Annotated in this window: 51 protein-coding genes and 1 tRNA gene (1 of these 52 only partly in view); 32 read left to right on the top strand and 20 right to left on the bottom strand. The window is 72.8% G+C overall.

Features of this window, described 5'->3' with window-relative positions:
• The 5 genes from ACFY3N_RS33610 to ACFY3N_RS33590 all read left to right on the top strand — a co-directional run.
• Positions 1-1,429, top strand: partial view of an MFS transporter gene (locus ACFY3N_RS33610; RefSeq protein WP_390820603.1) — the 3' portion only. It extends 86 nt beyond the left edge of the window; 1,429 of the gene's 1,515 nt are visible here — the last part of the coding sequence; the start codon falls outside the window, past its left edge; it ends in the stop codon at positions 1,427-1,429.
• 188 nt (positions 1,430-1,617) lie between these two features.
• Positions 1,618-2,379 (top strand): DeoR/GlpR family DNA-binding transcription regulator, encoded by a 762-nt coding sequence (locus tag ACFY3N_RS33605; RefSeq protein ID WP_390820602.1) that lies wholly within the window; start codon positions 1,618-1,620, stop codon positions 2,377-2,379.
• Complete coding sequence (gene pfkB, locus ACFY3N_RS33600; protein ID WP_390820601.1) at positions 2,376-3,323, top strand: 1-phosphofructokinase; 948 nt, start codon at positions 2,376-2,378, stop codon at positions 3,321-3,323. The genes ACFY3N_RS33605 and pfkB overlap by 4 nt, the downstream gene beginning before the upstream one ends.
• Positions 3,324-3,405: 82 nt before the next feature.
• A complete protein-coding gene (locus ACFY3N_RS33595; protein WP_390820600.1) occupies positions 3,406-5,457 on the top strand; it encodes a fructose-specific PTS transporter subunit EIIC in 2,052 nt (683 codons plus the stop codon).
• A gap of 116 nt (positions 5,458-5,573) precedes the next feature.
• Positions 5,574-5,858: a hypothetical protein gene (locus tag ACFY3N_RS33590; RefSeq protein WP_390820599.1), complete on the top strand. Its 285-nt coding sequence runs from the start codon at positions 5,574-5,576 to the stop codon at positions 5,856-5,858.
• 21 nt (positions 5,859-5,879) lie between these two features.
• Here ACFY3N_RS33590 and ACFY3N_RS33585 read toward each other — a convergent pair whose 3' ends face one another.
• On the bottom strand, positions 5,880-6,626 hold the full coding sequence (locus ACFY3N_RS33585) for a DUF6227 family protein (protein WP_390820598.1): 747 nt from the start codon (positions 6,624-6,626) through the stop codon (positions 5,880-5,882).
• Positions 6,627-6,783: 157 nt separating this feature from the next.
• The gene (locus ACFY3N_RS33580) at positions 6,784-7,851 is read right to left on the bottom strand and encodes a P1 family peptidase (RefSeq protein WP_390820597.1); all 1,068 of its coding nucleotides are present in this window, start codon (positions 7,849-7,851) and stop codon (positions 6,784-6,786) included.
• Between the two features lie 43 nt (positions 7,852-7,894).
• Between ACFY3N_RS33580 and ACFY3N_RS33575 the strand changes: the two genes are divergently transcribed.
• Positions 7,895-8,071: a hypothetical protein gene (locus ACFY3N_RS33575; protein ID WP_390820596.1), complete on the top strand. Its 177-nt coding sequence runs from the start codon at positions 7,895-7,897 to the stop codon at positions 8,069-8,071.
• 22 nt (positions 8,072-8,093) lie between these two features.
• On the opposite strand, the gene mscL is transcribed toward ACFY3N_RS33575, so the two are convergent.
• The 6 genes from mscL to ACFY3N_RS33545 all read right to left on the bottom strand — a co-directional run bounded on the left by mscL (position 8,094) and on the right by ACFY3N_RS33545 (position 13,864).
• On the bottom strand, positions 8,094-8,564 hold the full coding sequence (mscL, locus tag ACFY3N_RS33570; protein WP_390820595.1) for a large conductance mechanosensitive channel protein MscL: 471 nt from the start codon (positions 8,562-8,564) through the stop codon (positions 8,094-8,096).
• A gap of 135 nt (positions 8,565-8,699) precedes the next feature.
• The gene (locus ACFY3N_RS33565) at positions 8,700-9,203 is read right to left on the bottom strand and encodes a hypothetical protein (protein ID WP_390820594.1); all 504 of its coding nucleotides are present in this window, start codon (positions 9,201-9,203) and stop codon (positions 8,700-8,702) included.
• A 273-nt stretch (positions 9,204-9,476) separates the two neighbouring features.
• Entirely contained in the window at positions 9,477-10,319 is an 843-nt protein-coding gene (locus tag ACFY3N_RS33560; RefSeq protein ID WP_390820593.1) for an S-methyl-5'-thioadenosine phosphorylase, read from the bottom strand.
• 79 nt (positions 10,320-10,398) lie between these two features.
• Positions 10,399-10,722, bottom strand: a complete 324-nt coding sequence (locus tag ACFY3N_RS33555) for an FmdB family zinc ribbon protein (RefSeq protein ID WP_390820592.1) — start codon at positions 10,720-10,722, stop codon at positions 10,399-10,401.
• 67 nt (positions 10,723-10,789) lie between these two features.
• Positions 10,790-12,076 carry an MFS transporter gene (locus tag ACFY3N_RS33550; protein WP_390820591.1) on the bottom strand — a complete coding sequence of 429 codons (1,287 nt, stop codon included), beginning with the start codon at positions 12,074-12,076 and terminating at the stop codon, positions 10,790-10,792.
• Positions 12,077-12,337: 261 nt separating this feature from the next.
• Entirely contained in the window at positions 12,338-13,864 is a 1,527-nt protein-coding gene (locus ACFY3N_RS33545; protein ID WP_390820590.1) for a potassium/proton antiporter, read from the bottom strand.
• A 237-nt stretch (positions 13,865-14,101) separates the two neighbouring features.
• Here ACFY3N_RS33545 and ACFY3N_RS33540 point away from each other — a divergent pair, with 237 nt between their 5' ends.
• A complete protein-coding gene (locus tag ACFY3N_RS33540; RefSeq protein ID WP_390820589.1) occupies positions 14,102-16,951 on the top strand; it encodes a penicillin acylase family protein in 2,850 nt (949 codons plus the stop codon).
• A 69-nt stretch (positions 16,952-17,020) separates the two neighbouring features.
• On the opposite strand, the gene ACFY3N_RS33535 is transcribed toward ACFY3N_RS33540, so the two are convergent.
• Positions 17,021-17,635, bottom strand: coding sequence for a 5-formyltetrahydrofolate cyclo-ligase (locus tag ACFY3N_RS33535; RefSeq protein WP_390820588.1), 615 nt, complete (start codon positions 17,633-17,635; stop codon positions 17,021-17,023).
• A 92-nt stretch (positions 17,636-17,727) separates the two neighbouring features.
• Between ACFY3N_RS33535 and galU the strand changes: the two genes are divergently transcribed.
• From galU to ACFY3N_RS33495, 8 genes are all read left to right on the top strand, one after another.
• Positions 17,728-18,663 (top strand): UTP--glucose-1-phosphate uridylyltransferase GalU, encoded by a 936-nt coding sequence (galU, locus tag ACFY3N_RS33530; RefSeq protein ID WP_390820587.1) that lies wholly within the window; start codon positions 17,728-17,730, stop codon positions 18,661-18,663.
• Positions 18,660-19,982 carry a gephyrin-like molybdotransferase Glp gene (gene glp / locus ACFY3N_RS33525; protein WP_390820586.1) on the top strand — a complete coding sequence of 441 codons (1,323 nt, stop codon included), beginning with the start codon at positions 18,660-18,662 and terminating at the stop codon, positions 19,980-19,982. The genes galU and glp overlap by 4 nt, the downstream gene beginning before the upstream one ends.
• Before the next feature lie 86 nt (positions 19,983-20,068).
• Positions 20,069-20,590, top strand: a complete 522-nt coding sequence (gene moaC / locus ACFY3N_RS33520; RefSeq protein ID WP_390820585.1) for a cyclic pyranopterin monophosphate synthase MoaC — start codon at positions 20,069-20,071, stop codon at positions 20,588-20,590.
• Positions 20,587-21,129, top strand: coding sequence for a molybdenum cofactor biosynthesis protein B (locus tag ACFY3N_RS33515; protein ID WP_390820584.1), 543 nt, complete (start codon positions 20,587-20,589; stop codon positions 21,127-21,129). Before moaC ends, ACFY3N_RS33515 begins: the two co-directional genes overlap by 4 nt.
• Positions 21,130-21,155: 26 nt before the next feature.
• Positions 21,156-21,794 (top strand): GNAT family N-acetyltransferase, encoded by a 639-nt coding sequence (locus ACFY3N_RS33510; protein WP_390820583.1) that lies wholly within the window; start codon positions 21,156-21,158, stop codon positions 21,792-21,794.
• A gap of 172 nt (positions 21,795-21,966) precedes the next feature.
• Positions 21,967-23,160, top strand: a complete 1,194-nt coding sequence (gene glpR / locus ACFY3N_RS33505) for a gephyrin-like molybdotransferase receptor GlpR (RefSeq protein ID WP_390820582.1) — start codon at positions 21,967-21,969, stop codon at positions 23,158-23,160.
• Positions 23,161-23,220: 60 nt separating this feature from the next.
• Positions 23,221-23,294 (top strand) — tRNA-Ala (locus tag ACFY3N_RS33500).
• Between the two features lie 298 nt (positions 23,295-23,592).
• Positions 23,593-24,213 (top strand): hypothetical protein, encoded by a 621-nt coding sequence (locus ACFY3N_RS33495; RefSeq protein ID WP_390820581.1) that lies wholly within the window; start codon positions 23,593-23,595, stop codon positions 24,211-24,213.
• On the opposite strand, the gene ACFY3N_RS33490 is transcribed toward ACFY3N_RS33495, so the two are convergent.
• Positions 24,195-24,671 (bottom strand): GNAT family N-acetyltransferase, encoded by a 477-nt coding sequence (locus tag ACFY3N_RS33490; protein ID WP_390820580.1) that lies wholly within the window; start codon positions 24,669-24,671, stop codon positions 24,195-24,197. The two genes, ACFY3N_RS33495 and ACFY3N_RS33490, sit on opposite strands and share 19 nt — an antisense overlap.
• A gap of 50 nt (positions 24,672-24,721) precedes the next feature.
• On the opposite strand from ACFY3N_RS33490, the gene ACFY3N_RS33485 reads away from it, so the two are divergent.
• On the top strand, positions 24,722-25,528 hold the full coding sequence (locus ACFY3N_RS33485; protein ID WP_390820579.1) for an exodeoxyribonuclease III: 807 nt from the start codon (positions 24,722-24,724) through the stop codon (positions 25,526-25,528).
• A 3-nt stretch (positions 25,529-25,531) separates the two neighbouring features.
• Here ACFY3N_RS33485 and ACFY3N_RS33480 read toward each other — a convergent pair whose 3' ends face one another.
• Positions 25,532-26,152 (bottom strand): MerR family transcriptional regulator, encoded by a 621-nt coding sequence (locus ACFY3N_RS33480; RefSeq protein WP_390820624.1) that lies wholly within the window; start codon positions 26,150-26,152, stop codon positions 25,532-25,534.
• A 177-nt stretch (positions 26,153-26,329) separates the two neighbouring features.
• On the opposite strand from ACFY3N_RS33480, the gene ACFY3N_RS33475 reads away from it, so the two are divergent.
• From ACFY3N_RS33475 to ACFY3N_RS33460, 4 genes are all read left to right on the top strand, one after another.
• The gene (locus ACFY3N_RS33475; protein ID WP_390820578.1) at positions 26,330-27,853 is read left to right on the top strand and encodes a flavin-containing monooxygenase; all 1,524 of its coding nucleotides are present in this window, start codon (positions 26,330-26,332) and stop codon (positions 27,851-27,853) included.
• A complete protein-coding gene (locus tag ACFY3N_RS33470; protein WP_390820577.1) occupies positions 27,850-28,779 on the top strand; it encodes an alpha/beta fold hydrolase in 930 nt (309 codons plus the stop codon). The genes ACFY3N_RS33475 and ACFY3N_RS33470 overlap by 4 nt, the downstream gene beginning before the upstream one ends.
• On the top strand, positions 28,776-29,660 hold the full coding sequence (locus tag ACFY3N_RS33465) for an SDR family oxidoreductase (RefSeq protein WP_390820576.1): 885 nt from the start codon (positions 28,776-28,778) through the stop codon (positions 29,658-29,660). The genes ACFY3N_RS33470 and ACFY3N_RS33465 overlap by 4 nt, the downstream gene beginning before the upstream one ends.
• Before the next feature lie 76 nt (positions 29,661-29,736).
• The gene (locus ACFY3N_RS33460; RefSeq protein WP_390820575.1) at positions 29,737-29,916 is read left to right on the top strand and encodes a hypothetical protein; all 180 of its coding nucleotides are present in this window, start codon (positions 29,737-29,739) and stop codon (positions 29,914-29,916) included.
• Positions 29,917-29,994: 78 nt separating this feature from the next.
• Here the strand turns inward: ACFY3N_RS33460 and ACFY3N_RS33455 are convergent, their stop codons facing one another.
• Entirely contained in the window at positions 29,995-33,240 is a 3,246-nt protein-coding gene (locus ACFY3N_RS33455) for a S41 family peptidase (protein ID WP_390820574.1), read from the bottom strand.
• Between the two features lie 295 nt (positions 33,241-33,535).
• Between ACFY3N_RS33455 and ACFY3N_RS33450 the strand changes: the two genes are divergently transcribed.
• Together ACFY3N_RS33450 and ACFY3N_RS33445 are read left to right on the top strand one after the other, a co-directional pair.
• Positions 33,536-34,048: a YbaK/EbsC family protein gene (locus ACFY3N_RS33450; protein ID WP_390820573.1), complete on the top strand. Its 513-nt coding sequence runs from the start codon at positions 33,536-33,538 to the stop codon at positions 34,046-34,048.
• Between the two features lie 166 nt (positions 34,049-34,214).
• On the top strand, positions 34,215-34,490 hold the full coding sequence (locus ACFY3N_RS33445; protein ID WP_390820572.1) for a DUF1876 domain-containing protein: 276 nt from the start codon (positions 34,215-34,217) through the stop codon (positions 34,488-34,490).
• A 5-nt stretch (positions 34,491-34,495) separates the two neighbouring features.
• Here the strand turns inward: ACFY3N_RS33445 and ACFY3N_RS33440 are convergent, their stop codons facing one another.
• The 4 genes from ACFY3N_RS33440 to ACFY3N_RS33425 all read right to left on the bottom strand — a co-directional run bounded on the left by ACFY3N_RS33440 (position 34,496) and on the right by ACFY3N_RS33425 (position 38,359).
• Complete coding sequence (locus ACFY3N_RS33440) at positions 34,496-35,656, bottom strand: serine hydrolase domain-containing protein (RefSeq protein ID WP_390820571.1); 1,161 nt, start codon at positions 35,654-35,656, stop codon at positions 34,496-34,498.
• Between the two features lie 90 nt (positions 35,657-35,746).
• The gene (locus ACFY3N_RS33435; RefSeq protein ID WP_390820570.1) at positions 35,747-36,517 is read right to left on the bottom strand and encodes an energy-coupling factor ABC transporter ATP-binding protein; all 771 of its coding nucleotides are present in this window, start codon (positions 36,515-36,517) and stop codon (positions 35,747-35,749) included.
• Positions 36,505-37,266, bottom strand: coding sequence for a cobalt ECF transporter T component CbiQ (cbiQ, locus tag ACFY3N_RS33430; RefSeq protein ID WP_390820569.1), 762 nt, complete (start codon positions 37,264-37,266; stop codon positions 36,505-36,507). Before cbiQ ends, ACFY3N_RS33435 begins: the two co-directional genes overlap by 13 nt.
• 1 nt (position 37,267) lies before the next feature.
• Positions 37,268-38,359 carry an energy-coupling factor ABC transporter permease gene (locus tag ACFY3N_RS33425; protein ID WP_390820568.1) on the bottom strand — a complete coding sequence of 364 codons (1,092 nt, stop codon included), beginning with the start codon at positions 38,357-38,359 and terminating at the stop codon, positions 37,268-37,270.
• 189 nt (positions 38,360-38,548) lie between these two features.
• On the opposite strand from ACFY3N_RS33425, the gene ACFY3N_RS33420 reads away from it, so the two are divergent.
• Complete coding sequence (locus tag ACFY3N_RS33420; RefSeq protein WP_390820567.1) at positions 38,549-38,902, top strand: SsgA family sporulation/cell division regulator; 354 nt, start codon at positions 38,549-38,551, stop codon at positions 38,900-38,902.
• A 13-nt stretch (positions 38,903-38,915) separates the two neighbouring features.
• Here the strand turns inward: ACFY3N_RS33420 and ACFY3N_RS33415 are convergent, their stop codons facing one another.
• The 3 genes from ACFY3N_RS33415 to ACFY3N_RS33405 form a co-directional block, all read right to left on the bottom strand.
• Positions 38,916-40,586 carry a penicillin-binding transpeptidase domain-containing protein gene (locus tag ACFY3N_RS33415; protein ID WP_390820566.1) on the bottom strand — a complete coding sequence of 557 codons (1,671 nt, stop codon included), beginning with the start codon at positions 40,584-40,586 and terminating at the stop codon, positions 38,916-38,918.
• 106 nt (positions 40,587-40,692) lie between these two features.
• Positions 40,693-42,339, bottom strand: coding sequence for a penicillin-binding transpeptidase domain-containing protein (locus ACFY3N_RS33410; RefSeq protein WP_390820565.1), 1,647 nt, complete (start codon positions 42,337-42,339; stop codon positions 40,693-40,695).
• Between the two features lie 147 nt (positions 42,340-42,486).
• On the bottom strand, positions 42,487-44,247 hold the full coding sequence (locus ACFY3N_RS33405) for a dolichyl-phosphate-mannose--protein mannosyltransferase (RefSeq protein ID WP_390820564.1): 1,761 nt from the start codon (positions 44,245-44,247) through the stop codon (positions 42,487-42,489).
• A gap of 85 nt (positions 44,248-44,332) precedes the next feature.
• On the opposite strand from ACFY3N_RS33405, the gene rsmI reads away from it, so the two are divergent.
• From rsmI to ACFY3N_RS33380, 5 genes are all read left to right on the top strand, one after another.
• Positions 44,333-45,181, top strand: a complete 849-nt coding sequence (gene rsmI, locus ACFY3N_RS33400; RefSeq protein ID WP_390820563.1) for a 16S rRNA (cytidine(1402)-2'-O)-methyltransferase — start codon at positions 44,333-44,335, stop codon at positions 45,179-45,181.
• Between the two features lie 246 nt (positions 45,182-45,427).
• Complete coding sequence (locus ACFY3N_RS33395; protein WP_390820562.1) at positions 45,428-45,835, top strand: hypothetical protein; 408 nt, start codon at positions 45,428-45,430, stop codon at positions 45,833-45,835.
• Between the two features lie 30 nt (positions 45,836-45,865).
• Positions 45,866-46,756: a TatD family hydrolase gene (locus ACFY3N_RS33390; RefSeq protein ID WP_390820561.1), complete on the top strand. Its 891-nt coding sequence runs from the start codon at positions 45,866-45,868 to the stop codon at positions 46,754-46,756.
• Positions 46,757-46,790: 34 nt separating this feature from the next.
• A complete protein-coding gene (gene rsmA, locus ACFY3N_RS33385) occupies positions 46,791-47,699 on the top strand; it encodes a 16S rRNA (adenine(1518)-N(6)/adenine(1519)-N(6))-dimethyltransferase RsmA (protein ID WP_390820560.1) in 909 nt (302 codons plus the stop codon).
• Positions 47,696-48,589: a 4-(cytidine 5'-diphospho)-2-C-methyl-D-erythritol kinase gene (locus ACFY3N_RS33380; RefSeq protein ID WP_390820559.1), complete on the top strand. Its 894-nt coding sequence runs from the start codon at positions 47,696-47,698 to the stop codon at positions 48,587-48,589. Before rsmA ends, ACFY3N_RS33380 begins: the two co-directional genes overlap by 4 nt.
• Positions 48,590-48,594: 5 nt before the next feature.
• Here the strand turns inward: ACFY3N_RS33380 and ACFY3N_RS33375 are convergent, their stop codons facing one another.
• Positions 48,595-49,191 (bottom strand): Uma2 family endonuclease, encoded by a 597-nt coding sequence (locus ACFY3N_RS33375; RefSeq protein WP_390820623.1) that lies wholly within the window; start codon positions 49,189-49,191, stop codon positions 48,595-48,597.
• 156 nt (positions 49,192-49,347) lie between these two features.
• On the opposite strand from ACFY3N_RS33375, the gene ACFY3N_RS33370 reads away from it, so the two are divergent.
• From ACFY3N_RS33370 to ACFY3N_RS33355, 4 genes are all read left to right on the top strand, one after another.
• Entirely contained in the window at positions 49,348-51,162 is a 1,815-nt protein-coding gene (locus tag ACFY3N_RS33370; protein WP_390820558.1) for an ABC-F family ATP-binding cassette domain-containing protein, read from the top strand.
• A gap of 267 nt (positions 51,163-51,429) precedes the next feature.
• Positions 51,430-53,169 carry a PQQ-binding-like beta-propeller repeat protein gene (locus ACFY3N_RS33365; protein ID WP_390820557.1) on the top strand — a complete coding sequence of 580 codons (1,740 nt, stop codon included), beginning with the start codon at positions 51,430-51,432 and terminating at the stop codon, positions 53,167-53,169.
• 77 nt (positions 53,170-53,246) lie between these two features.
• Positions 53,247-55,145, top strand: a complete 1,899-nt coding sequence (locus tag ACFY3N_RS33360; protein WP_390820556.1) for a PQQ-binding-like beta-propeller repeat protein — start codon at positions 53,247-53,249, stop codon at positions 55,143-55,145.
• Between the two features lie 206 nt (positions 55,146-55,351).
• Complete coding sequence (locus ACFY3N_RS33355) at positions 55,352-56,029, top strand: LuxR C-terminal-related transcriptional regulator (RefSeq protein ID WP_390820555.1); 678 nt, start codon at positions 55,352-55,354, stop codon at positions 56,027-56,029.
• The last annotated feature ends 203 nt before the right edge of the window (positions 56,030-56,232 follow it).

Raw genomic sequence — 56,232 nt, 5'->3', positions numbered from 1 at the left:
GGCCTTCATGGACCTCGTCGACGTCACGATCGTCAACATCGCGATCCCGTCGATCCAGCGCGACGAGGGCGCGACCTTCAGCCAGATCCAGTGGATCACCGCCGGCTACGCGCTGGCCTTCGCCGCCGGGCTCGTCACCGGCGGTCGGCTCGGCGACATCCACGGCCGCAAGCGGGTCTTCCTCGTCGGCATCGGCGGCTTCACCGTCGCCTCCGCGCTGTGCGGGCTCGCCGTGAACCCGGAGATGCTGGTCGCCTCCCGCGTCCTGCAGGGCGCCATGGCGGCGCTGATGGTGCCGCAGGTCCTGTCGATCGTGCACGCGACCTTCCCGCCGCACGAGCGCGGCAAGGTGTTCGGGCTGTTCGGCGCGGTCGTCGGCCTGGGCGCGGTCTCCGGACCGCTGCTCGGCGCGCTGCTGACCGAGTGGAACCTGTTCGGTCTGGAGTGGCGGCCGATCTTCCTGATCAACCTGCCGGTCGGCGTCGCGGGCCTGGTCCTCGGCGGCCGCTTCATCACCGAGTCGAAGGCGCCGCGCGCCCTGAAGCTGGACCTGGTGGGCGTCGCGCTGGTCACACTGGGTCTGCTGATGCTGCTCTACCCGCTGACCCGCGGCCGTGAGCTGGGCTGGCCGCTGTGGGGGTACGTGTCGATGGCCGGCGCGCCGGTGGTCTTCGCGGCGCTGGTGGCGTACGAGCGGGTCAAGGGCGCCCGGGACGGCTCCCCGCTGATCGAGCTGTCGCTGTTCCGGGTGAAGAGCTTCGCGGCGGGCATCGCGGTGCAGACGGTGTTCGGGGTCGGCCTCGGCGTCTTCTTCCTGGTCTGGACGCTGTACATGCAGGTCGGCCTGGGCTGGAGCGCGCTGCGGGCCGGGCTGACCGGGGTGCCGTTCTCCCTCGCGGTCTCCGCGGCGGCCGGGATGTCGGTGCAGCTGCTGGTCCCGCGCTACGGGCGCAAGGTGCTCCAGGCGGGCGCGCTGGTGATGGGGGCCGGGGTGCTGGTCTACCTCTGGGAGGCGGAGCGGTACGGCCAGTCGATCACCTCCTGGCAGATGGCGCTCCCGCTGGTGGTCATGGGCGTCGGCATGGGGCTGATCGTGGCCCCGCTGACGGACGCGGTGCTGTCCGAGGTGCCGCGTGAGCACGCCGGGTCGGCGTCCGGGCTGATCAACACCGTGCAGCAGATGGGGAACGCGCTGGGGCTCGGCCTGGTGTCGGTGGTGTTCTTCGGGGTGATCGACGAGCGGCTCGCCCCGGCCGAGGTGGGCCCGGCCTACGCGGACGGCTTCCGGCACGCGCTGGGCTGGGTGGCCGCGGTGCTGGGCGTGATCTTCCTGCTGATGTTCGCCCTGCCCAAGCGCCCCGCCCAGCACGTGGAGGGGGCGGGGGAGACTCCCGCGGCGGTGGAGAGGGAGCGGGAGCTCGTGGCCTGAGCGGACCCAGGGGGAGAAGGGACCGGCACCTCAGGGGTGCCGGTCCCTCGGCGTGTGGGCGTACGGGCATGAACGGAAGCCCGTTCATGCCCGTACGTGCCCATGTCTGTTTACTTCCCGGACATCTGGGCGTACTCTGCGAGCGAAACCACACGTTCGGGCACGAACGGACTCGGAGGCAGGTCGCCATGTACGCACCGGAACGCCAGCAGGAGATCCTGCGGCTCGCCCGTGACGGCGGCCGGGTGGACGTGGTCTCGCTGGCCGAGGAGTTCCAGGTGACCGCCGAGACCATCCGCCGGGACCTCAAGGCCCTGGACCGCGCCGGCCTGGTCCGCAGGGTGCACGGCGGGGCCATCCCCGCCGGACGCCTCGACTTCGAGCCGGACCTCGCCGAGCGGGAGACGACCGCGGCCGACGAGAAGGACCGCATCGCCAGGGCCGCCCTCGCCGAACTCCCGGCCGACGGCACGCTGATCCTGGACGCCGGTTCGACGGCCGCGCGGCTCGCCGGCGCCCTGCCGGTGGAGCTCTCCCTCACCGTCGTCACCCACAGCCTGCCCATCGCGGCCCGCCTCGCCGACCACCCCGGCATCCAGCTCCATCTCGTCGGCGGGCGCGTGCGCCACCGTACGCGCGCCGCCGTGGACGCCTGGGCGCTGCGCGCGTACGCCGAGATCCGCGCGGACGTGCTGTTCGTGGCCGCCAACGGGTTCTCCGCCGAGCACGGGCTGACCACGCCCGACCTCGCCGAGGCCGCCGTGAAGCGCGCGGCCATGGCCGCCGCCCGCCGTGTGGTGCTGCTCGCCGACTCCTCCAAGTACGGCCAGGAGCACTTCGCCCGCTTCGGCGACCTGGGCGACGTGGACCTGCTGATCACCGACAGCGGGCTCGGCCCGGACGACGCCGCAGCGATCGAGCGCGGCGGCACGGAAGTGGTACGCGCATGATCCTCACCGTCACCCCCAACCCGTCCCTGGACCGCACCTACGAGGTCCCCTCGCTGGACCGCGGTGAGGTCGTCCGGGCCACCGGCGAACGCGTCGACCCCGGCGGCAAGGGCGTCAACGTCTCCCGCGCCGTCACCGCGGCCGGCCGGCGCACGGTCGCCGTGCTGCCCCTGGGCGGCGCACCGGGCGCGCTGGTCGCCGACCTGCTCGACGCGCAGGGCATCGAGGTCGCTCCGGTCCCGGTCGCCGGCGCCACCCGCTCCAACATCGCGCTCGCCGAGGCGGACGGCGTGCTCACGAAGATCAACGCACCGGGTCCGGAACTGACGGCGGCCGAGCGGGAACTGCTGCTGGACACCGTGCGCCGGCAGTCCCCGGGCGCCGACTGGATCGCCTGCTGCGGCAGCCTGCCGCGCGGACTGGCCCCCTCCTGGTACGCCGAACTGGTCGCCCGGGCGCACGCCGCCGGCGTACGGATCGCGCTGGACACCTCCGGCCCCGCGCTGCTCGCGGCCCTGCGCGAGCGGCCCGACGTGGTGAAGCCGAACGCGGGAGAGCTCGCCGAGGCCGTGGGGCGGCCCCTGGCCACCGTGGGCGACGCGCTGAAGGCGGCGGAGGAGCTGCGGGGGATGGGCGCCCGGGCGGTCCTCGCGAGCCTCGGCGCCGACGGGCAGCTGCTCGTGGACGACGACGGCGCCTGGTTCGGCACCGCCGCGGTGGACGCCGTCCGCAGCAACGTGGGCGCCGGCGACTCCTCGCTGGCCGGGTTCCTCGTCGCCGGCGGGCGCGGCCCCGAGGCGCTCGCCTCCGCCGTCGCCCACGGCGCGGCCGCCGTCCGGCTCCCCGGCAGCGTGATGCCGACCCCGGCCGACCTGGACCCGGCCGCGGTGACCGTCACGGCCGAGGTGCCCGTCGACCGCGCACTGCGGGAGCCGGTGTCATGAACCGTCCCCTCTCCCTCCTCACCCCCGTCCCCCCTTCCGCCCACCCCGCTGCACGGGCGATACGCGTGCGAAGGAGCTCGCGATGAGCGACATGATCACCGCGGAACTGGTCGATCTCGGCCTGTCCGCCGACACCAAGGAGGCGGCGGCGCGCGCCCTCGCCGAACGCATGGTGGCCCTGGGCCGGGTGACCGACCTGGACGGTTTCCTCGCCGACGTCGCCGCCCGCGAGGCGCAGATGCCGACCGGCCTCGACGGCGGCATCGGCATCCCGCACTGCCGCAGCGAGCACGTCACCGAGCCCACGCTCGCCTTCGGACGCAGCGCCGCCGGGATCGACTTCGGCGCGGCCGACGGACCCGCCGACCTGATCTTCCTGATCGCCGCTCCGGCCGGCGCCGACGACGCCCATCTGACGATCCTGTCGGCGCTGGCCCGGCAGCTGATGAACACCGAGTTCACCGATGCCCTCCGGTCGGTGGACGACGCGGCGGCAGCGGCGGCGCTCATCCGCGGCGACCAGCCGCCGACGGCCGCCGTCCGTGGCGGCGGGAGCGGCTCCGAGGACTCCGTGGCGGCACCGGCGGCGGCCTCCGCCGGCGCCGCCACGGGCGCCGCCGCCTCCGGGGAGGACCGCCCGTTCCGGGTCGTCGCCGTCACCTCCTGCCCCACCGGCATCGCCCACACCTACATGGCCGCCGAGTCGCTGGAGAACGCCGGCCGGGAAGCCGGCGTCGAGATCGTCGTCGAGACCCAGGGCTCCGCCGGCTTCACCCGGCTCGACCCGGCCGTGATCGAGGCGGCGGACGGCGTGATCTTCGCCCATGACGTGCCCGTCCGGGAGAAGGACCGCTTCGCGGGCAAGCCGACCGTCGACACCGGCGTCAAGGCGGCCATCAACCGCCCCGCCGAGCTGATCACCGAGGTCCGCGGCAAGGCCGGGCGCGGCGAGGTCACCGCGGCGGCCACGTCCGGCGGGACGCCCGTCGAGCGCACCGGCGACAGCGGCGAGGGCTACGGCACCAAGCTGCGCACGTGGCTGATGTCCGGCGTCAGCTACATGGTGCCGTTCGTCGCGGCGGGCGGTCTGCTCATCGCCCTCGGCTTCGCGATCGGCGGCTACGAGATCAACGAGGCGCCGTCGGTGATGGACCACTTCGTGTGGACCCAGGCCGCCAGCTGGGGCGCGCTGCTCTTCCAGATCGGCGGCGTCGCCTTCGGCTTCCTCGTCCCCGTGCTGGCCGGCTACATCGCCTACGGCATGGCCGACCGGCCCGGCCTGGTGCCCGGCTTCGTCGGCGGCGCGATCTCGCTCACCATCAACGCCGGGTTCCTCGGCGGCCTCGCGGCCGGTCTGATCGCCGGCGCCGTGGTGATCGCGATCCAGAAGGTGCGCATCCCGGCGGCCCTGCGCGGCATCATGCCGGTGGTGGTGATCCCGCTGATCTCCGCGGCGGTCGTCGGCTTCCTGATGTTCGTCGTCATCGGCAAGCCCATCGCCGAGGCCCAGAAGGGCATGACCGACTGGCTGAACGGCCTCACCGGCACCAACGCCGTCCTGCTCGGCGCCCTCCTCGGCCTGATGATGTGCTTCGACCTCGGCGGGCCCGTCAACAAGGTCGCCTACACCTTCGCCACCGCCGGGATCGCCGTCGCGAGCCCCAGCGACTCCGCGATGAAGATCATGGCCGCGGTGATGGCCGCCGGCATGGTGCCGCCGCTGGCGATGGCCCTGGCCACCACGGTCCGCGGCAAGCTCTTCAACCGCACCGAACGGGAGAACGGCAAGGCCGCCTGGGTCCTGGGCGCCTCCTTCATCTCCGAGGGCGCGATCCCGTTCGCCGCCGCCGACCCGCTGCGGGTCATCCCCGCCTCAATGGCGGGCGGCGCGGTCACCGGCGCCCTGTCGATGACCTTCGGCGCCACCCTGCGCGCCCCGCACGGCGGCATCTTCGTCGTCCCGCTGATCGGCAACCCGCTCCTCTACCTGGTCGCCATCGCCGCGGGCGTGTGCGTCACGACGGCCCTGGTGATCGTCCTCAAGGGCCTGCGCAAGCCGGCCCCGGTCACCACGGACGCGGGCGGGAGCGCACCGGTGCCGCCGGCGGAGACCAAGCAGCCGGTGGCCGCGTAGAGTTACCGCGGTGCGTCCGTTTGGGTAGGTGTGGGCGGTTCATGCCTACTGCGATATAGATCACGATCATCACGATCCGGGGTCAAGGCCCCGGATCTTGGTGTGTACTGGGCCGCATGCCTGAGCACACGACACTCTCGCGGACGACGGGCGCCACCGTCCTCACCCTGGTGGCCGTGGCCTGCGCGGCGGGTCTGGCCGATGTCCTGCGGCGTCGACGCGGGCGGACGCGCGAGCGCACCGGGGAGCACCCGGAGGCCACCCTGCGGCACGCGCCCCACGGCACCCCGGTGATCCCGCGCCAGCAGCGGACCGGCCCCCACGTGGAAGCCGTACGGCTCACCCCGGCGGAGCGCGACGCGTTCGCCGTGCTGGTACGGCGCTTCGGCGAAGGGGACTGAGCCCCGGCCCCGGCCGCCGCGTCAGGAGACCTGTGCCGCCCGGCGCTCCATCGCGTCCCGCGCCGCGTCCTCGCTGACGTACACCTCGCACATGTGCCGACCGTCCGGCGTGACCGTGTGCTCGACCTCCCACACGGACATCTCCACCCCGTCACCCAGCAGGAACGCGTGCTCGTAGAGCGCGAAGGACAGCCCCGGACGCCCCGTGCGGGACGGGCGGCCGAAGGCCTGCGTGATCCGGTGCGCGCACGCCGTGGCCAGCAGCGCGGCCGTCTTCGCGTCCGGCCGGTCCGTGTTCTCCGCCCGGCGCAGTAATCGCCGCGCGTGATCCGCGGAGCCGTCCGGAACGTACACGTGCCCCAGCGCGGGAGGCGGCGGCAACTGCACCGTCACCGGCAGTTCGAAGCCCGGCGCGTCCGGCGGCAACGGCAGCCGGGCCGTGGCCGTCCGCAGCTCCTCCTCGTCCACGTACACCTCGTGCTGCGGCTCCTCTCCCGGCGCCGTGTTGTGCACGAGCTCCCAGAGCGTCAGCGCCGAACCGTCGGCGAGCAGCCAGGTGTGCCGGTACGTCTCCCGGTGCAGCCCCGCGCTGTGGTGCGCGGAGTGCAGCGAACCGTCGTGCGCCAGCGCGCAGTCCAGCCGCAGGAGGGTCTCGTCCGGCAGCTCGAAGGAGTTCAGGGCGCGGCCGAGGAGGCGCGCGAGGTGCTCCTCCGGAGACTCGGGTGGATCGGGTGGTTCGTACGCTGCCGTCTCGTACGGAACGCTCAAGGTTTCTCCCGGCGTTGCTGCATGTCACCTGGTGGGTGCATACCGTAGCCCCTCGGCCGGACGTGTTGTCCAGGAACCGAGAAAACGTATGGCGAAAAACAGACGGAGCGCGTGAGAAGTTCCCGGCACCGCCCGGACGTGCGTCAATTGTTCCTGATCAAACGGTACTTCGACAGCCGCTCGGCGGCCCCTCCTTTCCGTGCCCGCCGTACAACTCCCCGTACGACGGCCACCAGCCGCCCGGACCGTCCACCGGACCGGCGGCGCGGACCGCCCGTACGATCGCGCGGGTCACCAGGTCCGCGCCCGCCGCGAGGACCTCGTTCAGGGCCAGGGGGTCCGCCGCGTCCAGCGGGCGGGTGCCCGTGGCCAGGGTGAAGACGGTGTCGCCGTCGCTGAGCAGATGCACCGGCCGTACGGCCCGCGCGATGCCGTCGTGCGCGGTACCGGCCAGCTTCTGCGCCTGCGCCTTGGACAGCCCGGCGTCGGTGGCGACCACCGCGAGCGTGGTGTTCAGCGGCGGAGCCGCGTTCCGTCCGGCCACCTCCGCGAGCCGCCGCAGCGCGGCCCCGTGCACCTCCGGCTCCGGATAACGCACCCGGCCCTGGAAGAACTCCCCGTACAGCACTCCCGTCTCCGGATCCACCGCCGACCCCGCCGCGTTGGCCACCACCAGCGCGGCCACCGTGATGCCCGAGTCCAGCACCGTGCTCGCGGTGCCGATCCCGCCCTTCAGCTGCCCGACCACCGCGCCCGTGCCGGCGCCCACGCACCCCTGCGGCACCGGCGCGCCCCGCTCGCTCGCCGCCGCCGCCTCGACCGCGGCACGACCGGTGGCCGCGTCCGGCCGGGCCCGGAAGTCACCGCCACGCCCCAGGTCGAAGACACAGGCCGCCGGCACCACCGGCACCACGTGCGCGGGATCCGGCCCGACCCGCACCCCGCGCCCCCGCTCCTCCAGCCAGCCCATCACCCCGGACGCCGCGTCGAGCCCGTACGCGCTGCCCCCGGTCAGCACGAGCGCCTGGACCTTCCGCACCACGTTGCGCGGATCGAGCGCGTCGGTCTCCTTCGTGCCGGGGCCGCCGCCGCGCACGTCCACCGCGGCCACGGCCCCGCCCTCGGGCGCGAGCACGACCGTGGTGCCCGTGAGCCATCCGTCGCCGGTACGCGTCGCGTGTCCCACGCGCACCCCGGCCACATCCGTCAGAGCGTCAGCTGCCATGGGGTCAGTACTGCCCGGTCGGGGGCGGCCGTACCCTGGACGCATGAGCACCGCCCCCGATCCCCGCCCGAGTGAGCCCAAGCCGGCGCTGGTCTTCGACGACCCGCTGGACCAGCGGTCCTCGGACGACACGGACCGCGGCTGGGGCGAGCGCCCGTCCGGCGACAGCGCGGCCGACCTGAAGCGCTTCCTCGACGAGAAGCCGCCCCACCACCTCTGACCCGCCCGCCGGCGGGCCGCCCCTACCGCTCGCCCCGCCCCGCGCCGCGCTGTGCGACGAGGGTGTCGCGGATCTCCTTGAGGACCTCCAGCTCGGTGATCTCGACGACCTCGCGCGTGCCCTCCTTCGCCTTCCGGCGGGCCTCCACCCGGGCCAGGTACTTCGCCATGGGCAGCACCATCAGGAAGTAGACGACCGCCGCGGTGATCAGGAACTGCAGCGTCGCCCCGAGGACCGACCCCCACAGGATCCTGACGCCGGTCGCGGTGTCCCCGGCGCCCTCGCAGGGGCCCTTCAGGCACGAGCTGTAGCTGTCCAGGTCCTTGGTGCCGAAGGCCCCCACCAGCGGATTGATGACGCCCTTCACGACCGCGTTGACGATGTTGGTGAAGGCGGCACCGATGACCACCGCCACGGCCAGATCGACGACGTTGCCACGCATCAGGAAGGCCTTGAAGCCCTGCAGGACGCTCGTCTTCTCCTGGTCGCTCACTTCGAGGCCTCATTTCTCGTGCGTACGGTGCGGAAGAAAGCGCTCCGCAACCTACGTCACGCCTGTGCCGGCCTGTCCAGCCGGGCCGCCCGGCGCAAGGACCCCACGCGCGGACCGGGGCCGGGGGAGCACCGGTCAGCACATCGTCACCGCCAGCCGCGCCGTGGCGCTCGCGCCGGCCAGCTCGGCCGCGGTGGCGCGCGGCACCGACAGCACGACCAGCGCCCCGCCGTCACCCGCGCCGTCCGCCGGTTCCGGTACCCCGGTCACGCGCGCCCCGCGTGCGACCACGCGGGCCTCGCCTCCGGACACCGTCTCCCCGGCGGCGATCACGTCCACCCGGTCGCCCGGCCGCAGCAGCCGTACCGTGGCCGCGTCGGCGATCCGCACCGCCGCCGTGACCGCCGCGCCCGCGCCCCGCGCCCGTACGGCGCGGTCCCCGGGGGAGGCCGAGGCGGCACGGGCCGCCGGGGACCCGTCGGGATGCCCGCGGGACCGGTCCGCGCCCCGCGGCCCCGCCGCCACCAGCGCCGCCGCCGTGACCGCGAGACCGAGCGCCACGGCCCGCCTCCGGTGCCGTACGAGCCCGCCGGGGAGCGGCAGGGCGCCGCGCACCCGCACCGGGGCGAAGTGCGGCACCTCGCACGAGGGAGGGACCTCAGGACCGGGAGGGCAGGGGACGGCGGCGCCGGACGGTCGGGGGACAGCGGCGCCGTACGGCCGGGGGACGGCGGGGGAGGAGGGGCGGAGCGAGGAGGGAGGACGGGACACGGATACCACCACCTGCGACGAGGGACCGGCTTGCGACTCCCACGATGAGGCCTCGCGCCGCGTCCCGCCGGGCCCTGTGGACGTACCACGCCCCTGTGGACAACCGCCCCACCCGAACGGGACGTTCCGCCCCGCGGGCGGTTACGGAAGCGCGAACCCCGGGTTCATCCCGCCCAGCGCCGACGTGCACGCGCAGTCCCGCTCCTCCGTCGCCGGCAGCGCGGCCACCGCGTCGAAGAGCACCCCCCGCAGCCGGTCCACGTTGGCGGCGAACACCCGCAGCACCTCGTCGTGGGAGACGCCCTCACCGGTCTCGGCCCCGGCGTCCAGGTCGGTGACCAGGGTCAGCGAGGTGTAGCAGAGCTCCAGCTCACGGGCGAGCGCCGCCTCGGGATGGCCGGTCATGCCCACCACCGACCAGCCCTGCGCCCGGTGCCACGACGACTCGGCACGGGTGGAGAAGCGCGGCCCCTCGACCACGACCAGCGTGCCGCCGTCCACCACCTCCCAGTCCCGGTCCCGGGCCGCCTTCAGCGCGGCGGCCCGACCGGTGGGGCAGTAGGGGTCGGCCAGCGACACGTGGACCACGTTCGGCACCGTGCCGTCGGGCAGCGGCAGCCCGTCGAAGTAGGTGCCCGCCCGGGACTTCGTACGGTCCACGAGCTGGTCCGGCACCAGCAGCGTGCCCGGCCCGTACTCGGGGCGCAGGCCGCCGACCGCGCACGGCCCGAGGACCTGGCGCACGCCGACCGACCGCAGCGCCCACAGGTTGGCCCGGTAGTTGATGCGGTGCGGCGGCAGATGGTGGCCGCGTCCGTGCCGCGGGAGGAAGGCGACCCGCCGGCCGGCCACCTCGCCGAGGAAGAGGGAGTCGCTGGGCGCCCCGTACGGGGTGTCCACCTGGACCTCGGTCACGTCGTCGAGGAAGGAGTAGAAACCGGAGCCGCCGATCACGCCGATCCCGGCCTTCGCCATGTTCGCCATGCCCCGCACCCTAACCGCACCCGGAAACGCCGAAGACCCCGTCGTCGGCGGACGACGGGGTTCCGTCAAGGAAGCGGCCCTACGCGGCGGTGGTGCTGGTGGAGCTGCTCGAACCGGACGAGCCGGACGAGCCGGACGACGCGCTCGACCCCGAGTCCGAGGAGGAGGACGTCGACGACGAGGTGCCCGACGGCTTCGACGACGCCGGCGAGCTGCTCGACGAGGAGCCGCGGCTGTCGTTGCGGTAGAAGCCGGAGCCCTTGAAGACGATGCCCACCGCCGAGAACACCTTCTTCAGGCGGCCCTTGCAGGTGGGGCACTCGGTCAGCGCGTCGTCGGTGAACTTCTGCACCGCCTCGAGGCCCTCGCCGCACTCGGTGCACTGGTACTGGTAGGTCGGCACTGTCTTCCTCCTGGCACTCTCACTCGATGAGTGCTAACGACGGTCCATAGTGACGCATTCCCTCGGTTCAGTCCACTGCGACGGGCTCGCGGTGACCCACGCCACGTGCGACGGTGCGTCCGTGCGGGCCCGCGGCCAGCCGCGACCGCAGCGCCAGCAGCGTCACGAGGGCCGCCGCCGTACCGGCCGTCGGCACCAGGAAGCCGGCGCCGCCCCACAGGCGGTCCTCCAGTTGCCCCGCGACCGTGACGGCCGCCGCCTGGCCGAGCGCGACGGCGCCGGTCAGCCAGGTGAAGGCCTCGGTGCGGGCACCCGCCGGGACCAGGTTCTCCACCAGCGTGTAGCCGGTGATCAGGGCCGGTGCGATGCACATGCCGACCAGCAGGCCGAGCCCGGCCAGCAGCAGCGCCGAGTGGGCGGTCCACAGGGCGGACGCGGTCAGCGCGAGCGCCGTGTAGCCGATCACCAGGCGCCGCTGCGGGGCGGCCTTCCAGGCGATCGCGCCGCAGACGATGCCGGAGAGCATGTTTCCCGCGGCGAAGACGCCGTAGAGGACGCCGTTCAGTCCGGGTTCGCCGATCGACTCGGTGAACGCGGCCAGGGAGACCTGCATGCCGCCGAAGACGGAGCCGATGCCCAGGAAGGTCACGATCAGCACCCGCACACCGGGGACGCGCAGCGCGGAGACGTGCTCCACGCGCGCGTGCCCGTCACGGCCCGCCGCGGGCTGCGTGCCCTTCTGCGCGGCGAACAGCAGACCGCCGACCAGGGTCAGCGCGGCCTCGGTGAGCAGGCCCGCAGCCGGGTCGACGGCCGTGCACAGGGCCGTGGCGAGCAGCGGTCCGACGACGAAGGTGAACTCGTCGGTGACGGACTCGAAGGCCGCCGCGGTGGTCATCAGCGGGGAGCCCTTGAGCCGCACGCCCCAGCGGGCCCGCACCATGGGCCCGATCTGCGGCACCGAGGCGCCCGTGGGCACGGCGGCGGCGAACAGCGCCCACAGGGGCGCGTGGGTCAGCGCCAGCGCGGTGAGGGCCAGTCCGGCCGCCGTGTGCACCAGGACGCCGGGCACGAGGACGGCGCGCTGTCCGTGGCGGTCGGCGAGACGGCCGCTGTAGGGGGCGAACAGCGCCATGGAGACGCCGGTGACGGCCGCGACCGCGCCGGCCGCGCCGTACGAGCCGGTGGTGTGCTGCACCAGCAGCACGATGGAGAGGGTGAGCATCGCGAACGGCTGGCGGGCCGCGAAGCCGGGGAGCAGGAACGTCCACGCGCCGCGCGTGCGCAGCAGCCGGCCGTATCCCGGTCGGGAGGTGGCCGCCGAGTCCTTCGACGTGGTGACCGTGGATGCCACGGCCCGTGCCTTTCTGCCACCTGGTAGCGGCCCGCACGGGGCGTGCGGGCGCGCCGAGAGCTGTCCTCTTGCGCTGACTGCGGTAGATGCCGGCGCCACAGCTCAGGGCGTTCCGGCCGCCATACGGTCGCGCCAGCTCTGCGTCAGGCAGAGTTGGTTCGATCTGGGGGTCGTTCGCATCGTACAGGGATCACCTGCCGTCCGCTGTGAAGCCGGGCACACCGCCGACGTCCCGCCTGTGATTCGTCAGGCCCGTCGACGTCACGCCTGCGATTCGTCGGTGCCCAGCCAGCCGGCCAGCTTGCCGCCCCGGCCGACCGCGCGCAGGCGCCGTTCGGCGGCGTCCCGTACCGGGTCCGTGGCGACGACGAGCAGTTCGTCCCCGCGGCGCAGCACCGTCGACGGCAGCGGCACGAACGACGTCCCGTCGCGCACGACGAGGGTGACGGCGGCCCCGGCCGGCAGCCGCAGCTCGGCGATCTCCACGCCGTGCATCCTCGACTCGGCCGGGATGGCGACCGACAGCAGGTGTCCGCGCAGCCGCTCCAGGGGCGCCGACTCGATGCCGAGGTCGGCGGCGGACTCCCCGCCCAGGTGCAGCTTGCGGGCCAGCCAGGGCAGCGTCGGCCCCTGGATGAGGGTGTAGACGACGACCAGGAGGAAGACGATGTTGAAGATCCGCTCGCTCCCGGCGACGCCTTGCACCATCGGGATCGTCGCCAGGATGATGGGCACGGCGCCGCGCAGTCCCGCCCACGACATCAGCGTCTGCTCCTGCCAGGGCACCCGGAACGGCAGCAGGCAGACGACGACGCTCAGTGGGCGGGCCACCATGGTGAGCGCCAGCCCGATGACCAGCGCGGGCACGATGTCGTCGCCCAGCTCGTGCGGGGTGACGAGCAGGCCGAGCAGGACGAACATGCCGATCTGGGCGATCCAGCCGAGCCCTTCGGCGAAGCCGCGCGTGGCGGGCCAGTGCGGCAGTTTGGCGTTGCCCAGCACCATCGAGGCGAGGTAGACGGCGAGGAAGCCGCTGCCGTGGGCGAGGGCGCCGAACGCGTAGGCGGCGACCGCGATGGCCATGACGGCGATCGGGTAGAGGCCGGAGGCGGGCAGTGCCACGTGCCGCAGCCCCCAGGCGCCCAGCCAGCCCACCGCGAGCCCGATGGCGGCGCCGATGACCAGCTCCAGCACTATCTCGCCGGCCAGGACGTACCAGTGCTCGACCGGTCCGGCCGAGGAGAAGGCGACGACCAGGATGACGACGGGCGCGTCGTTGAAGCCGGACTCCGCCTCCAGCACGCCCGTCACCCGCGCGGGGAGCGGTATTTTCCGCAGCACCGAGAAGACGGCCGCCGCGTCGGTCGACGACACCACCGCGCCGATGATCAGCGCTTGCCGCCACTCCAGCCCGACCAGGAAGTGCGCGGCCGACGCCGTGACGCCGACGCTCACCGCGACGCCGGCCAGCGCGAGCACGGAGGCGGCGGGCAGGATCGGTTTCACCTCCGTCCACTTCGTGCCCAGACCGCCCTCGGCCAGGATCACGACCAGGGCCGCGTATCCGATGACCTGGGTCAGTTCGGCGTTGTCGAAGTGGATGTCGCCGATGCCGTCCTGGCCCATGGCGATGCCGATGCCCAGGTAGACGAGCAGGCTGGGGAGCCCGCTGCGCGAGGAGATCCGGACCGCTGCGACGGCGACGAGCAGGACGATCGAGCAGACGAGCAGGAGCTGGTTGAGGTGGTGGACAGTCAGCGGCCGTTCCCTTCCCTGACTCAGGCGCACCCGCGCGTGAGCTCACGTACATCGCATGCGATCCACCGCTTCCGCGGCAAACTACTTCGTTACCTTACCTAACTCTTGACGCGTTCTTGACGCTCTTGACGGCATGATCGAACGTCCGTCCGGGCTGGTTCCCCACTCCGCGTCAAGTGCCGCGGAGCCCTGCGCCTATCGTTGCTCCAGCGCTCAGTTAAAAGCACAGCCCGACCTGCCGCTCGCGTTAGGACAGCAAGGACAGCGATGCCCACCGACACCACCGCCTCCACGGGTCAGCAACCCGGCAAGTCCGGCAGGAAGAAGGGGCGCAGAGCCCGACTGATCGTGCTCGTCCTGGTGCTGGCCCTGATCGGCGGTGTCGCCTACGGGGGGTACTGGTCCGTCAGCACCGTGCGCGCCTCCTTCCCGCAGACCAAGGGATCGATCACCCTCCAGGGTCTGACGGGAACCGTCGACGTCAAACGGGACGGCTACGGCATCCCGCAGATCTACGCCTCCTCCGACGAGGACCTGTTCATGGCCCAGGGCTACGTCCAGGCGCAGGACCGGTTCTACGAGATGGACGTGCGCCGGCACATGACCTCCGGCCGCCTGTCGGAGATGTTCGGCGAGGGCCAGGTCGACAACGACGAGTTCCTGCGCACCCTGGGCTGGGACCGGGTCGCCGAGGAGGAGTACGACAAGAAGCTCTCCCCCGCCACGAAGAAGTACCTCCAGGCGTACGCCAAGGGCGTCAACGCCTATCTGGAGGGCAAGGAGGGCAAGGAGATCTCCCTGGAGTACGCGGCCCTCGGCTTCGAGAACGACTACCGGCCCGGGAAGTGGACCCCGGTCGACTCCGTGGCCTGGCTGAAGGCGATGGCCTGGGACCTGCGCGGCAACATGCAGGACGAGATCGACCGCGCGCTGATGACCAGCCGCCTCGGCCCGCAGGAGATCGCCGACCTGTACCCGGCGTACCCGTACAGCCGGAACAAGCCGGTGGTCCAGGAGGGCCAGTACGACCAGCTCACCGGGGCCTACGAGCAGGGTGAGAGCACGGACGGCACCGGCACGGGGACCGGCACCGGCACGGGGACCGGCACCGGCACGGGGACCGGCACAGGTACCGGCACCGGCACAGGTACCGGCACCGGCACAGGTACCGGCACGGGCACGGGCACAGGCACCGGTACGGGCACAGGCACCGCCGGTTCCTCCCTGGAGAGCCAGCTGACCGGCCTCCAGGAGGTCCTGGAGGACCTCCCCACCGCCGTCGGCGTCAACGGCGACGGCATCGGCTCCAACTCCTGGGTGGTCGCGGGCGAGCACACCATCACCGGCAAGCCCCTGCTCGCCAACGACCCGCACCTGTCCGCCTCGCTGCCGTCCGTCTGGTACCAGATGGGCCTGCACTGCCGCAGCGTCTCCGCCAAGTGCCGGTACGACGTCGCCGGCTACACCTTCGCGGGCATGCCGGGGGTGATAATCGGCCACAATCAGGACGTCTCCTGGGGCCTGACCAACTCCGGCGTCGACGTCACCGACCTCTACCTGGAGAAGATCACCGGCGACGGCTACCAGTACGACGGCAAGGTGGTGCCGTTCAAGACCCGCGAGGAGACCATCAAGGTCGCCGGCGGCAAGGCGCAGAAGATCGTCGTGCGGGAGACCAACAACGGCCCCCTGCTCTCCGACCGTTCCGACGACCTGGTGAAGACCGGCAAGAAGGCCACCGTCGACAGCGCCGCCCCCGACCGGGGCGACGGCTACGGCGTCGCGCTGCGCTGGACCGCCCTGGAGCCCGGCCGCACCATGGACTCGGTCTTCGCGATGAACCGCGCGAAGGACTGGGACGACTTCCGCGAGGCCGCCGCCCTGTTCGAGGTGCCCTCGCAGAACCTCGTCTACGCGGACACCGAGGACAACATCGGCTACACGCTGCCCGGGAAGATCCCCACCCGCGCGGAGAAGCACGACGGTTCCCTCCCCGCCCCCGGCTGGGACCCCGACTACGCGTGGGACGGCTGGATCGACCAGGCGGCGCTGCCCTACGAGTACAACCCGGAGCGCGGCTACATCGTCACCGCCAACCAGGCCGTCGTCGGCGAGGACTACCCGTACACGCTGACCACCGACTGGGGTTACGGCGCCCGCAGCCAGCGGATCACCGAGCTGATCAAGGCGAAGATCAAGGACGACGGCAAGATCTCCCCCGACGACATGCGGCAGATGCAGCTCGACAACTCCAGCACCATCGCCAAGCTGCTGGTGCCGCACCTGCTCAAGATCGACACCGAGGACGCGGACGTCCGCGAGGCGCAGAAGCTGCTGGAGGGCTGGGACTACACCCAGGACGCCGACTCGGCCGCCGCCGCCTACTTCAACTCCGTGTGGCGCAACATCCTCAAGCTCGCCTTCGGCCACAAGCTGCCCAAGGAACTGCGGGTCAAGGGCCAGTGCCTGTGGGTCGAGCCGGTCAACACCACCGGGCCCGCCGACGAGGCGGACAAGGTCCGCGAGTGCGGTCAGCGCGACGCCGACCAGGCGCAGCCCGACGGCGGCGACCGCTGGTTCGAGGTGGTCCGCACGCTGATGGACGAGGAGGACAGCGACTGGTGGAAGACCCCCAAGTCGGGCACCCGCCCCGCTGCGGACAACCGTGACGAGCTGTTCAAGCGCGCCCTGATCGACGCCCGCTGGGAGCTGACCGCCAAGCTCGGCAAGGACATCGACAGCTGGAGCTGGGGCCGGCTGCACCGCCTGTTCCTGAAGAACCAGACGCTCGGCACCGAGGGCCCCGGATTCCTGCAGTACGTGCTCAACCGTGGCCCGTGGAAGCTCGGCGGCGGCGAGGCCACCGTCAACGCGACCGGCTGGAACGCGGCCGGCGGCTACGGCGTCGTGTGGGTGCCGTCCATGCGGATGGTGGTCAACCTCGGCGATCTCGACAAGTCCCGGTGGATCAACCTCACCGGCGCCTCCGGGCACGCCTACAGCTCCCACTACGTCGACCAGACGGACAAGTGGGCCGAGGGCGAGCTGCTGGAGTGGTCGTACTCGGAGAAGGCGGTCGAGGACAGCACCAGCGACACCCTGCTGCTGAAGCCCTGACCCCGGTCCCCGCCGTCGGAAAGCGGCCTGCGCGTGCACGCGCAGGCCGCTTTCCGCGTGTACGGGGGCTCAGCCGAACCGGCGCACCCCGGAGGGCGTCACCACCGCGTGCACCGGCCGGTCGTGCGGCTCGGCGGGGACGCTGCCGACGACCTCCGTGTCGTACAGCAGCACCACCAGCGCCGGACGCGCGCCCGCGCGGTCCAGCCGGGCGAGGACCCGGTCGTAGGAGCCGCCGCCGCGTCCCAGGCGCACTCCGCGCGTGTCGACGGCCAGGCCCGGCAGCAGGACGACGTCCGCCTCCGTGACGGCGTCCGGTCCGAGACGCGGTCCCGCGGGCTCGAAGAGCGCCATCCGCGCGCCGTGTCGCACGCGCGCGAGTGAACCCTCTCCCCCGTACGCCCCCCAGTCCAGGTCGTTGTCGGGCAGCAGCGCGGGCAGGAGCACGCGTGCGCCCCGCGTGCGCAGCGCGTCGAGCAGCGCGAGCGTGCCGGGTTCACTCCCCACGGAGACGTACGCCGCCACCGTGCGCGCGTGTGCCAGTTCGGGCAGTCCGAGTGCCTGCCGGGCCAGTGCGGCCGCGGACTCCCGCACGTCGTCCGCCGTCAACCCGTTCCTCGCCGCGAGGACCTCCCGGCGCCATGTCCGCTTGTCAGGCTTGTTCGCGCCCTCTTTGTGTCTCAAGTCTGTTCCCTTACCGTTCCAATATGCTCATATGAGCGGTAATTGACCGGAGCCTCAGATTCACTGCAAAGGGGCCCGATATGGTGGCGGACATGTCTCAGTCACACCCTCGGATCAGCAAGGCCGTCATCCCCGCAGCCGGCCTCGGCACCCGGTTCCTGCCGGCCACCAAGGCCACTCCCAAGGAGATGCTGCCGGTCGTCGACAAGCCGGCGATCCAGTACGTGGTCGAAGAGGCCGTCTCCGCCGGTCTCGACGACGTCCTCATGGTGACGGGCCGCAACAAGCGCCCCCTGGAGGACCATTTCGACCGCAATTATGAACTGGAGTCCGCCCTTCAGAAGAAGGGCGACGCCGACCGTCTTGCCAAGGTCCAGGAGTCCAGTGACCTGGCCACCATGCACTACGTCCGCCAGGGCGACCCCAAGGGCCTCGGTCACGCCGTGCTGTGCGCCGCTCCGCACGTCGGCGACGAGCCCTTCGCCGTCCTCCTCGGCGACGACCTGATCGACCCGCGCGACCCCCTGCTCCAGCGCATGATCGAGGTCCAGCAGCAGCACGGCGGCAGCGTCGTCGCGCTCATGGAGGTGGCCCCCGAGCAGATCCACCTCTACGGCTCCGCCGCGGTCGAGGCCACCGTGGACGCCGACGTCGTCAAGGTCACCGGGCTGGTCGAGAAGCCCGCCGCCGAGGAGGCGCCGTCGAACTACGCCATCATCGGCCGCTACGTCCTCGACCCGGCCGTCTTCGACATCCTGCGCAGGACCGAGCCCGGCCGCGGCGGCGAGATCCAGCTCACCGACGCCCTCCAGCAGCTCGCGGCGACGCACACCCCGGCGGCCGCCGCCGAGGGGAGGCCCGGCGGCCCGGTGCACGGCGTCGTCTTCAAGGGCCGCCGCTATGACACCGGCGACCGCGGCGACTACCTGCGTGCCATTGTCCGGCTCGCGTGCGAACGTGAGGACCTGGGGCCGGACTTCCGTACCTGGCTCCAGCGATACGTCACCGAGGAGATGCAGCAACGTTGAGCACCGCCGCGCCCCGCACCGCAGGTCCGGACCACCTCTGGTCGGTGGACGAGCACCTGGACGACATCCTCGCGACCGTCCGGCCCCTCGAGCCCATCGAGCTGCACCTCCTCGACGCCCAGGGCTGCGTCCTGATCGAGGACGTCACGGTGCCGGTCTCCCTGCCCCCGTTCGACAACAGCTCCATGGACGGGTACGCGGTGCGGGTCGCGGACGTCGCGGGCGCGAGCGAGGAGTACCCGGCGGCCCTCGAGGTGATCGGGGACGTCGCCGCCGGCGCGGCCGGACTCCTCCACGTCGGCCCCGGCCAGGCCGCCCGCATCATGACCGGCGCCCCGCTCCCGCCCGGCGCCGAGACCGTCGTCCCCGTCGAGTGGACCGACGGCGGGCTCGGCGCGGGCCCGGCCACCGGGATGCGCGCCCGCAGCCTCGCCCCCGAGGGCGCCACCGGGCAGGTGAACGTGTACCGCCCGGCCGAGGCACGCGCGCACGTACGCGCCGAGGGCAGCGACGTCAGGGCCGGTGACCGCGCCCTGGCGGCCGGCACCGTCCTCGGCCCGCCGCAGATCTCCCTGCTGGCCGCCATCGGCCGCGGCACGGTCCGGGTGCGCCCGCGCCCGCGCGTGGTGGTGCTCTCCACCGGCAGCGAACTCGTCCAGCCCGACGGGGAACTGGGCCCGGGTCAGATCTACGACTCCAACAGCTTCGCCCTCACCGCCGCCGCGCGGGACGCCGGCGCGATCGCCTACCGCGTGGGCGCCGTCGCCGACGACGCCACGACCCTGCGGGACACCATCGAGGACCAGCTGGTCCGCGCCGACCTGGTGGTCACCACCGGCGGCGTGAGCGTCGGGGCGTACGACGTGGTCAAGGAGGCGCTGTCGTACGCGGCGGACGAGGACGAGCCCGGCAGCGGCGTCGAGTTCCGCAAGCTCGCCATGCAGCCGGGCAAGCCCCAGGGCTTCGGCTCCATCGGCCCCGACCACACCCCGCTGCTGGCCCTGCCCGGCAACCCGGTCTCCAGTTACGTCTCCTTCGAGCTGTTCGTCCGTCCCGCCATCCGCACCCTGATGGGCCTGACGGACGTCCACCGGCCGAGGGCGCGCGCGAAGCTCACCGCGGACCGGGCGCTGACCTCCCCCAGGGGCCGCCGCCAGTTCCTGCGCGGCAGGTACGCCGACGGCACGGTGACGCCCGTCGGCGGCGCCGGCTCCCACCTCGTGGCGGCCCTCGCGCAGGCCGACGCGCTGATCGTCGTCCCCGAGGACGCCGAGTCCGTCGCGCCCGGCACCGAGGTCGAGGTGGTCCTGCTCGGCTGAGCGCGACCGGTTGGCGGTACCGTGTCGCGCACAGCAGGCCCGCGCGCCGCACCGCCACGGGCCAGGACCGGGAGCGCCACACGATCATGACCGTGCCTTCCCGGGGGGAGACCCCCGGACCCTCCGAATCCTCCGAGCAGTCCCGTCTCACCCACGTCGACGAGGCGGGCGCCGCCCGCATGGTCGACGTGTCGGGCAAGGACGTCACCGCGCGCACCGCGCGGGCCACCGGCCGTGTGCTCGTCTCACCGCGCGTGATCGAGCTGCTGCGCGGCGAGGGCGTCCCCAAGGGCGACGCGCTGGCCACCGCGCGCATCGCGGGCATCATGGGTGCCAAACGCACCCCCGACCTGATCCCGCTGTGCCACCCGTTGGCGGTCTCCGGTGTGAAACTGGACCTGTCGGTCGCGGACGACGCCGTGGAGATCGCGGCGACCGTGCGGACGACGGACCGCACGGGCGTCGAGATGGAGGCGCTCACCGCGGTCTCGGTCGCCGCGCTCACCGTGATCGACATGGTCAAGGCGGTCGACAAGGAGGCGGTCATCACGGACGTGCGGGTCGAGGAGAAGACGGGCGGCAAGTCGGGCGACTGGAGCCGGGCATGACACTCGACGCCACGGCCGGCGGCGCGCTGCTCGCGCCGTACAGCGCGCTCGTCGTCACCGCCTCCAACCGGGCCGCCGCCGGCGTCTACGAGGACAGGGGCGGCCCGCTGATCGCGGAGGGCCTGAAGCGCTTCGGCTTCGCCGTCGACGGGCCGCGGGTGGTCCCCGACGGCGACCCCGTGGAGGCCGCCCTGCGCGCGGGCGCCGACGCCGGGTACGACGTCATCGTGACCACCGGCGGCACCGGCGTCTCGCCCACCGACCGCACCCCCGAGGCGACCCGCAGGGTCATCGACCACGAGGTCCCCGGCATCGCGGAGGCCATCCGGGCGTACGGCCGGGACAAGGTGCCCACCGCCGTCCTCTCCCGGGGCCTCGCGGGCGTCGCGGGCGGCACGCTGATCGTCAACCTGCCCGGGTCCGCCGGCGGGGTGAAGGACGGTCTCGCCGTTCTGGAGCCGCTGCTGAAGCACGCCGTGGACCAGCTGCGCGGCGGGGACCATCCGAGGCCGGACGCCGACGGCGGGGGTGCGCGCTGAACAGCCCGCACTGGCCGGTCGAGCTGGTGGACGGCGACATCGTCCTCCGGCCGATAAAGCTGCGCGACCAGAAGGCCTGGCGCGAGGTCAACCGGCGCAACCGCGACTGGCTGCGGCCCTGGGAGGCGACCATTCCGCCGCCCACGCCCAGCGGCCCGGTCACCCACCGGCCGACGTACCGTCAGATGGTCCGCCATCTGAAGTCGGAGGCGAACGCGGGCCGGATGCTGCCGTTCGTCATCGAGTACCAGGGCCGTCTCGTCGGCCAGTTGACGGTCGCCGGGATCACCTGGGGCTCGATGTGCTCGGGCCACGTCGGCTACTGGGTGGACGAGGCGGTGGCCGGCCGCGGAGTGGTGCCGACGGCCGTGGCGATGGCCGTGGACCACTGTTTCCGCACCGTCGGACTGCACCGCATCGAGGTCTGCATTCGCCCGGAGAACGGGCCGAGCCGCAGGGTCGTGGAGAAACTCGGATTCCGCGAGGAGGGCCTGCGCCCGCGATATCTGCACATCGACGGGGCCTGGCGCGACCACCTCGTCTTCGCGCTCACGGCGGAAGAGGTCCCCGACGGTTTGCTCGCCCGGTGGCGCCGGGCACGCTCCGGGGGGCGCTCCGGCCGCGAGCGGCGTAATCCGGGAATCCCGCACGGCCCCGGAAATTGAATAAACGTTCGAATTCAAACGGAAGGTGACCGTCTTCGGGCGCGGAATTCCCGCTTCGGGTGAGTCCCTGATCGCGCCGGTCACAAGAAAAGTTCGAAATATCAGCCGGATCGTGCGACACACCGGCCCAATTGGCGGATGGCTCCGTGCAAACCCCTCTACGGTGTGAGATGTGAGCAGCAGCGGCCTCATCTACGCAGTCATCGTCGGGGCCTGGGCCGCCTACTTGGTGCCGATGTGGCTCCGTAGGCAGGACGAGCTGAACGAGGCCCGTCCGACGGAACGCTTCAGCACCGCCATCCGATTGCTGTCCGGACGGGCGGGCATGGAGCGCCGATACGCCAAGGACCTGCGGACGCGCTCCGCCGAGGAGGGGGAGCAGAGCGTCCACGACCCGGATGCGATCACCGACTCGGTGGACGTCCGGGCCTTCGCCGTGTCCCAGACCCGTCCGCACACCCAGGCGCCCGTCCCGTCACTCCCCGCGGAGCAGCCGGAGCCGGCACCCGGCCGGCCCCCGCGCGAACGCGCGGAACGGCGGACGCCCGAACCGGCCGCCGCGCGGGGACGCGTCCCGGCCGCCCGGCGCGGACCGGACGTCCAGCGGGCCCGGGCGGCGCAGGCCGCCGCCGCGCGCGCCCAGCGCTCGAAGGCGCTCGCCCGCCGCCGGCGCACCACCACGATGCTCTTCGTCGCCTTCACGCTCGGCGCGATCGTCGCGGCGGTCGGCGGGCTCGCGTTCCTGTGGGCGCCCGGCGTGCCGGCCGTGCTGCTGAGCGCGTACATCGCCTACCTCCGCTCCCAGGAGCGCCGCCGCTTCGCCTACCAGATGGACCGCCGCCAGGCCGAGGTCGCCGCGCAGCGGCTGCGCGAGCGCCAGCCGCGCCACCGCCCGTCCACCGAGGACGCCGACCCCGACGAACCGGAGGGACCGGAGGCGGGGGTCGACCCCGACCCGGGCCTGACCGCGCTCGCCGCGGACCGGCGCGCGCTCGTCGAGCAGACCGACCACGCCGAGTGGGTCGACCAGCAGCGCGAACGGCAGCGGCGCCCCGGCCAGGGCGGCGACAGCTGGGACCCGGTCCCGGTGCCGCTCCCGACGTACGTGACGGCCCCGGTCGCCCCCCGCGCCACGGGCGACGTGGACCTCGGCGCCCCGGACACCTGGAGCTCGGCCCGCTCCAGCGCCGTACCGGCGGACGAGGCGCAGGGGCCGGCCGAGGAAGCGGACCCGGACCCGGCCCCCGCCGACGACCGCAGCGACGCCCGCCGGGCGGCCTCGGCCCGCCGCTCCCGCGAACGCGGCCGCACCCCGCTCTTCGACCAGTACGAGGACGGGGAGCGCCCGAAGGCCGCCAACGAGTAGGGCCGGGCCAACGGATTTCCGAGCACCCCGATCGGGATGCTAAAGTTTCACTCGTTGCAAGGGCCTGTGGCGCAGTCCGGTAGCGCACCTCGTTCGCATCGAGGGGGCCAGGGGTTCAAATCCCCTCAGGTCCACTGCACAGTTGGAAGCCCCCGCCGAGAAATCGGCGGGGGCTTCCTCGTGTTGTGCCCCTCATGTCTCAACGGCGATCCACGGCTCGCGGATGCCCCGCGCCGGCAACGGGCCTCCCCGTGTCCCTCTGGCGCGAAGACGCCGCGCGGTCGCCGCGGCCCGCGCTCACGCCGCGTTCCGTGGGTCGTGTGACGGACCGTCGTCCCTTCCGGTACTCGGGGTGTGCCGGGTACCACCGGATCGCCGTATGAGTATGTGTGCTCATGATCGTGCGGCGGGCCGGGTCCTACCGTGACGTGCATGGATACGGATTCGGTCCCCGCCGGTGCCCCGGCCGCGAAGGGGTCGGGGCGCGCCGTCGGCTGTGCGATCGCCCTGCTCGTCCTCGTCGTCCTGACCGGCCTGGGCGCCTGGGCGCTGGACGAGTTCGAGAAGGGCCTGGACGGATACGGGCAGCTGGAGCAGGCCGGTGCCTCCGGCAGCGTGGCGGACCCTCTCGGCCCCGGTATGACGGCCCGGTACGAGGACGGCCTGAGGATCACGGTCGGCAGTCCGCACCGGGAGCCCGACGGCACGTACCGCTTGACGGTCACCTACGACAACGGCACCGGCGAGGAGGTGCCGCTGGGCGGCGAGTCGATCGGCGGTGCCTCCCCCTCCCTCGAGATCCGTGAGGGCGAGTCCCTGGACGACTACTCCGCCGGCTACTCCCTGACCTGGCTGAACCGGCAGGAGTGTGCCTCTGCGCTCGCTCCGCCCCTCGGTGCGGACGAGACACGCGGCGTACCGCTCCACGTCAGGCCGAGCGAGGAGGGGATCCCGGTCACCGTGGAGGTCGAACCGGCGGACGACGGTTCCCGCGAGAAGGCGTACTTCCAGCTCGTCCTGGACCGACCGGACCGCTACAGCGTCTTCCCGTAGCAGCGGCTCTCCTCGTGGAAGCGGTAGTAGCCGAACTTCTCGCAGGGCTCGTAGCCGCTGGAGGTGTACAGGGCGATGGCCTCCGGCTGCTTCGTGCCGGTCTCCAGGACCATGCGGACGCGGCCGGCCGCGCGGGCGTCCTCCTCCAGGGCGGCCAGGACGCGGCGGGCCAGGCCCCGGCCGCGCATCTGCTCGATCACGAACATGCGCTTCAGCTCGGCGTCGCCGTCCCGGTTGCCCTCGCCGTTGGCGTCCTGGGCGCGCCAGCCGCCGGACGCCACGGGGGCGCCGGACTCGTCGTACGCGATCAGGTAGACGCCGTTCGGGGGCCTGAAGTCCGCGGGGTCCATGGGGGTGGCGTCGCCGCCGTCGCCGTAGCGGACGTGGTATTCGGCCTGTACTTCGGCGTCCAGCTTCACGGCGTCGGGGTGGTCGTAGGGGACCGGGCGGATTTCCATGCCGAACACCGTAAAACATGCCCGGACCTGGAGTGCCGTATCGTGCCCTGATGCTCACTGTGACCTCCGTCAACGTCAATGGACTGCGGGCCGCCGCCAAGAAGGGCTTCGTGGAGTGGCTGGCCGGGACCTCCGCCGATGTGCTGTGTCTGCAGGAGGTGCGGGCGGAGGCGAAGCAGCTGCCGGAACAGGTGCGGGAGCCCGAGGGATGGCACGTCGTGCACGCGCCCGCCGCTGCCAAGGGGCGGGCGGGGGTCTCCCTGTACTCCCGGCGTGAGCCCGAGCGCGTGCGGATCGGGTTCGGGTCGGACGAGTTCGACGACAGCGGGCGGTACGTGGAAGCCGATCTGCCCGGTGTGACCGTCGCCTCGCTCTATCTGCCGTCCGGGGAGGTCGGGACCGAGCGGCAGGAGGAGAAGGTCCGGTTCATGGGGGAGTTCCTCACGTACCTCAAGGGGCTGCGCGAGCGGGCCGCCGCCGAGGGGCGGGAGGTGGTGGTCTGCGGGGACTGGAACATCGCCCACGAGAAGACCGACCTGAGGAACTGGCGCGGGAACACCAAGAGCTCCGGGTTCCTGCCGGAGGAACGGGAGTGGCTGTCCCGGGTGCTCGACCCGGCGGACGGCGGGTACGTCGACGTCGTGCGGGCGCTGCACCCGGACGTGGACGGGCCGTACACCTGGTGGTCCTACCGGGGGCGGGCCTTCGACAACGACACGGGGTGGAGGATCGACCTCGCCGTGGCGACGCCGGGGCTCGCGGGCCGCGCGGTGAGGGCCCACGTCGAGCGGGCCGCCACGCACGCCGAGCGCTGGTCGGACCACGCGCCGGTGACGGTGGTCTTCGACCGCCGGTGACGGTCAGTCCCGCTTGCGCAGCCGCCGGTCCAGGGCCAGGGAGAGTTCCGCGTCCACCACGCTGCGGGCCAGCGGGCGCAGGCGGTGGAGGGATTCCTCCGGGGCGTGGCGGAGGATCAGGCCGGCGAAGAGGTCGGCCAGGGCGTCGGCGTGGGTGCGGACCTCCGCGCCGGTGCGGAGCACCTCCGCGAGCGGGATGCCCTCGCGGACCAGGGCCGACGACACGTCCAGCAGGCGGCGGCTGATGTGGACGATCTCCTCGCCGTCGACGCCGAGGTAGCCGAGGTCCAGCGCGGCGGCCAGGTTCTCCGGGGTGACCTCCCCGGAGAAGTGGTCGGCGAGTTCCTCGGGGGTGAGGCGGACCGGGGTCTCCTCGGTGGGGGTGTCCACGCCGAGGAGGTCGCCGACGTCCCGCCCGTGGTCGAAGGCCTCGGCGAGTTCCGCTATGCCGTTCAGGTTGTGGCCCCGCTCCAGCAGCGCCGTGATCGTGCGCAGCCGGGCCAGGTGGTGGTCGTCGTACCAGGCGATGCGGCCCTCGCGGCGCGGTGGCGGGATCAGCCTGCGCTCGCGGTAGAAGCGCAGGGTGCGCACCGTGATGCCGGCCAGCCGGGCCAGCTCGTCCATGCGGTACTCGCGCCGTCCGCCGGGTCGTTCGCTGTCTTCCGCCACGTCTGAAGCCTAGGGCGTACCGGCGGTAACTTTCCTCGCGCGCCCCCTACCCATCAGTACGCAGCTGCTCTACTCTCCCCATTGCGCCAGTGTTCACTGGCAGGGTTCTGAGCGATGCGTGGAGGCTTCGGGATGGCCGAGCACGAGCACGAACATGTACGAGTGGCGGTGGTCGGGTCCGGATTCGGCGGGCTCGGGGCCGCCGTGCGGCTGCGGCGCGAGGGGATCACCGACTTCGTCGTCCTGGAGCGGGCGGGCAGCGTCGGCGGCACCTGGCGCGACAACAGCTATCCCGGCTGCGCGTGCGACGTGCCGTCGCACCTGTACTCGTTCTCCTTCGCGCCCAATCCCGACTGGCCCCGCTCCTTCTCCGGGCAGCGGCACATCCGCGCCTACCTCGAGCACGTCACCGACGTCTTCGGGCTGCGGCCCCACATCCGCTTCGACTCGGAGGTGAAGCGGATGGTGTGGGACGGCGAGCGGATGCGGTGGGAGATCGAGACGAGCGGCGGCCGGCTCAGCGCGGACGTGGTCGTGTCCGCGACCGGGCCGTTGTCCGACCCGAAGATCCCCGACATCCCGGGGCTCGACACGTTCCCCGGCAAGGTGTTCCACTCCGCCCGCTGGGACCACGACTACGACCTGCGCGGCAAGCGGGTCGCCATGGTCGGCACCGGCGCCTCGGCGATCCAGATCGTGCCGGCCGTCCAGCCGCTCGTCTCGCGGCTGACCCTCTTCCAGCGCACCCCCGCCTGGGTCCTGCCGCGCGTCGACCGGGCCATCAGCGGTGCCGAGCGCGCCCTGCACCGGGCGCTGCCCGTCACCACCAAACTGCGCCGCGGACTGCTCTGGGGCGTCAGGGAGCTGCAGGTCCAGGCGTTCACCAGACACCCCGGCGAGCTCGGCTTCGTCGAGCAGCTGGCCAAGCGCAACATGGGCCGCGCGATCAAGGACCCGGCCCTGCGCGCCAGGCTCACCCCCGACTACCGCATCGGCTGCAAGCGGATCCTGCTGTCGAGCACCTACTACCCGGCGCTCGCGCAGCCCAATGTGGAGGTCGTGGCCAGTGGGCTGAGCGAGGTCCGCGGGTCGACCGTCGTCGGGGCCGACGGGACCGAGGCCGAGGTCGACGCGATCGTGTTCGGAACCGGGTTCCACGTCACCGACATGCCCATCGCGGAGCGGGTGGTGGGCGCGGAGGGCAGGACCCTCGCCGAGAGCTGGGCGGGCGGGATGCAGGCCCTGCGCGGCGCCTCGGCCGCCGGGTTCCCCAACTGGATGACGATCATCGGGCCCAACACCGGCCTCGGGAACTCCTCCATGATCCTGATGATCGAGTCCCAGCTGAACTACCTGGCCGACTACCTGCGCCAGCTGGACGTCCTCGGCGGCCGGGTCGCCCTCGACGCCCGCCCGAGTGCCGTACGGGCCTGGAACCACCGGGTGCAGGAGCGGATGAGGCGCACGGTCTGGAACACCGGCGGCTGCACCAGCTGGTACCTGGACGAGAGCGGGCGCAACACCACCATCTGGCCCGGTACGACCAGTGAGTTCCGGCGGGAGACCCGGCGGGTCGACCTCGCCGAGTACGCCGTGCTCCGCAGCGTCCCGACCGCGGCGGAGGACGCCCGGGAGAACGCCGAGGTGACCGCGTGAGCCGCCTCGCCCACGCCGCCTCCGGGCCGTACGCCCCGCCCGCCGCCGCCCGTGAACCGACCGTCCGTTCCGCCGACGGCACCCGGCTGCACGTCGAGGTGCACGGCCCCGAGCGGGCGCCCGCGGTCGTCCTCGCCCACGGCTGGACCTGCTCGACCGCCTTCTGGGCGGCGCAGATCCGCGAACTGGCCGCCGACCACCGGGTCGTCGCCTACGACCAGCGCGGCCACGGACGCACCCCCGCGAGCCCGGTGTGCAGCACCGACGCGCTCGCCGACGACCTCGAGGCCGTCCTCACCGCCACCCTCGCGCCGGGGGAACGGGCCGTGGTCGCCGGGCACTCCATGGGCGGGATGACGGTGATGGCCGCCGCCGGCCGGCCCGCGTTCCGCGAGCACGTGGCCGCCGTCCTGCTGTGCAGCACGGGCAGTTCGCGGCTGGTCGCCGAGTCGACGGTGGTGCCGCTGCGGCCGGGGCGGCTGCGCAGCCGGCTGACCGGGCGGATCCTCGGCTCCCGGGCCCCGCTCGGACCGGTCACCCCGCTCGCCCGCAGGATCCTCAAGTACGCGACGATGGGACCCGCTTCCGACCCGGACATGGTCGAGGCGTGCGCCCGCATCGTGCACGCCTGTCCGCGCGCGGTGCGCCACGCCTGGTCGCACGTGCTCCACGGGCTCGACCTCGACCACTCCCTCGCGGAGCTGCGCGTACCGGTCGAGATCGTCGTCGGGACCGCGGACCGGCTCACCCCGCCGGTGCACGCCCGGTCGCTCGCCGCCGCGCTGCCCGACTGCCTCGGCGTCACCGAGCTGCCCGGCATCGGCCACATGACGCCCGTCGAGGCGCCCGGCGCGGTCACCGGGAGGATCCGGGCCCTGGCCGCTGCCCGCATACCCGCCGTACCCGCAGTCGAGGAGAGCGCATGAGCAGGGTCGGTCTCGAAGGGAAGGTCGCCGTCGTCACCGGAGCGGCGCGCGGGGTCGGGGAGTTGCTGGCCCGCAAGCTGTCCGCGCGGGGGGTGAGGGTGGCGCTGGTCGGGCTGGAGCCGGACGCGCTCAAGGACGTCTCCGCGCGGCTGCACAGTGACAGCGACCACTGGTACGCGGACGTCACCGACCACGGGGCGATGGCCCGGGTCGCCGAGGAGGTCCGGGCGCGGTTCGGCCGGGTCGACATCGTGGTCGCCAACGCCGGTGTGGCGACGGGCGGTCCGTTCGCCGACTCCGATCCGGAGTCCTGGCGGCGGGTGATCGAGGTGAACCTGATCGGATCGGCGGTCACCGCGCGGGCGTTCCTGCCGCTGCTCACCGAGAGCCGCGGCTATCTGCTCCAGATCGCCTCCCTCGCTGCGATCACCCCGGCGCCGATGATGACGGCGTACTGCGCCTCCAAGTCCGGTGTGGAGGCGTACGCGCACGCGCTGCGGGCCGAAGTCGGCCACCGGGGCGTGAAGGTGGGCGTCGGGTATCTGTCGTGGACCGACACCGACATGGTGCGCGGGGCCGATCAGGACGACGTGATGCGGGAGTTGCGGCAGCGGCTGCCGTGGCCGGCGAACAAGACCTATCCGCTGGGGCCCGCGGTGGACCGGCTGGTGACCGGCGTCGAGCGGCGGGCGAGCCATGTGTACGGGCAGTGGTGGCTGCGCGGGATGCAGGGCGTGCGCGGCTACCTGCCCGCGGTCATCGGGACCGTGGGACAGCGGGAGATGCGGCGGTTCGGGAACAGGCTCGCGGGCGTGGGCACGGGGTTGGTCGGAGCGGGCGGCAACGCCGATGAGCAGCACCGGAACACGGTCCGTGACTGATCGACATGCGCAGGGTGACGGGCCGTGTGAATCTGGTCGGGCAAGTTCCCCCACCCCACAACGGGAGTGAACCCACATGGGTATGAAGGACCAGTTCCAGGAGAAGTCCGAGCAGTTCCAGCAGCAGGCCAAGCAGCGTGCCCAGCAGGGCAGGGAGCAGCTGCAGAACCGCGGCCGCCGGCGGGACGAGAACATGGACGAGCCCCGGCGTCAGCGGGAGTCCGAGGAGCGCTTCGACCAGGACCACGAGGTCTGACGTCGAACGCTGAGGACGCCTGAACGCGTCGTGCGCCGAAGTGGAAGGGGTGCCCCATGGCGAAGGGGGCGCCCCTTCTCACGTCCGGGGCGGCAGCTTCGGCCGGGAGCGGTCGGGTACGTCGCGGTAGGCCGGCGGCGTCGCCGGCGGGTCGGTCTCCAGCAGGTCGAGGGCGAGCCGTACCGCGTCGTCGAGCACCGCGTACCGGCCCTCGGCCCAGTCCAGTGGGGTGCGCAGCGCCTCCAGGTCGGGTTCGACACCCCTGTTCTCCACGGACCAGCCGTACGCGTCGAACCAGGCCGCGTTCATCGGCACCGTGATCACCGTGCCGTCGCCGAGCCGGTGCCGGCCGGTCATGCCGACCACCCCGCCCCAGGTGCGCTGGCCCACCACCGGGCCCAGTCCGAGCAGTTTGAACGCGGCGGTGATCATGTCGCCGTCGGAGCTGGTCGCCTCGTCCGCCAGCGCCACGACCGGCCCGCGCGGGGCGTTGGAGGCGTACGACACCGGCTGGGCGTCGCGGGTGAGGTCCCAGCCGATGATGGTGCGGGTCAGCTTCTCGACGACGAGTTCGCTGATGTGGCCGCCCGCGTTGCCGCGCACGTCCACGATCAGCGCGGGGCGGGACACCTCCATGCGCACATCGCGGTTGAACTGGGCCCAGCCGGAGCCGCCCATGTCGGGGATGTGCAGATAGCCGCACCGGCCGCCGCTCAACTCCCGCACCACCGCACGGCGTTCGGCGACCCAGTACTGGTAGCGCAGCGGCGTCTCGTCGACGAGCGGGACGACGGCGACCCGCCGGGGCGGGCCCGCGCCCTGTGCGGGGAGGAACGTCAGTTCCACGGTCGTACCGCCCGCGCCCGCGAGCAGCGGGTAGGGTCCCGTGAGCGGATCCACCGGGCGGCCGTCGACGTGGGTGAGGACCGCGCCCTCGCGGATGCCGGTGCCGGCCAGCGGGGAGCGGGCGCGGGAGTCGGAGGAGTCGCCGGGCAGGACGCGCCTGACCGTCCAGCCCTCCTCGCGCGGGACGAGGTCGGCGCCGAGCAGTCCCTGGCGGCGCTGGTAGTGCGGGGGGCCCTCGTTGCGGCGGGCGGCGGTGACATAGGCGTGCGAGGTGCCGAGTTCGCCGAGGACCTCGCGCAGCAGGTCCGCGAACTCGTCGGGGGAGGCGACCCGTTCGACCAGCGGGCGGTACTGCTCCAGGACCGCGTCCCAGTCGATGCCGCACATGCCGGGTTCCCAGAAGTAGGCGCGGATCAGCCGTCCGGCCTCCGCGTACGCCTGGCGCCACTCGGCGGCCGGGTCGGCCTCGTGCAGGATGCGGCGGGAGTCGATCCACACCGTGGAGGCGCTGTCGCCGGGCTCGGTGGCCGGCACCGCGCGCAGCTCGCCCTCGTCGACCACGACCAGCCGGGTGCCGTCGCCGCTGACCGCGAAGTGGTCCAGGTTCCCGACGAGTTCGGACCTCTTCGCCTTCCCGATGTCGAAGTGCTCCAGCGTGGGCCGGCCGCTGGTGTCGTCGGGGTTGGCGAAGGTCTCGCCGAGCGCGCCGGAGATCGGCCAGCGCAGCCAGACGAGCCCGCAGCCCGCGACCGGGTGCAGCCCCGAGTACTTGGAGGCGGAGACCGGGAAGGGGGTGACCCTGCTCTCCAGGCCCTCCGCCTCGACGGTCACCGTGCCGCCCTCCTCGGCCTCCTCGTGCTCGACCGGGTCCAGCCCGCCGGCGGCGGGGCGCCCCTCGGGGTTCAGGGCGAACGGGGAGGGGGTCGCCGACGACAGCGGCACCAGGTACGGGCGGCAGCCCAGCGGGAAGGACAGGTCGCCGGTGTGCACGTCGTACACCGGGTCGAAGCCGCGCCAGGACAGGAAGGCGAGATAGCGGCCGTCGAGGGTGAAGACCGGGTTCTCGTCCTCGAAGCGGCCGTTCGTGACGTCGAGCACCAGCCGGTCCTTGATCCGGGCGAGTCTGATCTGCCGCAGCGACCGCCCGATCACCGGATGGGACCAGGCCACCCAGGCCCCGTCGGGGGAGAAGGCGAGGTCGCGCACCGGCCCGTTGCCGGAGTGGACCAGCTCGGTGACCTCCCCCCGGCCCTCCTCGCCGGTGTCGACCAGCAGCAGCCGTCCGTCGTGCGCGGCGACGGCCAGCCGCCGCCCCTCCGGGTCGGCCGCCATCTCCAGCACCCGGCCCAGCTCCCCGGCGGCCAGCCGCCGGGGGGCGCGCTGGCCGGTCGCCCGGGGCAGGGAGGCGATCTCGACGGCGTCCTCGCCCTCGGCGTCCGTCACGTACGCCACCTGGTCGCCCGCCCCGAGCATCTCCGGCAGCCGGACCCGTACGCCGGGGGTGTCGGTGAGGGTGCGCGCGGGACCGTCGCGGTGGGTGAGCCAGTACAGGCTGCCGCGTACGACGACGGCGCTCGCGCGGCCGGTCCCGTCGACCGAGATGCCGTCGAGGTGGCGGGCGGCGGGCACCTGGTAGCGGCGCCGCCCGGAGCGCGGCCCGCTCGGCGTCACCTCGAGACGGCGCGGGACGGCGCCGGGGGACAGGTCGTCCACGAGCCACAGGTCGCCGGCGCACTGGTAGACCACCCGGTCGCCGTCGGTGGCGGCGTGCCGGGCGTAGAAGGCGTCGTGGTCGGTGTGGCGGCGCAGGCCGGAGCCGTCGTACGCGCACGAGTACAGGTTGCCGACGCCCTCGTGGTCGGAGAGGAAGGCGATCCGGCCGGCGACGAACATCGGGGAGTGCAGGTGGCCGTCGAGGCCGTCGAGGATCCGGTGCCCGTGCAGCCACAGCCTGCCCGTGGCGCCGCCCCGGTAGCGTTTCCAGGAGGCCGGTTCGTGCGGCGGGGTGCCGGTGAGCAGCAGCGACCTGCGTTCCCCGGCGATGTCGGCGACCTGGATGTCGGAGACCGGGCCCCAGGGCAGTTTGCGGCCGGGGCTGCCGTCGCAGGCGAGCTTGTAGGCCCAGGTGAAGTGCGAGAAGGGCTCGCCGTGCGAGGTGACGGCGAGGATCTCGGCCCGGCCGTCCTCGCCGGGGGGTGCCCAGCCGCAGACGCGGGTGTCGGAGCTGCCCCAGTGGGTGAGGCGCCGGCCCGGTCCGCCGTCCACCGGGACGAGGTGCACCTCGGGGTCGAGGCTGCGCCAGCTCGTGTACGCGATGTGGCGGCCGTCGGGGGAGAAGCGGGGGTGGCCGAGCTTGGTGCGGTCGGCGGTGAGCCGCCAGGCGCGGCCCGGACCGTCGAGCGGGGCGAGCCAGAGGTCGTCCTCGGCCACGAAGCACAGCAGGCCGTCCTTGAGGTGGGGCAGACGCAGATAGCTCACCCTCCCCATGCTTTGCCGGGGCCCGGACACCGGCAACTTATGAGATGGAGCCGGAGGACTCCTCCCGCGACGCACTGGAAGGGGACGTCGAGAACGAGGGCCTGCGCACGGTGGACGACGGGAAGGACGGGGACCGGGGACCCGTGAGGGCCTGACAACTGACAACCCGGACGGGACGCGGTACCGGCCGGTGAGGGCTCCGTGGGGACGGGGCGCCCTCACCGGCTTCCCTCGTCCCGCCCGTCCCCCGGAACGCGGTCGCATGCCCTCCGCACCGGCCGCTAGCGTGCCCCGCATGACGACAGCCGCCACTGACGCCGAGGGCTTCGGAGCCCATCCTCGATTCGCCGAGGCCCTGCGGGAGCTGGGACTCGGGGACGTGATCGGGCAGGTCCGCCGCTTCCCCGAGGCCACCCGCACAGCCGCCGAGGCCGCCGCCGCGATCGGCTGCGAGCTCAGCCAGATCTGCAAGTCCCTGATCTTCGCCGCCGACGGGGTACCGGTGCTGGTGCTCATGGACGGGGCGTCCCGCGTCGACGTCGAGCGGGTCCGGGCGGACCTCGGCGCCGGCCGGGTCACCCGCGCCAAGGCCGACGTCGTACGCGAGACCACCGGGTACGCCATCGGCGGCGTACCGCCCTTCGGCCACCGTACGAGGACCCGCGTCCTCGCCGACCGCTCCCTCCTCGACCACGGCACCGTGTGGGCGGCGGCCGGCACCCCGTACACCGTCTTCCCGATGGAACCCGAGGCGCTGATCGCCCACGCCGGCGGCACCCTCGTGGACGTGCGCGAGCGCACCCCGTGACCCCGCTGGTCACCGCGGCCGTCCTGCTCGCCGCGGCCGGGCCGCCGGCCGTCGGGATCGGGCTGATGCCGCGCGCGGGGCAGGAGCGGATTCCGGCGCACGGGAGGGTGCACGGGCGCGGTGCGAGGCGCACCCTGGAAGGAGAGGGATTCCGGAGGTGAACGTCATGATGCACACCGCAGTGGGATGGCACGTGGACCTGGAGTTCGAGGAGGACGACCGGCAGACGCGCGCCGCCGCGATGGTCCGGCTGCCCGACGGGACCGAGGTACGGGCCCACGGCCACGCCAGCCGGCACCACACCGACTCCAATCAGCCACGGGTCGGGGAGGAGATCGCCGGCGCACGCGCGCTGAACGAACTCGCCATGCAGATGCTCACCAAGGCGCACGGCGAGATCGACGACGCGTCGGGCCGCATCTCGCACCCGATCCACGTCTAGTCGGGTCAGGGCGTCCGCGACCGCCGTACCGCCCGTATCAGCGCCTGGGCCCTGGGATCCGCCGTCACCGTCCTGCGGAAGCCGTTGGTGACGTAGCCGAAGGCGATGCCCGACTCCGGGTCGGCGAAGCCGAGGGAGCCGCCGCGGCCGGGGTGACCGAAGGAGCCCGGGGCCAGGAGGGGGGAGGCGCCGCCGTGCAGCATGTAGCCGAGCCCGAAGCGGGTGCCCACGACCAGCACCCGGTCGGGGCCCGACGACTCCTCGGCGCGGGCGAGTGCGACGGTGGCCGGTTCGAGGAGGCGTACGCCGTCGACCGGGCCGATCAGTGACGCGTAGAAGCGGGCCAGACCGTCGGCCGTCGCGATCCCGTTCGCCGCGGGCAGGGCCGCCGCGCGGAACGCCGGGTCGTTCTGGTCCGGGAAGGGGGTGATCGCCGCGAAGGCGCGGCGGGTGAGGGAGGACGGGTCGGCGTAGGCGTCGGTGACCGAGCGCTTGGGGCGGGCGCGGAGCGTCCCGGACGGCTCGGGCGCCTCGATCCTTCCGACCGTGCCGACGCGGTGGGCCTGCGCGTCCGGGAGCCCCACCCACAGGTCCAGGTCCAGCGGACGGGCGACCTCCGACGCGATCCACTCGCCCGACCCCCGGCCGGTGACGCGGCGCACCAGCTCGTCGACCAGCCAGCCGTAGGTCAGCGCGTGGTAGCCGTGGTCGGTGCCCGGCTCCCACGCGGGGGCCTGCGCGGCGACCGCCTCGGCGGCCCGTACGGGGTCGGCCGCCTCGTCGAGGGCGAGCGGACGGTCGAGGACCGGGAGTCCGGCGCGGTGGTTCAGCACGTGCCGGACCAGCAGCCGCTCCTTGCCGTGCGCCTTGAACTCCGGCCAGTAGTGGCCGACCGGCGCGTCCAGGTCCAGTTCGCCGCGCTGGTGCAGCAGCAGGAGCGCGGCGGCGGCGACGCCCTTGGTCGCCGAGCGCACCACCTGGGCCGTGTCCCGCCGCCAGGGCCCGGTGCCGTCGACGTCCTTCACCCCGGCCCACAGGTCGACGACCTTGCGTCCGTCCCGGTACACGGCGACGGCCGCGCCCCGCTCCCCGAGCGTGTCGAAGTTCCGCGCGAACGCCTCCCCGACCGGCTCGAAGCCCCCGGCCACCGTGCCGTGCACGTCCACGTCCCCCGCTCCTTCCCCTCGTCTGCGACAGTGCGTCCAACCGTGCCGGTCCGCCCGCGATTCCTGGGCGGAGCCGGCCGGGCACGATCGTTACGAACGGCCGGGTGCGGCCGGCACCGAGCGCGGATCGAAGCCGTACGGCAGCTCCAGGCGGTGGGCGCGCATCAGCGCGTCGTCGGCGAGCAGCTCCGCCGTGGCACCGTCCGCCGCGATCACGCCGTCGCTGAGGACCAGCGAGCGCGGGCACAGTTCGAGGGCGTAGGGCAGGTCGTGGGTGACCATCAGGACGGTGACGTCCAGGGAGCGCAGGATGTCGGCGAGTTCGCGGCGGGAGGCGGGGTCGAGGTTGGAGGACGGCTCGTCCAGGACCAGGATCTCCGGCTCCATGGCGAGGACGGTCGCCACGGCCACCCGGCGCCGCTGGCCGAAGGAGAGGTGGTGCGGCGGGCGGTCCTTGAACTCCGCCATGCCGACCCGGCCCAGCGCCCGGTCCACCCGCTCCTCCAGCTCGGGCCCCCTGAGCCCGGCCGCCGCCGGACCGAACGCCACGTCCTCGCGCACCGTCGGCATGAAGAGCTGGTCGTCCGGGTCCTGGAAGACGATGCCGACCCGGCGCCGGACCTCCGCCATGTGCCGCTTGCCGACCTCGAGGCCCGCCACCGTCACCGTGCCGGTGCCGCCGGTCAGGATGCCGTTGAGGTGCAGGACGAGGGTGGTCTTGCCGGCGCCGTTCGGGCCGAGCAGCGCGACCCGCTCGCCGCGCGCGATCGAGAAGTCGACGCCGAACAGGGCCTGGTGGCCGTCGGGGTAGGCGAAGGCGAGGCCGGAGACCTCCAGGGAAGCAGTACTCACAGGGTCCATCCCAGCAGACAGACGACGAGGGCGGCACAGGGGAGGGCGAGGGCGTACGACCACTGCGCCCGGTTCGCGGTCACCTCGTCGATCACCGGCATGGAACCGGCGTACCCCCGGCTCACCATGGCCAGGTGCACGCGCTCGCCGCGTTCGTAGGAGCGGATGAAGAGCGCGCCCGCCGACTTGGCGAGGACGCCCCAGTGCTTCACCCCGCGTGCCTCGAAGCCGCGGGACTCGCGGGCGATCCGCATGCGCCGCATCTCGTCGGTGATGACATCGCCGTAGCGGACCATGAAGGAGGCGATCTGCACCAGCGGCGGCGGGAGCCTCAGCCGCTGGAGGCCGAGCAGCAGCGCGCGCAGCTCGGTGGTGGAGGCGAGGAGGACCGAGGCGGCCACGCCCAGGGTGCCCTTGGCCAGCACGTTCCAGGCGCCCCAGAGTCCGTTGACGCTCAGCGGCAGTCCGAGGACGTCGATCCGCTCGCCCTCCGCGACGAACGGCAGGAGGACGGCGAAGGCGACGAACGGGACCTCGATCAGCAGCCGCTTGAGCAGGAAGGGGGCCGGGACGCGGGCGGTGTACGCGACCAGGGCGAGCAGTCCGGCGTACCCCGCGAACGCCCACATCGCCTCGCGCGGGGTCGACACCACGACCACCACGAAGGCGAGGACGGCGGCGAGCTTGGTGTGCGGCGGCAGGGCGTGCACGGGGGAGTGCCCGTGCCGGTAGAGCCTGTGGGCGTGGCCGGCTCCCACGTCAGACCCCCGTGTTCGCGGGGGAGGCGGCGTCGGCCGTGTCCTTCGTACGGCGCCTGCGGACCGCCCAGAACACGCCGGTGCCCGCGACGACCGTCACGCCCACGCCGATCACGCCGGCGAGACCGCCGGAGAGGCGGGCGTCGTCGACGTCCTCGACGCCGTAGTCGGCGAGCGGGGAGCCGGCGGCGGCGTGCTCCTCGGCCTTCTCGTCGATGCCGTGGTCGGTGGCGACCTTCTCCAGGCCGTCCGGGTCCGCGGAGGCGTAGAAGCTGACGAACCCGGCGAGGACCAGCGAGGTGACCAGGCCGGTGATCCACACCTTGCGCGGGGAGCGGGCGGCGGCGGGGACGGGTGCCGGCTCCGGGGCGTCGACCAGCTCGCCGTTCACCCGGAGCTTGAGCTTCTGCGTCAGCCCGCGCGCCCCGTGCACCAGGTCCGGGCGGACGGCGATGACCGCGCCGACGGTCAGGGCGGTGATCACGGCCTCGCCGATGCCGATGAGGACGTGCACGCCCACCATGGCGGTGACGACCTTGTCGAGGGCGACGTCGGCGGTGCCGCCGACCGCGTAGAGCAGGGTGAAGACGACGGCGGAGGCCGGGACGGAGACCAGGGCGGCGACGAAGGACGCGGCGGTCACCGAGCGGCGGGTGCGCGGCAGCAGCTTCACCAGGCCGCGGAAGAGCGCGTACGCGACGATCGTCGTGGTGATCGCCATCGTGGTGATGTTCACGCCGAGCGCGGTCAGCCCGCCGTCGGCGAAGAGGACGGCCTGCATCAGCAGGACGACGGAGACACAGAGGACCCCCGTGTAAGGGCCGACGAGTATCGCGGCGAGGGCGCCGCCGAGCAGATGGCCGCTGGTCCCCGCCGCGACGGGGAAGTTCAGCATCTGCACGGCGAAGATGAACGCCGCCACCAGCCCGGCCAGGGGCGCGGTCCGCTCTTCCCCGCTCCCGGCCGCGCCCGGGCGGGAGGTGCCCCCGAGCTCCCTGCGGGCACCGCGCAGGCTCACGGCGATCGCGCCGGCGGCGACGAGTCCGGCCGCGGCGGACACGGGGGCGTTGATGAATCCGTCAGGTGCGTGCACGGACTCGATGATGTGGCCTGTTGCAAACGCTGCGCAAGAGCGAGCGGCTTGTTTTACCTCACGCGCGGTCCCTCTGTGATATGCGCCTCTCGGACGCGCGAATTCCGGATCCGGTGCACGATGGAGCGGGTGACGGGTATACGGATTGCACACCTTCATGCAGATTCACGCAGCGTAAGGGACTCACCGATGTCCGTAGTAGAACAGCACGCGCGAGCCCACATCGTCACCGACGTCCTGGACGAGGACCGCGGAGCGGTACCCGTGGCGCTGCGTTACGACCCCGACCGGGACCCCCACTGCGTCCGCGTGGCGTTCCCGGGCGCGGCGGCCGAATGGGACGTCGCCCGGGACCTCCTCGAGCGGGGCCTGCGCGCCCCCGTGGACCGGGGCGGGATACGGGTGTGGCCGTGCGGCCGCGTCCAGACCGTGGTCGAGTTCCACACCGCGCGGGGCGTGTCGGTGGTGCAGTTCGACACCAAGACCCTGACGCGGTTCCTGCGGCGGACCTACGCGGCCGCCGCCGAACCCGTCCCGCACTGACCCCCCGGCCGGCTCAGCCCGCGCTCTTCAGCAGCGCCGCCACGATCGGTCCGGCCGTCGAACCGCCGTGTCCGGCCGCCTGGACCACGCCCGCGGCCGCCAGGTCCCCGCGGTACGCGGTGAACCAGCCGTTGGGCTTCTTCTGCCCGTCGACCTCGGCCGACCCGGTCTTGGCGCCGTTCTGCCCGCCCACCCCGGCCATCGCCTCCGCCGCCGTGCCGTAGGCCGCGGTGTACGACATCAGCTCCCGCAGCTGCGCCAGCGTGCCGGCCGACAGGGTGCGCGAGGCCGTCGCGAGCTTCCGCCCGTCGACCTCGGGGGAGACCAGGTACGGCTGGCGGAACACGCCCGACTGGACCGTCGCCGACACTGACGCCATGTTCAGCGGGTTCATCCGCACCCCGCCCTGGCCGATCAGCGAGGCCCCCATGGGGGCCGCCGACTGCACCGGCACCGATCCGTCGAAGCTCGGCACGCCGATCTGCCAGTCGTCCCTCCCCAGCCCGAAGACCTGCTGGGCCTGCTTGGTGAGGTCGTCGTCCTTCAGCTCGGGCGCCTGGCTGATGAAGGCCGTGTTGCAGGAGCGGGCGAAGCTCGCCTTGAACGTGCCGTCCTTGATCTCGAACTTGTCGTCGTTCTGGAACTTCCAGCCGCCGTAGGTGAAGTACTTCGGGCACGGGTGTTTCTCGTCCACGGAGGCGAGCCCCTTCTCGATCAGCATCGAGGCGGTGATCACCTTCATGGTGGAGCCCGGGGCCAGCGAGCCCTGGAACGCGGTGTTGAAACCGTGCGAGGAGTTCGCCACCGCGAGGATCTCGCCGGTCGACGGGCGCAGCACCACCACCGACGCCCGCTTCTTCTTCGCCACCTGCGCCTCGGCGGCGGCCTGCAGGGACGGGCTCAGCGTGGTCTCCACCGTGCCGGGCGTGCCCTCGCTCAGCTCCAGCAGCGTCTTGTCGGACAGCTCCGCCTTCTTCGACGCCTTGCCGCGGACGATCCGCAGCTCGACGCCGGCCGTGCCGCCCGCCTTCTCGCCGTACTTCTCGCGCAGCCCGTCCAGCACCGACCCCAGCGACGGGTACGCGGCGGTGGTCAGCTCGTTGCCGTCCCGGTCCAGCGCCTTGACCGGCGGGGTGCCCGCCTCGCCGGTGACCAGCCTGTCGCCGTCCCTGAGCTCGGGGTGCACGACGGCCGGCCGCCAGGCCACCCGCGGCTCACCGTCCCCGGCCCGGCGCACGACGGTCAGCGCGCTGTCGTACGCCAGCGGCTTGCCGGCCCCCTCGTGGGACACCGTGCCCTTGACGGCGAAGGGGACCTCGGCGCCGGTGCGGGTGCCCGCGGTGAGGGTGACGTCCGTGATCCGGGCGTCCTCGGCGTAGGCGGTCAGCAGGGCGGTCGCGGCCTTCGGGTCGTCGGTGGCGGCGGCCGCCTCGCCCACCTTCCCGGCCTGCCAGGCGGTGAGGAAGCGCTCGGCCGCGGCGGTGACCTCGCCGGCGGAGAGCGGGCCGGTCCTGACGTCCTCGGCCTGCTGCGCGGAGGACGTCCGCGTGCCGTCCCCGGAGTCACCGCCGCCGAGCAGCGCGTAGGCGCCGAACCCGGCGCCGCCGACGACCACGGCGATCACTCCGCCGAGTACGACGGGTCTCGTCCTCCGCCCCTCGGCGGCGTTCCTTCTGTTCCCCACTGCTTCCCGTTCCTCCGCTGTCCGCCGGGCTCCCCGTGGCCCCTGTGGTGCTCACGTGTGCCAACGACGGCCACCACCCTAGAGTCCCGCCCTGTGCGGGGCGCGGTCAGCCGGCCGCTCGTAGCACGGCTGCGACAATCGGACCGGCCGCGTCGCCGCCGTGGCCGCCCTGCTGGGCCATGGCCGCCGCCGCCACGTCGTTCCGGAAGCCGGTGAACCAGCTGTCGGAGGTGGCGTTGCCGTCGACCTCGGCGGAACCGGTCTTCGCACCGATGTCGCCGCCGAGCCCGGACATGGCCTCCTGGGCGGTGCCCCGGGTGGCGGTGAGCCACATCATCTGCTTGAGCTGTGCGGCGGTGCCCGCCGGGAGCCCCTTCGCCCGCGCCAGCTTCCGGCCGTCGAGGTCGGGGGAGACCAGGTACGGCTGGCGGAAGGCGCCGGTGACGGCGGTGGCCGTCACCGAGGCCATGTTCAGCGGGTTCATCTGCACCTGGCCCTGGCCGATGGCGTTCGCCGCGCGGTCCGGTCCCCCGGCGGCCGGGACGCTGCCGTCGAAGGAGACGATGCCCGTCTTCCAGTCGTCCCGGCCGAGCCCGAACCGCTCCTGCGCCTCCCGGGTGAGCGAGGCGTCGCCGAGCGGCTCCTCGTCGATGAGCTTGACGAAGGCGGTGTTGCAGGAGCGCAGGAAGCTGTCGGCGAGGCTGGCGCCCTCGTTCGGCCGCAGGTCGGTGAGGTTCTTGAAGGTCTGGCTCTGCCAGGTCGCGGTGGGCGGGCAGGGCGCGGGGCCGTTCATCGAGGTCACGCCGTTGTCGATGAGCATGGCGGCGGTGATGATCTTCATGGTGGAGCCGGGGGCGACCCGGCCCTGGAAGGCCGCGTTGAACCCGTCGTCGCGGTGGTTGGCCACCGCCAGCACCTCACCGGTGCTGGGCTTCACCGCCACCACCGACGACTCGGCGTACTGCCGCACCGCCTTCTCGGCCGCGTCCTGGGCCGCGGCGCTCAGGGTGGTGCGCAGCCTGCCCGGCCTGCCCTCGGCCAGGGTCAGCAGCGGGGTGTCGGCGGCCGCCTCCTCCGTGGTCCCCCCGGTGTGCCTGATCGCCAGTTCGACACCGGGGGTGCCGCCCGCCTGCTCTCCGTACTTCTGGCGCAGGGTCTCCAGGATCGGCGCGAGGGAGGGGTACTTCTCCTTCGTCAGCACCGTCCCGTCGCGGTCCACCGCCTCGATGGGCGGCTGCGCGGACTCCTCGGTGACGAGGGTGTCGCCCTCCTCCAGGTCCGGATGGACGACGGACGGCTTCCAGTCGACCAGCGCCCGCCCGGTGGTCCGCCCGCGCACGACGGTCAGCTCGCTCCGGTAGCGCAGCGCCCCGGACTTCCCGGCGAAGGAGACGGTCGCCTTCACGGTGAACGGCACGGTGGTGCCGGCGGCCGTGCCGGGCGTGATCTCGACGTCGCCCACCCGGGCCTCGTCGCCGTACGCCGTCAGCAGCGCCCCGGCCTCCTGCGCGTTGTTCGTGTACGACGCCGCCCGCGACGCCTGTCCCTTCTCCCAGGCCGCGAAGAAGCCCTCGGTGGTCTCCTCGACCTCCCCCGCGTCCGGCGGCCCGGACTTCTTCGTGCCCGCGGCGCCCGGGCCGCTCCCCCCGTCACCGTTCAGGGCCGACGCGAGGTTGTGGACGCCGTACCCGGCCCCGCCCACCATCGCCGCGAACACACCGCCGACGACGGCGATCTTGACCCCCTTGCCCATCGGACACTCCCCCTCCGTCGGCCCCCCACGCCTTGTGAACGTGTTCAAAAAGGCCGGTGAGTGAGCACCCTATGCGCCGGGGTGACGACCGGGGCGACTGTTTCCGTTTGTTGTCCGAACAGAGATCCGTCCGGCGGCCGGAACGGCTCAAACCCAGGTGTCCAGCCACATCCGCGCCCGCCAGTCGTCGATCGGGATCGTGGTGCCGGTGTAGATGGGCCAGAAGTAGATGAAGTTCCAGGCGATCAGCAGGGTCAGCACGCCCGCCGCCGTCGCGCCCGCGACCCGGCGGGTGTCGGTGGAGCGGGGCGGGCCGACGAGGGCGCCCAGCAGCATCGCCACGGCGAGGCAGAGGAAGGGGAGGAAGACGACGGCGTAGAAGAAGAAGATCGTGCGCTCCTGGTACAGGAACCAGGGCGCGTAGCCGGCCGCGATGCCGCAGGCGATCGCACCGGCCCGCCAGTCGCGGCGCAGCAGCCAGCGCCACAGCACGTAGAGGATCGCGAAGCAGGCCGCCCACCACAGCACCGGGGTGCCGAGGGCCAGCACCTCGCGGGCGCACTTCTCCCCCGCGTCGACCGGGCAGCCGTCCGTGCCGGGCGCCGGGGACTCGTAGAAGTAGGAGACCGGGCGGCCGGTGACGATCCAGCTCCACGGGTTGGACTCGTAGGTGTGCGGCGAGTGCAGGCCGACGTGGAAGTCGTAGACCTGGTTCTCGTAGTGCCACAGGCTGCGCCACCAGTCCGGCAGCAGCCAGGACCAGCTGCTGTCCCTGCCGTCCCGGGCCGCCCAGTCGCGGTAGTAGCCGCCGGTGCCGTCGGCCGGGGAGAGGATCCAGCCGGTCCAGGAGGCGACGTAGGTGACCACCGCCACCGGCACGGTCGACAGGAACGCCCGGCCCAGGTCGCGCCGGAGCACCGCCGCCCGGGGACGCCGGGCGCCCGCCACCCGGCGCGCGCCCACGTCCCACAGCACGGCCATCACGCAGAACGCGGCCATGATGTAGAGGCCGTTCCACTTCGTGCCGATCGCCAGCCCCAGCATCACACCCGCCGCCAGGCGCCAGGGACGGAAGCCGATCCGGGTGTTCTCGGCGACGTGCGCGTCCGGGCGGACCCGGCCGTCGGCGTCCACGGGCAGCGCGGCGGCGAGCTTCTCGCGCGCCCGGTCCCGGTCGACCAGCAGACAGCCGAACGCCGCGAGCACGAAGAACATCAGCACGCCGTCGAGCAGCGAGGTCCGGCTCATCACGAAGTGCAGCCCGTCCACCGCCATCAGCGCGCCCGCGAGACAGCCGAGGAACGTGGAGCGGAACAGGCGCCGGCCGATCCGGCACAGCATCAGCACGGAGAGCGTGCCGAGCAGGGCCGTCATGAACCGCCAGCCGAACGGGTCGAAGCCGAACACCAGCTCGCCCAGCCCGATCACGTACTTGCCGACCGGCGGATGCACGACGTACGCCGCGTCCGTCGGGACGGGCACGGCGCCGCCCGAGAGGATCAGATCGTTGGCGTTCTTGTCCCAGTTGACCTCGAACCCGCGGTGGACCAGCGCCCACGCGTCCTTGGCGTAGTACGTCTCGTCGAATATCACCGCCTTCGGGCTGCCCAGGTTCCAGAACCGGAGGACGCCCGCCAGCAGCGTGACCAGCAGCGGGCCGCCCCACCCCGACCAGCGGGCGACGCGCCCCGCGAGCACCGGCGGCACCCCGAGCGTGTCCCACAGCCGCTTCGACGGCTCCGTGTACGGCGGTACCAGGCGGTCGCGGACGTCGCCCTCGCGGACGCCACCTCTGGCCGGGCCCGGCGCCGGGTAGCCGAAACGGCGCAGCCGCTGCTGCCACGACGACCGCTCTTCGTGCGGCGCCTGGTCCTGCCGGGTGTCCGTGGTGGACGCGGTACTGGTCACCGCGCCATCGTAGGGAACAGGGCTGTGTGAGTCCCGCGCATGGCCGGTATGCCCCGGCTCCGTCCGGTCCTGGGAGGATGGGGGGGTGACCGGAACCCTCGTACTCGCAGGCACCCCCATCGGCGACGTCTCCGACGCCCCGCCCCGGCTCGCGGAGGAACTGGCGGGCGCCGACGTCGTCGCCGCCGAGGACACGCGGCGGCTGCGGCGCCTCACCCAGGCGCTCGGCGTCACGCCCAGGGGCCGGATCGTGTCGTACTTCGAGGGCAACGAGTCCGCCCGCACACCCGAACTGGTCGAGGAGCTGACGGGCGGCGCGCGCGTGCTGCTGGTCACGGACGCCGGGATGCCGTCCGTGTCCGACCCCGGCTACCGGCTGGTCGCGGCGGCCGTCGAGCGGGACGTCAAGGTCACCGCGGTGCCGGGGCCGTCCGCGGTGCTCACCGCGCTCGCCCTGTCCGGACTGCCCGTGGACCGGTTCTGCTTCGAGGGGTTCCTGCCCCGGAAGGCCGGCGAGCGGCTGGGACGGCTGCGCGAGGTCGCCGGCGAGCGGCGCACCCTCGTCTACTTCGAGGCCCCGCACCGCCTCGACGACACGCTCGCCGCGATGGCCGAGGTGTTCGGCGGGGAGCGGCGGGCCGCCGTCTGCCGGGAACTGACCAAGACGTACGAGGAGGTCAGGCGCGGTCCGCTGGCGGAGCTGGCGGCATGGGCGGCGGAGGGCGTGCGCGGGGAGATCACGGTGGTGGTCGAGGGGGCGCCGGAGAAGGGGGCCGAGGAGATCGACGACGCCGAGCTGGTGCGGCGGGTGCGGGTGCGGGAGGAGGCGGGGGAGCGGCGCAAGGAGGCGATCGCGGCGGTGGCGGCCGAGGCGGGGCTTCCCAAGCGGCAGGTGTTCGACGCGGTGGTGGCCGCGAAGAACGCGGGGGCGTGAACGGCCCGGGGGCGCGCGACGGCCTCTGAGCAGGCCGCTCCTCCGGTGAGCGGGCGCCCCACGGGCGGGTAAAGCGGCTCTGCGGAAGGCAAAGCTCCGGCGCCGTCCGCACGCCGGTCGGGCAAGGCGGCACCAAAAGGCCTCCAATACTCGGCCGCCCCTCCTGCGTCCGGGCCCGCGCGGGAGTCCACTGGAGGAGAAGGAACGGATCCGATCCGTTCCGCCAGTGGACCGACAGGAGCCGGCATGACTGAGTTCTCGGGGCACAGCGGGCTGCGGGCGGGTGCCACCGCCGTGGTCGACGAGTCGTATTCCTTCGCCTGCCTGCGCTGCGGATACGGCTGGGAGCAGTCGTACGAGATAGAGCACCACACCGACGCCGACGGCCACGCCTTCGTGATGTACGTGGCGGACGGCCGGATCGTCCCCTCCCCGCTGAACCGGCCGACGTGCCGGAACTGCGACGGCCACGTCGTACGGATCATGCGGCCGGGCCGGGTCGCCTCCGCGCGGGACGCCGCCCACCGCGAGCACCGGGTGCCGCCCGCCGGTCCCGTCGAGGCGGTGTGGGGGCACGGGGGAGCCACGGCGCCCGGGGAGCACCACCACTGGCGGCTGTCCGACCTGCTGCACCCCTTCCGCCGGGCGACCTGACGACCGCGCCGTTTCCGTAGGATCGGGGGCATGCCTTCGAACGCCTCCGACAAGAACGCCGCCCCGCCGCTCCCCGAGCCCCTGCGGGTGCCGGTCGCGGACTCGCACACCCACCTCGACATGCAGTCCGGCACGGTGGAGGAGGCCCTCGCCAAGGCCGCGTCGGTGGGTGTGACGACCGTGGTGCAGGTCGGCTGCGACCTCAAGGGGTCCCGGTGGGCGGCGGAGACGGCGGCGGCGTACGACGCCGTCCACGCGACGGTCGCGCTGCACCCCAACGAGGCCCCGCGCATCGTCCACGGGGATCCTGATGGTTGGTCCCGGCAGGGTGCCCGCGGGCCCGGCGGGGACGCGGCACTGGACGAGGCGCTCGCCGAGATCGACCGGCTGGCCGCGCTGCCCCAGGTCAAGGGCGTCGGTGAGACGGGCCTCGACCACTTCCGCACCGGTCCGGAGGGCAAGGAGGCGCAGGAGCGGTCCTTCCGCGCCCACATCGAGATCGCCAAGCGGCACGGCAAGACCCTCGTCATCCACGACCGCGACGCCCACGCCGACGTCCTGCGCGTGCTGAAGGAGGAGGGCGCGCCCGAGCGCACCGTCTTCCACTGCTACTCCGGGGACGCCGAGATGGCGGAGGTCTGCGCGAGCGCCGGGTACTACATGTCGTTCGCCGGCAACGTCACCTTCAAGAACGCGCAGAACCTGCGGGACGCGCTCGCCGTGGCCCCGCTGGAACTGGTCCTGGTGGAGACCGACGCGCCGTTCCTGACCCCGGTGCCGTACCGGGGGCGGCCGGGCGCCCCCTACCTGGTGCCGGTGACCGTGCGGGCGATGGCGGCCGTACGGGGCGTCGACGAGGACACCCTCGCCACCGCCCTCGGGGCGAACACGGCCCGCGCCTTCGGTTATCCACAGGCGTGACCTGCCCGGTCGCCGCGCCCCGTACCCTTGTCCCGTGACCAGCCCCACCCCCGACGCCCTCCTGGGCCCCGCCGACGTCCGTGAACTGGCGGCCGCCCTCGGCGTGCGGCCCACCAAGCAGCGCGGCCAGAACTTCGTCATCGACGCCAACACGGTCCGCCGTATCGTGCGCACCGCCGGGGTCCGCCCCGACGACGTGGTCGTCGAGGTCGGCCCGGGGCTCGGCTCGCTCACCCTGGCCCTGCTGGAGGCCGCCGACCGGGTCACCGCCGTCGAGATCGACGACGTGCTGGCCGCCGCGCTGCCCGCGACCGTCGCCGCCCGCATGCCCGGGCGCGCCGAGAGGTTCGCGCTGGTCCACTCCGACGCGATGCACGTCACCGAGCTGCCGGGACCCGCCCCGACCGCGCTGGTCGCGAACCTGCCCTACAACGTGGCCGTCCCGGTGCTGCTGCACATGCTCGAGAGCTTCCCGAGCATCGAGCGCACCCTCGTCATGGTCCAGTCGGAGGTCGCCGACCGGCTCGCCGCCGCACCCGGCTCCAAGGTGTACGGCGTGCCGTCGGTCAAGGCCAACTGGTACGCGGAGGTCAAGCGGGCCGGGGCGATCGGGCGGAACGTCTTCTGGCCCGCGCCGAACGTCGACAGCGGGCTGGTCTCGCTGGTGCGCCGCGCGGAGCCGCCGAAGACCAGTGCCTCCCGGCGTGAGGTGTTCGCCGTCGTCGACGCGGCCTTCGCCCAGCGCCGCAAGACGCTGCGAGCCGCACTCGCCGGGTGGGCGGGGTCGGCGGCCGCGGCGGAGGCCGCCCTGGTCGCCGCCGGGGTGTCGCCGCAGGCGCGGGGCGAGTCCCTGACCGTCGAGGAGTTCGCGCGCATCGCCGAGAACGCCGGGAACGCCAAGAACGCCGAGCCCGTCGAGAACAAGGAGCCGGGTCAGCAGTGAGCGTCACCGTCCGCGTCCCCGCCAAGGTCAACGTCCAGCTCGCGGTCGGTGCCGCCCGCCCCGACGGCTTCCACGACCTGGCCAACGTCTTCCTCGCGGTCGGCCTCCACGACGAGGTCACCGTCACGGCGGCCGACGAGCTGAGTGTGACCTGCGCCGGCCCCGACGCCGGCCAGGTCCCGCTGGACCGTACGAACCTCGCCGCCCGCGCCGCCCTGGCGCTCGCCGAGCGGTACGGCCGTGACGCGGGCGTCCACCTCCACATCGCCAAGGACATCCCCGTCGCCGGCGGCATGGCGGGCGGCAGCGCGGACGGGGCGGGCGCGCTGCTCGCGTGCGACGCGCTGTGGGGGACGGGCGCCTCGCGCGAGGAGCTCCTCGACATCTGCGCCGAGCTGGGCAGCGACGTGCCGTTCAGCCTGGTGGGAGGGGCGGCGCTGGGCACCGGGCGGGGCGAGAGGCTGACGGAGCTGGAGGTGGGGGGCACCTTCCACTGGGTGTTCGCGATGGCCTCGCGGGGGCTGTCGACACCGGCGGTGTTCCGGGAGTTCGACCGGCTGGGGGAGGGACGGGGGATTCCCGAGCCGGTGGCCTCGCGGGACCTGCTCGACGCGCTCGCCAAGGGGGACGTCGACGCGCTCGCCGCGACCGTCTCCAACGACCTCCAGCCGGCGGCGCTGTCGCTGTTCCCGGAGCTGGCGGACACCCTCGCGGCGGGGCGCGCGGCGGGGGCGCTGGCCTCGCTGGTGTCGGGGTCGGGGCCGACCACGGCGTTCCTCGCCCGGGACGCGGAGGCGGCGGAGGGGATCGCGGGCGCCCTGCGGGCGTCCGGCACCTGCCGCACGGTGCGCACGGCGGCGGGGCCGGTGCCGGGGGCGACGGTCGTCTGAAGAGCTCAGGGCCGCGTTTCGAGCGTGCCCAGGTCGATGGCGATGGCGGAAGGCTTGTCGACCTTGATCCGGTCGCGGTGCCACCCCATGTGTACGTAGGACTGTGTCATCGGGTCGAGCTCGTAGACATGGACGAGGGGCCGACCGGTGGTTCCGTCCTGCTCGACACGCCAGTAGTGAGGGATTCCTGCGGTGGCGTACTTGTGCGGCTTGGTCGTACGGTCGCGGGACTCCGAGTCGGGGGAGACGACCTCCACGGCGAGCAGGACGTCCTCGGCCTTGAAACTGGTCTGTTCCAACCCTGTGACCGCGTCGGCCCGGACCACGCTGACATCTGGTTCGGGGCCGTTGCGCTTGTCCAGGACGACGGTCATCTCCCGCTCGACACTGAAGTCGGGGCCGAGAGAACTGCGCAACCCGTTGACCAAGAGGTCGATCACAAGGAAGTGGAAGCGACGCTGCGGACTCACGAAAACCAGACTCCCGTCGATCAGCTCTGTGTGCGGCGGGAGATCCGGCAGGGTGAACAGGTCGTCCACGGTGTAGCCGTCCACGGGCGGCACCGGCCACTGGACGCGGTGCTCTACGGACTCGGCGGTCATGGTTCCTCCCATGGACGGGATCCTGCTGCCTGCCCCCTACGGTAGCCGCCCGTTTCCGATCACGTCATCACAAAGAGTGACTGTCTCCTCGCGTCCCGGGCGCGTTCCGCGAGGGCCTACGCTTGAAAGCTGATCGATCCACCGGGCAGGAGAGAAATGGCCGTCAACCTGGTCAATGTCGAGAACGTCAGCAAGGTGTACGGGACGCGTGCGCTGCTCGACGGGATTTCCCTCGGCGTCTCCGAAGGGGACCGGATCGGGGTCGTGGGGCGCAACGGGGACGGCAAGACCACCCTCATCCGGATGCTGGCCCGGCTGGAGGAGGCCGACACCGGCCGGGTGACGCACTCCGGCGGGCTGCGCATCGGGGTGCTCACCCAGCACGACTCCCTCGACCCGGCCGCCACCGTCCGGCACGAGGTCATCGGGGACATGGCCGACCACGAGTGGGCCGGGAACGCCAAGGTCAGGGACGTGCTGACCGGGCTGTTCGGCGGGCTGGACCTGCCCGGCTTCCCCAAGGGGCTCGACACGGTCATCGGGCCGCTGTCCGGCGGTGAGCGGCGGCGCATCGCGCTCGCCAAGCTGCTCATCGAGGAGCAGGACCTGATCGTCCTCGACGAGCCGACGAACCACCTCGACGTCGAGGGCATCGCCTGGCTCGCCGAGCACCTGCGGACCCGCCGGTCCGCGCTCGTCTGCGTCACCCACGACCGCTGGTTCCTCGACCAGGTCTGCACCCGCATGTGGGACGTGCAGCGCGGTGACGTGTACGAGTACGAGGGCGGCTACTCCGACTACGTCTTCGCCCGCGCGGAGCGCGAGCGGATCGCCGCCACCGAGGAGGCCAAGCGGCAGAACCTGGTCCGCAAGGAGCTGGCCTGGCTGCGGCGCGGCGCCCCCGCGCGGACGTCCAAGCCGCGGTTCCGCGTCGAGGCCGCCAACGAGCTCATCGCGGACGTCCCTCCGCCGCGCGACAGCAGCGAGCTGATGAAGTTCGCCTCCTCGCGGCTCGGCAAGACCGTGTTCGACCTGGAGGACGTCACCGTCCAGGCCGGGCCCAAGGTGCTGCTCAAGCACGTCACCTGGCAGCTCGGTCCCGGGGACCGCATCGGCCTGGTCGGGGTCAACGGGGCGGGCAAGACGTCCCTGCTGCGGGCGCTGGCGGAGGCCGCCAGGAGCGAGGGGGAGGTCCAGCCGGCGGGGGGCAGCGTCCGCGTCGGCAGGACCGTCAAGCTCGCCTACCTCTCCCAGGAGGTCGCCGAGCTCGACCCCACCTGGCGGGTGCTGCAGGCCGTGCAGCAGGTGCGGGAGCGCGTCGACCTCGGCAAGGGGCGCGAGATGACCGCCGGGCAGCTGTGCGAGACGTTCGGGTTCGGCAAGGAGAAGCAGTGGACGCCGGTCGGGGACCTCTCCGGCGGTGAGCGGCGGCGGTTGCAGCTGCTGCGGCTGCTGATGGACGAGCCCAACGTCCTCTTCCTCGACGAGCCCACCAACGACCTCGACATCGAGACCCTGACCCAGCTCGAGGACCTCCTCGACGGCTGGCCCGGCTCGATGATCGTCATCTCCCACGACCGGTTCTTCGTCGAGCGCACCACCGACCGGGTGTTCGCCCTCCTCGGCGACGGCACCCTGCGGATGCTGCCGCGCGGGATCGACGAGTACCTGGAGCGCCGCAGGCGGATGGAGGAGGCCGCCGCCGCGGCGGCCTCCGTCCCGGCCGCGGCGGCTTCGGGGGCCGCCCCGGAGAAGAGCGCCGCCGACCAGCGCGCCGCCAAGAAGGAACTGCAGAAGATCGAGCGCCAGCTCGACAAGATCTCCGAGAAGGAGACCAAGCTGCACGCCGCCATCGCCGAGCACGCCACCGACTTCGCGAAGGTCGCCGAACTCGACGCCGAGCTGCGGGACCTGGCCGGACAACGGGACGAACTGGAGCTGCGCTGGCTGGAACTGGCCGAGGACGCCTGAGCCGCCCCGCCGTCCGCGCGCCGGGGGCGCGCGTGGCGTGAAGAGGACGTGCGGTGCTTTCCGGGGGAATTCCCCCCGGACCCCCCGCGCGTAACAGAGGCATCACGGGCCCGTCCTCCCTTGGGAACAGGGGAGGACGCGGCCCGTTGGCGTGTCCGTGCCGGGTGATACAAAGGGGCCAGTCTGAAAAACGTCTGAATACGACTCTGGGTTCATCGCTTACCTCAGGGCGTGGCTAGAAATCAGTGAGTGAGGGGGAACGCGCTGATGACGCAGCCGCCGAACCAGCCGCCGCAAGGGGGCTTCGGAGCGCCGCAGAATCCGCCGCCGGGGGGTGGTTTCGGAGCGCCGCAGACGCCTCCGCCGCCGCAGGGCCCGCCGGCCGGTGGGCCGCAGCCCGGATACGGGTATCCGCAGCAGCCGGGACCGTACAACTCCGGGCCGTACGCCTCCGGACCCTACGGGCAGCCGCAGCAGCCGGGACCCTATGGGCAGCCCGGGTACGGATACCCGACGCAGCCGCAGTTCCCCGGGACGCCCGGCACGCCGCCGCCCGGCGGGCCCGGCTCCCGCAACCCCTTCAAGGGCAGGCCCGCCGTGGTCATCGGTGCCGCGGTCGCCGCGCTGCTGGTGATCGGCGGCACCGTGTGGGCCGTCTCCGGTGACGACGGCAAGAAGGACGGGAAGCCCGTCTCCCAGCAGACCGACGACCCCAAGCCGAGCGGCTCCTCCGGCGCCCCGGTCAACCCGGGCGACGGCAGCGGCGACGGCGGCGAGGACCCGGAGAACCTCAACGAGGGCCGCCGGGCCGGCGAGTCCAAGGTGCTCTGGTACAAGGAGGCGCCCGACGCGCCCGGTGCCGGCGCCGAAGCCCCCGGTCTGTGGGTCACCGACAAGACGGCCGTGAAGGCCGCCTACAAGGAGCTCTACGCCTACAACGTCGGTGACGGCAGACCCACGTGGGACACCATCACCTTCCCGCAGGAGATCTGTGCGGTCACCCGGGGGAAGACGGCCGACGACAAGGTCGTCATCGCCTACAAGAGCGGTGGCAGCGACAGCGCCAAGTGCAACCAACTGCAGCTCGTCGACCTCGACACCGGCGAGAAGGGCTGGACCCAGGAGGTCGCCGAGGGCGCGCTGTTCGACTCCGCGTTCTCCATCGAGATGTCCCTCACCGGCGACACGCTCATGGTGGGCCGCTCGCAGTCCGGCACGGCGTACGACGTGACCAGCGGCAAGAAGCTGTTCGACGCGAAGAAGTACGGTGACGCGCCCTGCTTCCCCGCCGGCTTCGCGGGCGGTGAGCGGCTGCTCCAGGTCGCGTCCTGCGGCGTCGGCGGCACCAATGAGCACGACGAGCTCCGGGAGCTCGACCCGAGGACCGGCAAGGTGAAGTGGACCCAGAAGTTCGACAAGGGGTGGCGCGTCGAACGCGCCTACTCCGTCGACCCGGTGGTCGTCTACAGCACCAACGAGGACGAGAAGGCCTGGAACATCTCCACCTTCACCGGCAGCGGCACGTTCCGCTCCGAGATCACCGTCGACGAGGACTTCGCCCCCGGCTGTGACTGGGCCGTTCTCGTGCGCGACCTCCAGGGCTGCGAGGGCGCCGTCGTCGACGGGGACACCCTCTACCTGCCCACCGAGGCGGCCACCGGGGCCAACGAGATCGTCGCCCTCAGCCTCGACAACGGCAAGGAGCGCTGGCGGGTCGAGTCCCCGGTCGAGGAGTCCATGCAGCCGATGAAGGTCGAGGGCGGCAAGCTCATCGCCTACGTCGAGCCGTCGTACGACGCGGGCGGGCAGGTCGTGGCGATCCCCGTCGGCGGCGACGACCACAAGCCGGCCCGGCTGATGCAGAACCCGCAGGGTGTCGCGGAGATCGAGAGCAGCTTCTTCAGCAAGTCGATCGACTGGGTCGACGGACGCTTCTACCTCTCGACCACACGGCTGACCGGCAATGACGAGTCGAAGGAGAAGTTGATGCTCGCCTACGGCAAGTGAGGCCGCGGCTCGTCTCCTTTCCGTCCTTCCCGCCGTTCGCCGTCCGTCGTCCCCCTTTCCCCCGAGGTACTCACGTCATGACCCAGCCGCCTCCGCCGCCCAACCAGCCCCCGCAGCAGCCGGGGTTCGGACCGCCGCAGCAGCCGTCCGCTCCTGGCGGGCCCGATCTCCACAAGGCCCCGGAGCCCGGGTACGGCTATCCGCAGACCCCGCAGACCCCGCAGACCCCGCAGACCCCGCAGACCCCGGCCGCCCCGCAGCCTCCGGTCGCGCCGCCGGCGGCTCCGCAGGGGCCCGGGTACGGGTATCCGCAGCAGCCGCCGGCCGCCGGGTACGGGTACCCGCAGCAGCCGCAGCCGGGGCCGTACGGGTATCCGCAGCAGCCGGGGCCGTACGGGCAGCCGCCGCAGCCGGGACCGTACGGGCAGCCGCAGCAGCCGGGACCGTACGGGCAGCCCGGGTACGGGTATCCGCAGCCGCCGACCATGCCGATGCAGCCGCAGCCGGGGGGCGGCGGGAAGAAGTTCAACGCGCAGGCCGCCATCATCGTCTCGGCGGTCGTGGCCATCGCCCTGATCGTCGGTGGCGGTGTCTGGTACGCCTCCTCGTCCGGCAAGGACGACGACAAGAACACCACCGCGGATTCCGGCGGCACCGGCGGCAAGGACGAGAAGAACGGCGGCACCGGGGGCACCTCCTCCGGTACCGAGGAGAAGGCACCGGCCGACACCGGTTCCGAGGTGCTGTTCCAGGTGCCCGCGCCCAAGGTCCCCAAGGGCACCACGAGCATCTCCACCTCCGGTTCCTGGCTGACCGACACGGTGTACGCCAAGAGCGGGATCGCCGAGATCGTCGGCTACGACCGGGCCAAGGGCACCGAGAAGTGGACGATCGACCTGCCCGGACCGGTGTGCGAGGCCACGGGCCGCGTCACCGAGGACAACAAGACGGCGATCACCTTCAAGCCCGCCATGCCGACCAAGCAGGATCCGCAGTCCTGCACGCAGGTCGCGGTGATCGACCTGGAGGCGGGCAAGGAGGTGTGGACCAAGAGCGCCCAGTCCGGCACCATGCCGGTCAGCTTCAACAACGTCACGATCAGCGGCGGTACCGTCGCGGCGGGCAGCACCAGCGGCGGCGCCGCCTGGGAGGTCGCCTCCGGCAAGCAGCTGTGGGCGCCCAAGACGTCCGACTCCTGCTACGACTCCGGGTACGGCGGCGGGGAGAAGCTCGTCGCGGTGCGCAAGTGCGGCACGTACGAGCAGCGGCAGCTGCACATCCAGACCATCGACCCGAAGACCGGGAAGGTGATCACCGAGTACAAGATGGACGAGGGCATCGAGTACGCCGCCGTCGTCTCCACCGACCCGCTGGTCGTGGCGGCCGACGTCAACGAGTCCGCGGGTGACGGCAGCGGGATCTCGGACTTCTTCTCCATCGACAACAAGACCGGCAAGCTGCGCACGCGGATCTCCGCGCCGGGCGAGGAGTTCGCGGCCCGCTGCGACGGCATCTACAAGCTCGAGAAGTGCACCGGGCTGGCGGTCGGCGGGGACCGGCTGTACATCGCGACCGAGGAGCATGAGGTCGGCGGGGAGTCGTACGACCAGACCAACGAGGTCGTCGCCTTCGACCTGGCGACCGGCAAGCAGACCGGGCAGCGTGCCGACGCGGGTGACGGCTACACGATCACTCCGCTGCGGATGGACGGCGGCAACATCCTGGCGTACAAGCGTCCGCCGTACGACAAGGGCGGGCAGATCGTCAGCATCGACGGGGGGACCTTCAAGCAGACGACGCTGATGGAGAACCCGGCGACGGAGGCCGTGCGGAACGTGGAGAGGCGGATGTCGCCGGAATACGCGGAGATTCTCTTCTCGCAGGGCGGTCTGTACATGTCCGGTGCGTACGCCAGTGACTTGTCGTCTTCTTCGGACGAGAAGGAGTATCTGGTGATCGCTTTCGGTACGAGCTGATCACTCGATTTCTTGTTTCTCGCGGCCCCGTCCCTGGTCAGGGACGGGGCCGCGGGCGTATCGCGCATCCTGCGCCCATCCCCGTCGAATGCGAGAATTTCGGTGATCCGGGGCGATTCTCGCCGGTAGGGGGAGCGCGATGTCGAACAAGCGTGTAGCTTCCGGGGGCATCCTGGGGTGCATTGTCAGGGGGGGTTGGTTGTTCGATGGGAGTGCGGCTGATGGTGGTCGACGACCACCGATTGCTCGCCGAGGCGCTGGCCTCGGCGTTGAAGCTGCGGGGGCACCGGGTGCTGGCAGCGGCTGCGCCGGCTTCCGGGGCGGCGGATCTGGTGATCAGCAGGGCGCCCGAGGTGTGTCTGCTGGGGACGGCGGCGCCGGCGGAGGCGGGGGCGTTCGATCCGGTGGTGAAGATCAAGCGGGAGCGGGCGCAGGTGGCGGTGGTCGTGCTGGGGCCGGTGCCGTCGCCGCGGGGCATCGCGGCGGCGTTCGCGGCGGGGGCGTCGGGGTACGTGCGGCACGACGAGCGCATCGAGGGGGTCGAGCGGGCGATCACGAAGGCGCGGGCGGGGGAGGCCGCCGTGGCGCCGCAGTTGCTGCAGGGGGCGTTCGGGGAGCTGCTGAATCCCGCGGCGCAGCCGGATGACGAGGGTGCGCGGTTGCTGCGGATGCTGACGCCTCGGGAGGTGGAGGTGCTGGTGCGGGTCGCCGACGGGGAGGACACCCGGCTGATCGCGGCGGGCATGGGGATCGCGCCGTCCACGGCCCGCACGCATGTCCAGCGGGTTCTGATGAAACTGGGCGTGGGCTCCCGGCTGGAGGCGGCGGCCCTGGCCGCCCGGACGGGTCTGCTGGACCGCGCGGGCCCGGTGGGGGGCGGCTGAGCGGTCTGCCTGCGGCTTCGGTGGGGGCGGGTGGGATGCCTGCGGCGCGGCGTCCGGTCCGGTGAGGGCTTGGGTGGCGCCCGCTGTCCGGTGGGTGGGGCGGGGCCCGGGGGGGGGGGGGGGGGGGGCGCGCCCCGCGGCCCCCCCCCCCGCGCCCGGGGGGGGGGGGGGGGGGGGGCCGGCCCCCCCGCGCGGCGCCCCCC

The sequence above is a fragment of the Streptomyces sp. NPDC000348 genome, assembly GCF_042898795.1.
Lineage (GTDB): Bacteria > Actinomycetota > Actinomycetes > Streptomycetales > Streptomycetaceae > Streptomyces.
Note: the sequence above shows the minus strand (reverse complement) of the source record. Positions and strands in the feature narration are given on the sequence as shown.

What these genes read in the sequence shown, in the direction of transcription:
- ACFY3N_RS33605 (WP_390820602.1), top strand. Translation starts at nt 1,618, where the DNA reads ATGTACGCACCGGAACGCCAGCAGGAGATCCTGCGGCTCGCCCGTGAC.
- pfkB (WP_390820601.1), top strand. Translation starts at nt 2,376, where the DNA reads ATGATCCTCACCGTCACCCCCAACCCGTCCCTGGACCGCACCTACGAG.
- ACFY3N_RS33595 (WP_390820600.1), top strand. Translation starts at nt 3,406, where the DNA reads ATGAGCGACATGATCACCGCGGAACTGGTCGATCTCGGCCTGTCCGCC.
- ACFY3N_RS33590 (WP_390820599.1), top strand. Translation starts at nt 5,574, where the DNA reads ATGCCTGAGCACACGACACTCTCGCGGACGACGGGCGCCACCGTCCTC.
- ACFY3N_RS33580 (WP_390820597.1), bottom strand. Translation starts at nt 7,851, where the DNA reads ATGGCAGCTGACGCTCTGACGGATGTGGCCGGGGTGCGCGTGGGACAC.
- ACFY3N_RS33575 (WP_390820596.1), top strand. Translation starts at nt 7,895, where the DNA reads ATGAGCACCGCCCCCGATCCCCGCCCGAGTGAGCCCAAGCCGGCGCTG.
- ACFY3N_RS33560 (WP_390820593.1), bottom strand. Translation starts at nt 10,319, where the DNA reads ATGGCGAACATGGCGAAGGCCGGGATCGGCGTGATCGGCGGCTCCGGT.
- ACFY3N_RS33540 (WP_390820589.1), top strand. Translation starts at nt 14,102, where the DNA reads ATGCCCACCGACACCACCGCCTCCACGGGTCAGCAACCCGGCAAGTCC.
- galU (WP_390820587.1), top strand. Translation starts at nt 17,728, where the DNA reads ATGTCTCAGTCACACCCTCGGATCAGCAAGGCCGTCATCCCCGCAGCC.
- moaC (WP_390820585.1), top strand. Translation starts at nt 20,069, where the DNA reads ATGACCGTGCCTTCCCGGGGGGAGACCCCCGGACCCTCCGAATCCTCC.
- ACFY3N_RS33515 (WP_390820584.1), top strand. Translation starts at nt 20,587, where the DNA reads ATGACACTCGACGCCACGGCCGGCGGCGCGCTGCTCGCGCCGTACAGC.
- ACFY3N_RS33495 (WP_390820581.1), top strand. Translation starts at nt 23,593, where the DNA reads ATGGATACGGATTCGGTCCCCGCCGGTGCCCCGGCCGCGAAGGGGTCG.
- ACFY3N_RS33490 (WP_390820580.1), bottom strand. Translation starts at nt 24,671, where the DNA reads ATGGAAATCCGCCCGGTCCCCTACGACCACCCCGACGCCGTGAAGCTG.
- ACFY3N_RS33485 (WP_390820579.1), top strand. Translation starts at nt 24,722, where the DNA reads ATGCTCACTGTGACCTCCGTCAACGTCAATGGACTGCGGGCCGCCGCC.
- ACFY3N_RS33480 (WP_390820624.1), bottom strand. Translation starts at nt 26,152, where the DNA reads ATGGACGAGCTGGCCCGGCTGGCCGGCATCACGGTGCGCACCCTGCGC.
- ACFY3N_RS33475 (WP_390820578.1), top strand. Translation starts at nt 26,330, where the DNA reads ATGGCCGAGCACGAGCACGAACATGTACGAGTGGCGGTGGTCGGGTCC.
- ACFY3N_RS33465 (WP_390820576.1), top strand. Translation starts at nt 28,776, where the DNA reads ATGAGCAGGGTCGGTCTCGAAGGGAAGGTCGCCGTCGTCACCGGAGCG.
- ACFY3N_RS33460 (WP_390820575.1), top strand. Translation starts at nt 29,737, where the DNA reads ATGGGTATGAAGGACCAGTTCCAGGAGAAGTCCGAGCAGTTCCAGCAG.
- ACFY3N_RS33450 (WP_390820573.1), top strand. Translation starts at nt 33,536, where the DNA reads ATGACGACAGCCGCCACTGACGCCGAGGGCTTCGGAGCCCATCCTCGA.
- ACFY3N_RS33445 (WP_390820572.1), top strand. Translation starts at nt 34,215, where the DNA reads ATGATGCACACCGCAGTGGGATGGCACGTGGACCTGGAGTTCGAGGAG.
- ACFY3N_RS33435 (WP_390820570.1), bottom strand. Translation starts at nt 36,517, where the DNA reads ATGGACCCTGTGAGTACTGCTTCCCTGGAGGTCTCCGGCCTCGCCTTC.
- ACFY3N_RS33420 (WP_390820567.1), top strand. Translation starts at nt 38,549, where the DNA reads ATGTCCGTAGTAGAACAGCACGCGCGAGCCCACATCGTCACCGACGTC.
- ACFY3N_RS33410 (WP_390820565.1), bottom strand. Translation starts at nt 42,339, where the DNA reads ATGGGCAAGGGGGTCAAGATCGCCGTCGTCGGCGGTGTGTTCGCGGCG.
- ACFY3N_RS33395 (WP_390820562.1), top strand. Translation starts at nt 45,428, where the DNA reads ATGACTGAGTTCTCGGGGCACAGCGGGCTGCGGGCGGGTGCCACCGCC.
- ACFY3N_RS33390 (WP_390820561.1), top strand. Translation starts at nt 45,866, where the DNA reads ATGCCTTCGAACGCCTCCGACAAGAACGCCGCCCCGCCGCTCCCCGAG.
- ACFY3N_RS33375 (WP_390820623.1), bottom strand. Translation starts at nt 49,191, where the DNA reads ATGACCGCCGAGTCCGTAGAGCACCGCGTCCAGTGGCCGGTGCCGCCC.
- ACFY3N_RS33370 (WP_390820558.1), top strand. Translation starts at nt 49,348, where the DNA reads ATGGCCGTCAACCTGGTCAATGTCGAGAACGTCAGCAAGGTGTACGGG.
- ACFY3N_RS33365 (WP_390820557.1), top strand. Translation starts at nt 51,430, where the DNA reads ATGACGCAGCCGCCGAACCAGCCGCCGCAAGGGGGCTTCGGAGCGCCG.
- ACFY3N_RS33360 (WP_390820556.1), top strand. Translation starts at nt 53,247, where the DNA reads ATGACCCAGCCGCCTCCGCCGCCCAACCAGCCCCCGCAGCAGCCGGGG.
- ACFY3N_RS33355 (WP_390820555.1), top strand. Translation starts at nt 55,352, where the DNA reads ATGGGAGTGCGGCTGATGGTGGTCGACGACCACCGATTGCTCGCCGAG.